The sequence below is a fragment of the Enterobacter sp. UPMP2061 genome, from assembly GCF_053709615.1.
Genome location: NZ_JBSKJP010000012.1, coordinates 1 through 57671 on the forward strand (window position 1 = coordinate 1; position 57671 = coordinate 57671).

The 57671-nt window shown below is 56.7% G+C and carries 51 protein-coding genes and 1 riboswitch (1 of these 52 running past the window's edge); of the genes, 26 read left to right on the forward strand and 25 right to left on the reverse strand.

Annotated features, from left to right (window positions below):
• Positions 1 to 293: 293 nt before the first annotated feature.
• Complete coding sequence (murI, locus tag ACWKXX_RS18500; protein WP_003862067.1) at positions 294 to 1145, reverse strand: glutamate racemase; 852 nt, start codon at positions 1143 to 1145, stop codon at positions 294 to 296.
• Positions 1090 to 2940 (reverse strand): TonB-dependent vitamin B12 receptor BtuB, encoded by a 1851-nt coding sequence (gene btuB / locus ACWKXX_RS18505; RefSeq protein WP_017694253.1) that lies wholly within the window; start codon positions 2938 to 2940, stop codon positions 1090 to 1092. The genes murI and btuB overlap by 56 nt, the downstream gene beginning before the upstream one ends.
• Before the next feature lie 66 nt (positions 2941 to 3006).
• Positions 3007 to 3182: riboswitch (cobalamin riboswitch) on the reverse strand.
• A 104-nt stretch (positions 3183 to 3286) separates the two neighbouring features.
• On the opposite strand from btuB, the gene trmA reads away from it, so the two are divergent.
• A complete protein-coding gene (gene trmA, locus ACWKXX_RS18510; protein ID WP_261665900.1) occupies positions 3287 to 4387 on the forward strand; it encodes a tRNA (uridine(54)-C5)-methyltransferase TrmA in 1101 nt (366 codons plus the stop codon).
• Positions 4388 to 4467: 80 nt separating this feature from the next.
• Here trmA and ACWKXX_RS18515 read toward each other — a convergent pair whose 3' ends face one another.
• Together ACWKXX_RS18515 and fabR are read right to left on the reverse strand one after the other, a co-directional pair.
• Positions 4468 to 4827, reverse strand: a complete 360-nt coding sequence (locus tag ACWKXX_RS18515) for a YijD family membrane protein (RefSeq protein WP_015569961.1) — start codon at positions 4825 to 4827, stop codon at positions 4468 to 4470.
• Positions 4828 to 4836: 9 nt separating this feature from the next.
• Entirely contained in the window at positions 4837 to 5475 is a 639-nt protein-coding gene (gene fabR / locus ACWKXX_RS18520) for an HTH-type transcriptional repressor FabR (RefSeq protein ID WP_003862059.1), read from the reverse strand.
• 196 nt (positions 5476 to 5671) lie between these two features.
• Here fabR and sthA point away from each other — a divergent pair, with 196 nt between their 5' ends.
• A complete protein-coding gene (sthA, locus tag ACWKXX_RS18525; RefSeq protein ID WP_003862057.1) occupies positions 5672 to 7072 on the forward strand; it encodes a Si-specific NAD(P)(+) transhydrogenase in 1401 nt (466 codons plus the stop codon).
• On the opposite strand, the gene oxyR is transcribed toward sthA, so the two are convergent.
• The 4 genes from oxyR to argC form a co-directional block, all read right to left on the reverse strand.
• Entirely contained in the window at positions 7055 to 7972 is a 918-nt protein-coding gene (gene oxyR, locus ACWKXX_RS18530) for a DNA-binding transcriptional regulator OxyR (RefSeq protein WP_003862055.1), read from the reverse strand. The genes sthA and oxyR overlap by 18 nt on opposite strands.
• Positions 7973 to 8277: 305 nt before the next feature.
• The gene (gene argH / locus ACWKXX_RS18535; RefSeq protein ID WP_023304631.1) at positions 8278 to 9651 is read right to left on the reverse strand and encodes an argininosuccinate lyase; all 1374 of its coding nucleotides are present in this window, start codon (positions 9649 to 9651) and stop codon (positions 8278 to 8280) included.
• A gap of 105 nt (positions 9652 to 9756) precedes the next feature.
• Positions 9757 to 10533 (reverse strand): acetylglutamate kinase, encoded by a 777-nt coding sequence (gene argB, locus ACWKXX_RS18540; RefSeq protein WP_006808651.1) that lies wholly within the window; start codon positions 10531 to 10533, stop codon positions 9757 to 9759.
• A gap of 6 nt (positions 10534 to 10539) precedes the next feature.
• Positions 10540 to 11544 carry an N-acetyl-gamma-glutamyl-phosphate reductase gene (gene argC, locus ACWKXX_RS18545; RefSeq protein ID WP_261665899.1) on the reverse strand — a complete coding sequence of 335 codons (1005 nt, stop codon included), beginning with the start codon at positions 11542 to 11544 and terminating at the stop codon, positions 10540 to 10542.
• Positions 11545 to 11632: 88 nt separating this feature from the next.
• On the opposite strand from argC, the gene argE reads away from it, so the two are divergent.
• The 3 genes from argE (at position 11633) to ACWKXX_RS18560 (ending at position 16942) form a co-directional block, all read left to right on the forward strand.
• A complete protein-coding gene (gene argE / locus ACWKXX_RS18550; protein WP_015569956.1) occupies positions 11633 to 12784 on the forward strand; it encodes an acetylornithine deacetylase in 1152 nt (383 codons plus the stop codon).
• Positions 12785 to 13073: 289 nt separating this feature from the next.
• Positions 13074 to 15725, forward strand: a complete 2652-nt coding sequence (ppc, locus tag ACWKXX_RS18555; protein ID WP_017383108.1) for a phosphoenolpyruvate carboxylase — start codon at positions 13074 to 13076, stop codon at positions 15723 to 15725.
• 206 nt (positions 15726 to 15931) lie between these two features.
• Complete coding sequence (locus ACWKXX_RS18560; protein ID WP_063158456.1) at positions 15932 to 16942, forward strand: glycerol dehydrogenase; 1011 nt, start codon at positions 15932 to 15934, stop codon at positions 16940 to 16942.
• A gap of 92 nt (positions 16943 to 17034) precedes the next feature.
• Here ACWKXX_RS18560 and katG read toward each other — a convergent pair whose 3' ends face one another.
• From katG to metB, 4 genes are all read right to left on the reverse strand, one after another.
• Positions 17035 to 19215: a catalase/peroxidase HPI gene (gene katG, locus ACWKXX_RS18565; RefSeq protein ID WP_261665898.1), complete on the reverse strand. Its 2181-nt coding sequence runs from the start codon at positions 19213 to 19215 to the stop codon at positions 17035 to 17037.
• A 144-nt stretch (positions 19216 to 19359) separates the two neighbouring features.
• The gene (gene metF, locus ACWKXX_RS18570; protein WP_032104303.1) at positions 19360 to 20250 is read right to left on the reverse strand and encodes a methylenetetrahydrofolate reductase; all 891 of its coding nucleotides are present in this window, start codon (positions 20248 to 20250) and stop codon (positions 19360 to 19362) included.
• A gap of 226 nt (positions 20251 to 20476) precedes the next feature.
• Positions 20477 to 22909 (reverse strand): bifunctional aspartate kinase/homoserine dehydrogenase II, encoded by a 2433-nt coding sequence (locus tag ACWKXX_RS18575; RefSeq protein WP_017383103.1) that lies wholly within the window; start codon positions 22907 to 22909, stop codon positions 20477 to 20479.
• A gap of 2 nt (positions 22910 to 22911) precedes the next feature.
• Positions 22912 to 24072, reverse strand: a complete 1161-nt coding sequence (gene metB, locus ACWKXX_RS18580; protein ID WP_015569951.1) for a cystathionine gamma-synthase — start codon at positions 24070 to 24072, stop codon at positions 22912 to 22914.
• Positions 24073 to 24347: 275 nt separating this feature from the next.
• Between metB and metJ the strand changes: the two genes are divergently transcribed.
• Positions 24348 to 24665 (forward strand): met regulon transcriptional regulator MetJ, encoded by a 318-nt coding sequence (gene metJ, locus ACWKXX_RS18585; protein ID WP_006179183.1) that lies wholly within the window; start codon positions 24348 to 24350, stop codon positions 24663 to 24665.
• Positions 24666 to 24713: 48 nt separating this feature from the next.
• Here the strand turns inward: metJ and rpmE are convergent, their stop codons facing one another.
• On the reverse strand, positions 24714 to 24926 hold the full coding sequence (gene rpmE, locus ACWKXX_RS18590) for a 50S ribosomal protein L31 (RefSeq protein WP_003862040.1): 213 nt from the start codon (positions 24924 to 24926) through the stop codon (positions 24714 to 24716).
• A gap of 200 nt (positions 24927 to 25126) precedes the next feature.
• On the opposite strand from rpmE, the gene priA reads away from it, so the two are divergent.
• From priA to rraA, 7 genes are all read left to right on the forward strand, one after another.
• Positions 25127 to 27322, forward strand: a complete 2196-nt coding sequence (gene priA / locus ACWKXX_RS18595) for a primosomal protein N' (protein WP_261665897.1) — start codon at positions 25127 to 25129, stop codon at positions 27320 to 27322.
• A gap of 119 nt (positions 27323 to 27441) precedes the next feature.
• A complete protein-coding gene (cytR, locus tag ACWKXX_RS18600) occupies positions 27442 to 28467 on the forward strand; it encodes a DNA-binding transcriptional regulator CytR (protein ID WP_017383100.1) in 1026 nt (341 codons plus the stop codon).
• A gap of 92 nt (positions 28468 to 28559) precedes the next feature.
• On the forward strand, positions 28560 to 29528 hold the full coding sequence (ftsN, locus tag ACWKXX_RS18605; protein WP_017383099.1) for a cell division protein FtsN: 969 nt from the start codon (positions 28560 to 28562) through the stop codon (positions 29526 to 29528).
• A gap of 94 nt (positions 29529 to 29622) precedes the next feature.
• Positions 29623 to 30153 carry an ATP-dependent protease subunit HslV gene (gene hslV / locus ACWKXX_RS18610; RefSeq protein ID WP_003862036.1) on the forward strand — a complete coding sequence of 177 codons (531 nt, stop codon included), beginning with the start codon at positions 29623 to 29625 and terminating at the stop codon, positions 30151 to 30153.
• A gap of 9 nt (positions 30154 to 30162) precedes the next feature.
• Complete coding sequence (hslU, locus tag ACWKXX_RS18615; protein ID WP_015569947.1) at positions 30163 to 31494, forward strand: HslU--HslV peptidase ATPase subunit; 1332 nt, start codon at positions 30163 to 30165, stop codon at positions 31492 to 31494.
• A gap of 62 nt (positions 31495 to 31556) precedes the next feature.
• A complete protein-coding gene (menA, locus tag ACWKXX_RS18620; RefSeq protein ID WP_261666490.1) occupies positions 31557 to 32483 on the forward strand; it encodes a 1,4-dihydroxy-2-naphthoate polyprenyltransferase in 927 nt (308 codons plus the stop codon).
• A 92-nt stretch (positions 32484 to 32575) separates the two neighbouring features.
• Complete coding sequence (gene rraA, locus ACWKXX_RS18625) at positions 32576 to 33061, forward strand: ribonuclease E activity regulator RraA (RefSeq protein ID WP_064489294.1); 486 nt, start codon at positions 32576 to 32578, stop codon at positions 33059 to 33061.
• Positions 33062 to 33648: 587 nt separating this feature from the next.
• Here the strand turns inward: rraA and zapB are convergent.
• Positions 33649 to 33888 (reverse strand): septal ring assembly protein ZapB, encoded by a 240-nt coding sequence (gene zapB / locus ACWKXX_RS18630; protein ID WP_003862031.1) that lies wholly within the window; start codon positions 33886 to 33888, stop codon positions 33649 to 33651.
• Positions 33889 to 34287: 399 nt separating this feature from the next.
• Here zapB and ACWKXX_RS18635 point away from each other — a divergent pair, with 399 nt between their 5' ends.
• The 4 genes from ACWKXX_RS18635 (at position 34288) to fpr (ending at position 38639) form a co-directional block, all read left to right on the forward strand.
• Complete coding sequence (locus ACWKXX_RS18635; protein WP_015569943.1) at positions 34288 to 35133, forward strand: MIP/aquaporin family protein; 846 nt, start codon at positions 34288 to 34290, stop codon at positions 35131 to 35133.
• A 21-nt stretch (positions 35134 to 35154) separates the two neighbouring features.
• The gene (glpK, locus tag ACWKXX_RS18640; protein WP_261665896.1) at positions 35155 to 36663 is read left to right on the forward strand and encodes a glycerol kinase GlpK; all 1509 of its coding nucleotides are present in this window, start codon (positions 35155 to 35157) and stop codon (positions 36661 to 36663) included.
• Positions 36664 to 36785: 122 nt separating this feature from the next.
• Positions 36786 to 37796: a class II fructose-bisphosphatase gene (glpX, locus tag ACWKXX_RS18645; protein ID WP_015569942.1), complete on the forward strand. Its 1011-nt coding sequence runs from the start codon at positions 36786 to 36788 to the stop codon at positions 37794 to 37796.
• Positions 37797 to 37892: 96 nt separating this feature from the next.
• Positions 37893 to 38639 (forward strand): ferredoxin--NADP(+) reductase, encoded by a 747-nt coding sequence (fpr, locus tag ACWKXX_RS18650; protein ID WP_261665895.1) that lies wholly within the window; start codon positions 37893 to 37895, stop codon positions 38637 to 38639.
• Here the strand turns inward: fpr and ACWKXX_RS18655 are convergent, their stop codons facing one another.
• Complete coding sequence (locus ACWKXX_RS18655) at positions 38640 to 39059, reverse strand: DUF805 domain-containing protein (RefSeq protein WP_261665893.1); 420 nt, start codon at positions 39057 to 39059, stop codon at positions 38640 to 38642. It lies immediately after the preceding gene.
• Between the two features lie 112 nt (positions 39060 to 39171).
• On the opposite strand from ACWKXX_RS18655, the gene ACWKXX_RS18660 reads away from it, so the two are divergent.
• A complete protein-coding gene (locus tag ACWKXX_RS18660; protein WP_017383094.1) occupies positions 39172 to 39768 on the forward strand; it encodes a DUF1454 family protein in 597 nt (198 codons plus the stop codon).
• Positions 39769 to 39879: 111 nt separating this feature from the next.
• Positions 39880 to 40647, forward strand: coding sequence for a triose-phosphate isomerase (gene tpiA, locus ACWKXX_RS18665; protein ID WP_003862019.1), 768 nt, complete (start codon positions 39880 to 39882; stop codon positions 40645 to 40647).
• 36 nt (positions 40648 to 40683) lie between these two features.
• On the opposite strand, the gene ACWKXX_RS18670 is transcribed toward tpiA, so the two are convergent.
• The 6 genes from ACWKXX_RS18670 to cpxP all read right to left on the reverse strand — a co-directional run bounded on the left by ACWKXX_RS18670 (position 40684) and on the right by cpxP (position 46811).
• On the reverse strand, positions 40684 to 41988 hold the full coding sequence (locus tag ACWKXX_RS18670) for an SLC13 family permease (protein WP_261665892.1): 1305 nt from the start codon (positions 41986 to 41988) through the stop codon (positions 40684 to 40686).
• A gap of 73 nt (positions 41989 to 42061) precedes the next feature.
• Complete coding sequence (locus ACWKXX_RS18675) at positions 42062 to 42805, reverse strand: CDP-diacylglycerol diphosphatase (protein ID WP_003862014.1); 744 nt, start codon at positions 42803 to 42805, stop codon at positions 42062 to 42064.
• Positions 42806 to 42916: 111 nt separating this feature from the next.
• Positions 42917 to 43906, reverse strand: coding sequence for a sulfate ABC transporter substrate-binding protein (locus ACWKXX_RS18680; RefSeq protein WP_003862012.1), 990 nt, complete (start codon positions 43904 to 43906; stop codon positions 42917 to 42919).
• Between the two features lie 213 nt (positions 43907 to 44119).
• The gene (pfkA, locus tag ACWKXX_RS18685; RefSeq protein WP_003862009.1) at positions 44120 to 45082 is read right to left on the reverse strand and encodes a 6-phosphofructokinase; all 963 of its coding nucleotides are present in this window, start codon (positions 45080 to 45082) and stop codon (positions 44120 to 44122) included.
• A gap of 184 nt (positions 45083 to 45266) precedes the next feature.
• Positions 45267 to 46151, reverse strand: a complete 885-nt coding sequence (gene fieF, locus ACWKXX_RS18690; RefSeq protein WP_017382698.1) for a CDF family cation-efflux transporter FieF — start codon at positions 46149 to 46151, stop codon at positions 45267 to 45269.
• 153 nt (positions 46152 to 46304) lie between these two features.
• A complete protein-coding gene (gene cpxP, locus ACWKXX_RS18695) occupies positions 46305 to 46811 on the reverse strand; it encodes a cell-envelope stress modulator CpxP (protein ID WP_003862006.1) in 507 nt (168 codons plus the stop codon).
• A gap of 150 nt (positions 46812 to 46961) precedes the next feature.
• Between cpxP and cpxR the strand changes: the two genes are divergently transcribed.
• Both cpxR and cpxA read left to right on the forward strand, forming a co-directional pair.
• Positions 46962 to 47660 (forward strand): envelope stress response regulator transcription factor CpxR, encoded by a 699-nt coding sequence (cpxR, locus tag ACWKXX_RS18700; RefSeq protein WP_003862004.1) that lies wholly within the window; start codon positions 46962 to 46964, stop codon positions 47658 to 47660.
• Positions 47657 to 49030 (forward strand): envelope stress sensor histidine kinase CpxA, encoded by a 1374-nt coding sequence (gene cpxA, locus ACWKXX_RS18705; protein ID WP_015569937.1) that lies wholly within the window; start codon positions 47657 to 47659, stop codon positions 49028 to 49030. The genes cpxR and cpxA overlap by 4 nt, the downstream gene beginning before the upstream one ends.
• 43 nt (positions 49031 to 49073) lie before the next feature.
• On the opposite strand, the gene yiiM is transcribed toward cpxA, so the two are convergent.
• Positions 49074 to 49757, reverse strand: a complete 684-nt coding sequence (gene yiiM, locus ACWKXX_RS18710) for a 6-hydroxyaminopurine reductase (protein ID WP_045142628.1) — start codon at positions 49755 to 49757, stop codon at positions 49074 to 49076.
• Positions 49758 to 49823: 66 nt separating this feature from the next.
• Positions 49824 to 50444, reverse strand: coding sequence for a superoxide dismutase [Mn] (gene sodA / locus ACWKXX_RS18715; RefSeq protein ID WP_003861999.1), 621 nt, complete (start codon positions 50442 to 50444; stop codon positions 49824 to 49826).
• A gap of 288 nt (positions 50445 to 50732) precedes the next feature.
• Here sodA and rhaT point away from each other — a divergent pair, with 288 nt between their 5' ends.
• The gene (gene rhaT / locus ACWKXX_RS18720) at positions 50733 to 51767 is read left to right on the forward strand and encodes an L-rhamnose/proton symporter RhaT (RefSeq protein ID WP_017694058.1); all 1035 of its coding nucleotides are present in this window, start codon (positions 50733 to 50735) and stop codon (positions 51765 to 51767) included.
• Here the strand turns inward: rhaT and rhaR are convergent, their stop codons facing one another.
• Both rhaR and rhaS (ACWKXX_RS18730) read right to left on the reverse strand, forming a co-directional pair.
• Entirely contained in the window at positions 51768 to 52616 is an 849-nt protein-coding gene (rhaR, locus tag ACWKXX_RS18725; protein WP_261665891.1) for an HTH-type transcriptional activator RhaR, read from the reverse strand. It lies immediately after the preceding gene.
• A 73-nt stretch (positions 52617 to 52689) separates the two neighbouring features.
• Positions 52690 to 53526, reverse strand: coding sequence for an HTH-type transcriptional activator RhaS (rhaS, locus tag ACWKXX_RS18730; RefSeq protein ID WP_015569934.1), 837 nt, complete (start codon positions 53524 to 53526; stop codon positions 52690 to 52692).
• 301 nt (positions 53527 to 53827) lie between these two features.
• Between rhaS (ACWKXX_RS18730) and rhaB the strand changes: the two genes are divergently transcribed.
• The 4 genes from rhaB to rhaS (ACWKXX_RS18750) form a co-directional block, all read left to right on the forward strand.
• Complete coding sequence (gene rhaB / locus ACWKXX_RS18735) at positions 53828 to 55297, forward strand: rhamnulokinase (RefSeq protein ID WP_261665890.1); 1470 nt, start codon at positions 53828 to 53830, stop codon at positions 55295 to 55297.
• A complete protein-coding gene (rhaA, locus tag ACWKXX_RS18740; protein ID WP_045142625.1) occupies positions 55294 to 56553 on the forward strand; it encodes an L-rhamnose isomerase in 1260 nt (419 codons plus the stop codon). Before rhaB ends, rhaA begins: the two co-directional genes overlap by 4 nt.
• A gap of 96 nt (positions 56554 to 56649) precedes the next feature.
• Positions 56650 to 57480, forward strand: coding sequence for a rhamnulose-1-phosphate aldolase (gene rhaD / locus ACWKXX_RS18745; protein WP_015569930.1), 831 nt, complete (start codon positions 56650 to 56652; stop codon positions 57478 to 57480).
• Between the two features lie 82 nt (positions 57481 to 57562).
• Positions 57563 to 57671, forward strand: partial view of a rhamnose ABC transporter substrate-binding protein gene (gene rhaS / locus ACWKXX_RS18750; protein ID WP_015569929.1) — the start only. 878 nt of this gene lie beyond the right edge of the window; the window shows 109 of its 987 coding nt (coding positions 1-109); the start codon lies at positions 57563 to 57565; the stop codon falls past the right edge of the window.

Genomic DNA, 57671 nt, shown 5'->3' on the forward strand with positions numbered 1-57671 from the left:
ATCCATGTCACTTTGAGTGCCCACACAGATTGTCTGATAAATTGTTAAAGAGCAGTTGCAACGCGGCTTTCAGCTCATCGTTGCGAGGTCCCGTATATTACGTTTTCCTCATTCAGAGTCAAGCAATTATTTTCACTTTTCTCTGTTGGCGTTCATCTCTGAACCCCGCTGTCCCGGCGGCTTGTAAGCCGTTGTTCCGTGTCAGTGGAGGCGCATTATAGGGAGTTCTCCGACGTTGACAACCCCTCTTTGAAAAAAAACGTTCAACCGTCTCTTTTTTGCTCAAAACCGTGCTACAGCGCCAGTTTTTCGAGCGTTTCGAAGCCATAACGACGTAAAACGGGCAAAAGTTGTTCGGTTTCTTTTGTTATCGCCATACAGAAAGCGATGTTCGCATCCGCTGATTTCGCATCCGGCGCCTCGTGTTCCAGCAGCCAGGCCGTCCGACGCGCAATTGCAGCACCGGAATCCACCAGCCGGGTCCCTTCAGGCAGAACCTTTAACAGCTCTTCCTGTAATAGCGGGAAATGGGTGCAGCCAAGAACAACCGTATCCGGTGGTTCCTGCATCCGCAGCCATGGACGCAGAATACGACGCAGCTCTTCAAGCGATACCGTCTCGCCGTGCAGTTTCGCTTCCGCCATTTCCACCAGCTCCGCGGAGCCGAGCATGGCGATCTGGCATTCATTGGCAAAGCGCTCTATAAGCTCACGCGTATAAGGACGTTTTACCGTACCGCGCGTAGCCAGCAACCCCACAATGCCGTTCGCCGTCAGACGCGCCGCAGGTTTGATTGCCGGAACAACGCCCACAACCGGGAACGGGAATTTTTCGCGCAGGGCAGGAAGAGAGACCGTGCTTGCCGTATTACAGGCAATGACCGCCAGCGCCAGGGGATAACGCTTTTGTACCGCGGTGACGATTTCAACCACACGTTCAACAATAAAGTCTTCACTCTTTTCCCCATACGGGAACGCGACGTTATCGAAGGCGTAGATGTAATGGAGATCCGGCAGGAGCTGCCGAATCTCATCATAGACCGAAAGCCCACCGACGCCGGAATCAAACACCAGCACGGTGGGACGCGGATCAGAAGGTGTAGCTGCCAGACAAGGTGTATTCCCGTCCTGCAGTTTGGTAGCCATAAACTGTCTCGTAATCTTTATCGAACAGGTTGGCTATTTTACCACGAACTGTGAGATGAGAGGTGACAGGATATGAAACCGCGACGTCCCACAGGCTGACGCCGCCCATTTTCACGCGTTCTGTTGCATAGGTATTCGGATCAACGGCAACGTCATAGCGAGTGCCCAGATAACGGTACGCCAGATTCCAGTCGAGATCCCACACCTGCCAGTCAAGCTGATACTTAACCTGTTGCTTTGAGCGACGAGCCAGGACTTCGTTAGTTTTCGCATTACGCGGGTCGACGTAGTCGTAAGAAATCTGATGCCCTACCGGGCCAGTGTCGAACTGGGCCGTCGCCTCGATTCCTTTAATACGGGCTTCATCGACGTTGTAATAACGGTAAGTCCGCGGGTCGCTATTAATGAGGTTATCGATATCATTACGATAGCCCGTCACACGCCAGTTTACCGGCCCCGTCAGACCTTCAAAGCCACCTTCCCACTGCTTACTCTCTTCTGGCTTCAGATCCGGATTACCGTAATCTTTACTGTGGATCTGGCTCATGGTCGGTGCTTTATACGCTGTACCGTAAGAACCGATGATGCGATACCCCTCGATGAACTCCCATGCGGCGCTGGTCTGCCAGGTGGCGTGATTGCCAAAATTAGAGTTATCGTCATTACGCGCCGCCGCTTCCAGCGTCACGCTGTTGAACTGCTGCATCGCCGAAAGGAACACGCCGGTATTACGTTGTTCGTAACCTTTTTCCAGATAGCCCGTACCCGCCTGGGTTTTCTGCTTCTGCCAGTCCAGACCCGCGCCGATATTGCCGTGACCCACTTCAACCGTATTCAGCCACTGGGTGGTGTACTGCTTCACGTCATCCATGGTTGCGGAGTCAGCGTAGCGGCCTTTTTTCGGATCATAGTTCTGATCTTTGCTACGGCCATACCCTGCCACCAGCTGTGACTGGAAAATACCCTGGTTATAGCGCAACCCGGTGTCCCAATTCTGGCTGTAAACCTGACGCGTGTCCGGCCGCCCATCAATGCCGGTCGCACCATAGTGATCGTAACCGTCATACGCGGAGCGGTTATCGTAGCCAAAGCCACGGACGAATCCGCTGACGCTGTCGGTAAACTGCTGCTCCACCGAGCCAAATAGCGATTTACTCATAAAACCATCGCGGTCTGGCTGGCGCGGGGCATCTTTTGCGGCAATATCAAAACCACGGGTATAGGTATAATCACCGGCCATGGTGATTTTGGTTTTATCGAACACCTGCTGGAAGGCACCGTTATAGTTTTGATACCCCTTTGAACCGACACCCGCAGAAATTTCTGCACCCGGCTTGTCGCGCCCGGTAATGATGTTAATCACACCGCCAATCGCGTCGGAGCCATACAGCGCCGAACGTGGGCCGCGAATGTACTCAATACGCTGAATCAGCGACGTCGGAATTTGGCTTAAATCGGGAACATTGCTGATCCCGGCATTATTCAGGGGGATACCATCAATCAGTACCAGAACATGGCGGGATTCCGTACCGCGAATAAACGTTGAAGAGGTTGACCCCATCCCGCCGCTTTGTGCGATGTCCACACCCGGCAGGCGTGACATGATTTCCACAACACTCGTTGCCTGCCAGCGTTCAATATCCTCACGGGTCACGACGGAGGTCGGAGCCAGAACGGTTTTTGCTGGTTGTTCGAAACGGTTTGCTGTCACCACCAACGAGTCGGCGCTTTCCTGCGCCCAGCCCGAAAATGCCGTGACGGAAAACGCCGTCAACAGCGATACTTTTTTAATCATTGTTAAAGCATCCACAATATAAGAAGGATGCCGCAGGCCTCATCGATAGCACGCGATGATGAAACCAAATGCGACGTGATCCCGGCAGGTCTTCGGGCTGGGTGGCGTTATACGGATGAAGACTTCCCATTTTCACAGTGTCTACAACTCTCATCCCGCCAGTCTTTACCGCTGCGCGTCAGCTCCAGATTTGCACTGGATTCCCTTTTCACTCTCAGGAGACCGGAAACAGAATGCTACAATTAGACACGTATAGATGTCCAGATAGCTATTAGCCATTAAATCTGGACATCCACTGCACAATCCCTACAATCCCCGCGTAATTCTTTATCACTCAGGACGCATCATGACCCCCGAACACCTCCCGACAGAACAGTACGACGCACAGCTGGCAGAAAAAGTTGTCCGCCTGCAAAGTATGATGACGCCTTTCAACGCGCCGGTTCCCGAGGTGTTTCGTTCTCCGGTCAGCCACTACCGTATGCGCGCTGAGTTCCGCATCTGGCACGATGGCGATGACCTGTACCACATCATTTTCGATCAGCAGACGAAATCCCGCATTCGCGTAGACAGTTTTCCGGCGGCGAGTGAGCTCATCAACCAGCTGATGACGCTAATGATCGACGGTGTACGCAATAATCCGGTGCTGCGCAACAAGCTGTTCCAGATTGACTACCTGACCACCCAAAGCAATCAGGCCATTGTTTCTCTGCTCTATCACAAAGCGCTGACCGACGAGTGGCGCGAGCAGGCAGAAGCCCTGCGCGATGCGCTGCGCGCGCAGAACATCAACGTGCACCTGATTGGCCGCGCGACCAAAACCAAAATCATGCTGGACCAGGATTACATCGACGAGCGTCTGCCGGTAGCAGGTAAAGAGATGGTTTACCGTCAGGTGGAGAACAGCTTCACCCAGCCGAATGCCGCCATGAACGTGCAGATGCTGGAGTGGGCGCTGAACGCGACGGAAGGGTCGACGGGCGATCTGCTGGAGCTCTACTGCGGTAACGGCAACTTCTCGCTGGCACTGGCGCGTAACTTCGAACGCGTGCTGGCGACGGAAATCGCCAAACCGTCGGTGGCAGCCGCGCAGTACAACATCGCCGCTAACCATATTGATAACGTACAAATTATTCGTATGGCGGCAGAAGAGTTTACCCAGGCGATGAACGGCGTACGCGAGTTTAACCGCCTGCAAGGGATTGATTTGAAGAGCTACCAGTGTGAGACAATTTTTGTCGATCCGCCGCGCAGTGGCCTGGACAGCGAAACCGAGAAGATGGTGCAGGCGTACCCGCGTATTTTGTACATCTCCTGTAACCCGGAGACGCTGTGCAAGAATCTGGAAACATTAAGCCAGACGCACAAGGTTGAACGTCTGGCGCTGTTCGATCAGTTCCCGTATACACACCATATGGAGTGCGGCGTTTTACTTACCGCACGGTGATCTGTAGGCCGGATAAGCGTAGCGCCATCCGGCATTTTTTGGCAGGTGGCGCTTCGCTTACCTGCCCTACAAATAATTCATTACTCCGGCAACTGGCTCTTGCGGCTACGCATACGCGAGCCAATCCAGAACACCAGCGCCACAGACAGCACCGCAGGCAGGAAGTTAGAGCCAATATCCGGATACTCCGCGCGCACCACGGTGCTGTACAACAGTACACCCAGAATAAAGCAGGCTGCGGCCAGCCCCGGTAATCCGACAGGCATGGTGCGGTTCAGATAACGTTGATGCAGGCAGTACACCGTCAGCACCAGCGCGATAATAGGGAAAATCGAGAACGGTACAATTGAGCTGAAAATCGCCGCAAACGTACCATTAATGGATAAGCCAGCGATCAATGCCAGCAACAGCGTTCCTTTATCCTGACCTGACTGTTTCATTACTCACCTTCACTCATCGTTTTGATGTGCCAACTTCTCTTGTTCACGGCGATACCAGTAGTACGCACCTTTAGAAATCATCCGCAGCTGCAATACCAGTCGCTCTTCGAGTTGCTTACGTTGTTCAATGCTGACATCCAGCGCTTCGGCACCCGCGCTGAAAACAATCGTCACCATCGCCTCGGCCTGTGCTTCAGTAAACGCACGCGGCATATGGTTTTCGAGTTCAAGATAGTCGGCAAGTTCCGCGATGAAATGCTGAATTTCACGCGCGACGGCGGCACGAAACGCGGCTGACGTCCCGGAACGTTCACGCAACAGCAGGCGAAACGCGTTAGGGTTATTGCCGATAAATTCCATAAATGTCGACACAGAGGTGCGGATCACGCTGCCGCCCTTGGCGATACGCTGACGCGCCTGACGCATAAGCTGGCGCAGCATTAAACCGCTCTCGTCGACCATGGTCAGGCCCAGTTCATCCACATCACGGAAATGACGATAGAAGGACGTTGGCGCAATCCCGGCCTCGCGCGCCACTTCACGCAGGCTCAAACTGGCAAAACTCCGCTCAGCACTCAGTTGACTGAATGCGGCTTCCACCAGCGAACGCCGGGTTTTCTCTTTTTGTTGTGCTCTTACGCCCATCACGATAGTTGAATCCTTCCAAAGGCCCGTTGGCACTATACCAGAGAATAAAATTAATCTGTTTACCTGGCTTTGTGAATGATTGTTTACGGGCGGTTTGTGCTCCACTGCCCGAAAAAAGCACAACGATAATTGGGTTACCCTGGCAATGATGTTATGATTCTGTTGCTTTTATGTATAAGAACAGGTAAGCCTTGCCATGCCACATTCCTACGATTACGACGCAATAGTTATTGGTTCCGGCCCCGGCGGCGAAGGTGCTGCTATGGGTCTGGTAAAACAGGGAGCCAGAGTAGCGGTTATTGAGCGCTACCATAATGTCGGCGGCGGTTGCACCCACTGGGGCACCATCCCTTCGAAAGCCCTCCGCCACGCCGTTAGCCGCATTATCGAATTTAACCAGAACCCTCTTTACAGCGACCACTCCCGACTGCTTCGCTCCTCCTTTGCCGATATCCTGAATCACGCAGACACGGTCATTAACCAGCAGACGCGCATGCGTCAGGGTTTCTATGAGCGCAACCACTGTGAAATTCTGCAAGGGAACGCGCATTTTGTAGATGAACACACCCTGGCGCTGGAGTGCCACGACGGTTCGGTTGAGACGCTCACCGCTGAAAAATTTGTGATCGCCTGCGGTTCCCGTCCTTACCATCCGGCAGACGTGGATTTCTCGCACCCGCGCATTTACGACAGCGACTCCATCCTCAGCCTGCACCACGAGCCACGCCATGTGATCATCTACGGTGCGGGGGTGATTGGCTGTGAATATGCGTCGATCTTCCGGGGAATGGAGGTCAAAGTTGATCTGATAAACACCCGCGACCGGCTGCTGGCGTTCCTCGATCAGGAGATGTCAGATTCCCTCTCCTACCACTTCTGGAACAGCGGCGTGGTGATTCGCCACAACGAAGAGTACGAGAAAATCGAAGGCTGCGACGACGGTGTGATCATGCACCTGAAATCCGGTAAGAAGCTGAAAGCCGACTGCCTGCTGTATGCCAACGGCCGTACCGGCAATACGGATTCATTGCAGCTGGAGAATATCGGGCTTGAAACCGACAGCCGCGGTCAGCTCAAGGTCAACAGCATGTACCAGACTGCGCTGCCGCACGTTTACGCGGTCGGTGACGTGATTGGTTACCCAAGCCTGGCCTCCGCCGCGTACGATCAGGGCCGCATCGCAGCACAGGCGCTGGTGAAAGGTGAAGCGACGGCGCATCTGATTGAAGATATCCCGACGGGTATCTACACCATTCCGGAAATCAGTTCTGTCGGGAAAACCGAGCAGCAGCTGACGGCCATGAAGGTGCCTTACGAGGTGGGTCGTGCCCAGTTTAAACATCTGGCGCGGGCGCAAATCGTGGGGATGAGCGTGGGTACGCTGAAGATCCTGTTCCATCGCGAGACGAAAGAGATCCTCGGTATTCACTGCTTCGGTGAGCGCGCGGCGGAAATCATTCATATCGGCCAGGCGATCATGGAGCAAAAAGGTGGTGGCAACACCATTGAGTACTTCGTTAACACCACCTTTAACTACCCGACCATGGCGGAAGCCTATCGGGTAGCTGCGCTGAACGGCTTAAACCGCCTGTTTTAACGCGCTGTCGAAATGGCCATCCATCGCACCCCGGATGGCCTCTGCCAGCTGCTCATAGCGGCTGCGCAGCGGTGACCCCGGACGATAAACCAGACCAATGGTGCGACGCGGCTCCGGCTTAATACACGGCAGATAGACCACGCCATCACGTTTACGCTCGTGCGGCACCGCCAGCGCAGGCAGCAGCGTAATACCGCTTCCCGCCGCTACCATATTACGCAGCGTTTCCAGGCTGGTTGCGCGGAAATGGGTATCTTCATCGGCACCCGCTTCGAAGCAGAAGCCCATCGCCTGATCGCGCAGACAGTGGCCGTCTTCCAGCATCAGCAGCTTTTCCCCGGCCAGATCGGCCATCGGCACGCGATCGCGGTTCGCCCACGGGTGATCTTCATAGATCGCCAGCATCATTGGCTCATCGAACAGCGGTACTTCAATAAACGCTTCACTCTCTTTGACCAGCGCCAGGATCGCGCAGTCGAGCTTGCCGCTGTCCAGCTGCGCCAGCAGCTGATGGGTTTGCGCTTCATGCAGGTACATTTCGAGTTTCGGGAACGTCTGGTGCAGCATCGGAATGATTTGCGGCAACAGGTACGGGCCAACGGTTGGGATCAGGCCAATATGCAGCGGGCCGGACATCGCTTCCCCCTGCTGGCTTGCCATTTCCTTGAGCACTTTGACCTCGCGCAGTACGGTGCGCGCCTGATCCACCAGCAGCAGACCTGCCTGCGTGAACAGTACCTTACGACTGGTGCGCTCCAGCAGCATCACGCCCAGCTCATCTTCCAGCTTGCGGATCTGACCGCTCAACGTTGGCTGGCTGACGTGGCAGGAGTCTGCCGCGCGGCGAAAATGGCGATGCTCAGCTAACGCTACCAGGTATTCAAGATCACGAATATTCATTATTCATCCTCCGTCGCCACGATAGTTCATGGCGATAGATAGCATAGCAACGAACGATTATCCCTATCAAGCATTCTGTTGAATAATACATCACATAGACGAGGCGGCACGTGTTTGACCCTTGACGTCCCCGCACCGTCAGCGAGTTTCTCTCAAAACTCGAAAAACTAAAGCCAACGTGAACTTTTGCGGACCCCGTGGTCCGCTTTTTTTTGCGTAAAAAAAAGCCCAGCGCTAAGCCAGGCTCCGTTTTTCTCCCTCTCCCCGTGGGAGAGGGCCGGGGTGAGGGCACCAGCCCGCACTATTCAAACCAACCGGTTTTTCGCATCCGCAATCGCCTGCGCTACCTGCTTCGGCGACACGCCACCTTTCGCTGCACGCTTATCCAGGCAGGATTGCAGGGCCAGAATCGGGTAGACATCATCCCCGATAACCGCGCTGAATTTTTGCAGGTCGGCAAGCGCCAGCTCTTCAAGGGCTTTACCCTGACGAATCGCTTCCACCACCGCTTCACCCACAATATGGTGCGCCTCGCGGAACGGTACGCCTTTCGCCACCAGGTAGTCCGCCAGCTCGGTAGAGTTAGCATACCCCTGCTGCGCCGCTTCCTGGCAGCGCGGACGTTTCACCTGAATGCCGTCCAGTACCAGCGCGCCCATATGCAGACAGTCCAGCCAGGTGTCGAGCGCGTCGAACAGCCCCTCTTTGTCTTCCTGCATGTCTTTGTTGTACGCCAGCGGCAGCCCTTTCAGGGTCATCATCATACCGGTCAGCGCGCCCTGCACACGGCCACACTTGCCGCGGATCAGCTCCAGCGCATCCGGGTTTTTCTTCTGCGGCATCAGGGAGGAGCCGGACGTCACACGGTCGGACAGCTCGACGAAGCCCGCTTCGCCAGAGTTAAAGAAGATCAGGTCTTCGGCAAAGCGCGACAGGTGCACCATCCCGATAGAGGCATTCGAGAGCAGCTCCAGCACGTGGTCACGGTCAGAGACGCTGTCCAGGCTGTTGCGGGTGGCGGAGGCAAAGCCCAGCCAGCCTGCCAGCTGCTCACGGTCGATTTCATACGCCGTACCGGCCAGCGCGCCGCTGCCCAGCGGGCTGACGTCCAGACGCTTTAAGGTATCCTGTAAACGGCTCTCATCACGCGCCAGCATCTCAACGTAGGCCAGACACCAGTGCGCGAACGTCACCGGCTGCGCGCGTTGCAGGTGGGTATAACCCGGCATCACGGCGTCCTGATTGTTCTGCGCGGTGTCCACCAGCGCGCTCTGCAACTGACGATTCGCCGCCAGCAGTTCGCCGACGGTCTCTTTACACCACAGCTTCAGGTCGGTCGCCACCTGGTCATTACGGCTACGCCCGGTATGGAGCTTTTTACCCAACTGGCCGACTTTGTCGATCAGTTTGCCTTCCACCCAGCTGTGAATATCTTCGGCATCGCTCTGGAGGATTTGCTCCGGATCCAGACGCACCTCTTCCAGCAGGTTGTTCAGCGCCTCTTCCAGCTGCTGCTGTTCGTCTGCGGTCAGCACGCCAACGGTCACCAGCGCTTTGGACCAGGCCACAGAGCCGACAATATCCTGTTCGGCCAGGCGGTAGTCGAAGCGCAAAGAGTCGTTGAACTGTTTGAACCGCTGATCCGCTGCCTGTGTAAAACGCCCACCCCAAAGTGCCATAACGAATTTCCTTAATGATGATATTTTTGCCCGGTGGCGCTGCGCTTACCGGGCCTACAAAATTCACGTAGGCCGGATAAGCGAAGCGCCATCCGGCACAGAAACTTAAGCCAGAATACGCGTACCAATCGGCGTACCGTTAAACAGCGCCGGGAGTTGCTCCGCGTGACGCCAGGAGGCGATATCCACCGGGCGACCCAGCGTGCGTGCCGCATCCAGCGCGGCGTTCACTTTAACGATCATGCCGTCGGTGATAATACCCTGATCGATCAGCTGCTCGGCTTTTGCGGCGGTCATTTCCGCAATACGCTGGCCTTTGCCGTCCAGTATGCCGCTCACGTCGGAGAGCAGGATCAGATCTGCGCCCAGCGTGGCCGCCAGCGCGGTTGCCGCCTGGTCCGCATTGACGTTCATCAGCTCGCCCTCTTCGGTCACGCCGATTGAGCTCACCACCGGCAGGAAACCGCCTTCCAGCAGAGTGTTAATCAGCTTAGGCGAACCAGGCTGCGCCAGTCCAACATGGCCAAGCTCTTCGTCGAGCTGGGTCACTTTTACGCTATCGCCATCGCCCAGGTAGAGGCCAACGGACGCAATATGGTGTTTCTTCGCCCACGCCAGCAACGTTTTGTTCGCCGTGCCCGCCAGCGCGCCGGTAATGATGTCAATCTGGTCCGCAGGCGTCACGCGCAGGCCATTTTTCTTTTTCACCGGCAGGTTGAGCCCTTTCATCAGCTCATCCACCACGCAGCCGCCGCCGTGCACAATCACCAGCGGACGTTGGTGTGATTCACGATAGTTCACCAGTGCGGTAAACAGGCGCTCCAGCGCTTCTTCGCTGTCCAGCAGTACACCACCGAGTTTGATAATTAATGGATTCATCATCACACCTTAAATAAGAGCCTGCGTTTCAGGGAAGCCGAAACGAATATTTGCACACTGCATTGCCTGTGCGGCAGCGCCTTTGAGTAAGTTATCTTCTGCGGCGACCACAATCAGATGCTCGCCCTGCACGGCAAAGCCGATGTCGCAGAACGGCAGGCCAACCACGTTTTTCAACGCCGGCACGCCTTTTTCATACAGGCGCACCAGCGGTTTATCCGCATACGCCTGCGTGAAGACCTCGCTCACCTGTTCTTTGGTCACACCCGGTTTCAGGCGGCAGGTAATGGTTTCGAGGATCCCACGCGGGAAGCTGCCGAGGTGCGGGGTGAAAATCACGTCCGCGCCCAGATGGGTGGTGATTTCAGGGTGATGGCGGTGATTAAACACGCCATACGGCTGAAGGCTCACTTCGCAGAAGCTGTTGGAGATCGCCGCTTTGCGCCCGGCGCCGCTCACGCCACTGGTGGCGTTGATGACTGGCCACTGATGCAGATCCAGCAGACCCGCGTCGATCAGCGGCTTCAGGGAAAGCTGCGCCGCTGTCGGGTAGCAGCCCGGCACGGCAATCAGGTTCGCTTCTTTCAGTTTATCTGCGCTCCACTCCGCCAGGCCATACACCGCTTTTTCGAGCAGATCCGGGTGCTGATGGGTGAAACCATAATATTTTTCGTAGAACGCGCTGTCGTTAACGCGAAACGCGCCGGAGAGATCAAAGACCACGCAGCCGGCCGCTAAAAATTGCGGTGCCAGGTCGTGGCTAACTTCATGCGCCGTGGCTAAAAACACAACGTCAACGCCGTCGGTGAACTCGCTGATGTCAGACATGGGCTGCAAAGGCAAATCAACCACGCCTTTAAGCTGTGGATGCAAATCGGAAATTAACTTTCCGGCATCATTGCTTTGCGCTGACACGGTCAAAGCGGTTATGGTCATATGAGGGTGGCGATTTACGTAGCTTACAAGCTCTGCGCCCGCATAACCGCTAGCGCCTACAATCAGCGTATTCAACATCGGGTTCCTTTATGCTCAACGATAATGTATTTTTATTCACATTTATTGCATGAATATTGATACTATCACGACCTAAGGTGTGTCAACAATGAAAATGAACTTACCGCCATTTATCGAGATTTACCGCGCCCTGATTGCCACACCCTCCATCAGCGCGACGGAAGAAGCCCTGGATCAGAGCAATGAGTCTTTAATCAATCTGCTGGCGGGTTGGTTTAGCGATCTTGGGTTTAACGTTGAGGTTCAGCCCGTCCCCGGAACACGCCACAAATTTAACCTGCTCGCCAGTACCGGACATGGCGCGGGCGGCCTGCTGCTGGCTGGCCACACTGACACCGTGCCGTTTGATGATGGCCGCTGGACGCGCGATCCGTTCACGCTGACCGAGCATGACAACAAGCTTTATGGTCTGGGCACCGCCGACATGAAAGGCTTTTTCGCCTTTATCCTCGACGCGCTGCGTGACGTGGACGTGACAACCCTGAAAAAGCCGCTCTACATTCTGGCGACCGCCGATGAAGAGACCAGCATGGCGGGCGCACGTTATTTCTCTGAAAACACATCGATTCGTCCTGACTGCGCGATCATCGGCGAACCGACCTCTCTGCAACCGATTCGGGCGCACAAAGGCCATATTTCTACCGCGGTGCGCGTGCTCGGACAGTCCGGCCACTCCAGCGATCCGGCGCGCGGCGTGAACGCCATCGAGCTGATGCATGACGCGATTGGCCGCATCATGACCCTGCGCGACGATCTGAAAGAGCGCTATCACTACGAGGCGTTCACCGTGCCGTATCCGACGCTAAACCTCGGCAGCCTGCACGGCGGTGATGCGTCCAACCGTATCTGCGCCTGCTGCGAACTGCATATGGATATCCGTCCTCTGCCGGGCATGACGCTGAGCGATCTGGATGGCTTACTGAACGAAGCGCTGGCACCGGTCAGCGAGCGCTGGCCGGGCCGTCTGACGGTCTCCGAACTGCATCCGCCGATTCCAGGCTACGAATGTCCGCCTGACCATCAGCTGGTTCAGGTGGTGGAAAAACTGCTCGGCGAGAAAACCGACGTGGTGAACTACTGCACCGAAGCGCCGTTTATTCAGACGCTGTGCCCGACGCTGGTTCTGGGCCCTGGCTCCATCAACCAGGCCCACCAGCCGGACGAATATCTCGAAACCCGCTTCATCAAGCCCACTCGCGAACTCATTACCCAGGTTGTGCATCACTTCTGCTGGCATTAAAAACGCACCGAACAGTCCCCTCTCCCTGTGGGAGAGGGTTAGGGTTAGGGTTAGGGTTAGGGTTAGGGCAACAAATCGCATGATCTTCGTCACATTCCCATAAGCATCTCTTATCTGACGCAATACGAATTAAATTTCGTAAATTGCCCACATTTATTCGTTTGCTGAACCGTTTTCGCAGCAATTGACGACGGGGGTTTTACGTGGCTTTATAAAGGGAGATGACAAAATAATGTCCAGAAGATTTTCGCATGGGCATAAACAAAAATGATGGGGTGACTGGGTTTTTATGAACGAACAATATTCCGCGTTGCGTAGTAATGTCAGTATGCTCGGCAAAGTGCTTGGAGATACCATCAAAGACGCACTGGGGGAGAACATCCTCGACCGCGTTGAAACCATCCGCAAGCTGTCCAAATCTTCCCGCGCCGGTAACGAGGCCAATCGTCAGGAGCTGCTCACCACCTTGCAGAACCTCTCCAACGATGAGCTGCTGCCCGTTGCCCGCGCCTTCAGCCAGTTCCTGAACCTGGCAAACACCGCTGAGCAATACCACAGCATTTCGCCAAAAGGCGAAGCGGCCAGCAACCCGGAAGTCATTGCCCGCACCCTTCGTAAACTCAAAGACCAGCCCGATCTCAACGAAGCGACCATCAAAAAAGCGGTGGAATCCCTTTCGCTGGAGCTGGTGCTGACCGCACACCCAACCGAAATCACCCGTCGTACGCTGATCCACAAAATGGTGGAAGTGAACAACTGTCTGAAGCAGCTGGATAACAAAGACATTGCCGACTACGAGCGTAACCAGCTTATGCGCCGTCTGCGCCAGCTGATTGCCCAGTCCTGGCACACGGATGAAATTCGTAAGCATCGCCCAAGCCCGGTCGACGAAGCCAAATGGGGCTTTGCGGTGGTGGAAAACAGCCTGTGGGAAGGGGTCCCCAACTACCTGCGCGAGCTGAACGAACAGCTGGAAGAGAACCTGGGCTACCGCCTGCCGGTTGATTTTGTTCCGGTGCGCTTCACCTCCTGGATGGGCGGCGACCGCGACGGCAACCCGAACGTGACGGCGGAAATCACCCGTCACGTCCTGCTGCTGAGCCGCTGGAAAGCGACCGACCTGTTCCTGAAAGATATTCAGGTGCTGATCTCCGAGCTGTCGATGGTGGAAGCCACGCCGGAACTGCGCGCGCTGGCCGGTGAAGAAGGCGCCAGCGAACCGTACCGTTTCCTGATGAAAAAACTGCGCGGTCAGCTGATGGCCACTCAGGCCTGGCTGGAAGCGCGCCTGAAAGGCCAGCGCCTGCCGAAGCCGGAAGGTCTGCTGAGCCAGAACGAACAGCTCTGGGAGCCGCTGTACGCCTGCTATAAATCGCTCCAGGCCTGTGGGATGGGCATCATTGCCAACGGCGAACTGCTCGACACCCTGCGCCGCGTGAAGTGTTTCGGCGTGCCGCTGGTGCGTATAGACGTTCGTCAGGAAAGTACCCGTCATACCGAAGCACTGGGCGAGCTGACCCGCTACCTCGGCATCGGCGACTATGAAAGCTGGTCAGAAGCCGACAAACAGGCGTTCCTGATCCGCGAGCTGAACTCCAAGCGCCCGCTGCTGCCGCGCAACTGGGAGCCAAGCAACGACACCCGCGAAGTGCTCAACACCTGTAAAGCGATCGTGGATGCGCCGAAAGGATCGGTGGCCGCCTATGTGATCTCCATGGCGAAGACCCCGTCCGACGTGCTGGGCGTTCACCTTCTGCTGAAAGAAGCGGGCATTGACTATGCTCTGCCAGTGGCCCCGCTGTTTGAGACCCTCGACGACCTGAACAACGCTAACGACGTGATGACCCAGTTGCTGAACATCGACTGGTATCGCGGCTTTATTCAGGGCAAACAGATGGTGATGATTGGCTATTCCGACTCCGCGAAAGATGCGGGCGTGATGGCAGCCTCCTGGGCGCAGTATCAGGCGCAGGATGCGCTAATCAAAACCTGCGAAAAAGCCGGTATTGAACTGACCCTGTTCCACGGACGCGGCGGCTCCATTGGTCGTGGCGGTGCGCCTGCACACGCAGCGCTGCTCTCTCAACCACCAGGAAGCCTGAAAGGCGGCCTGCGCGTGACCGAGCAGGGTGAGATGATCCGCTTCAAGTACGGCCTGCCGGAAGTGACCATCAGCAGCCTGTCGCTCTATACCAGTGCGATCCTGGAAGCCAACCTGCTGCCGCCGCCGGAGCCAAAAGAGTCCTGGTGCCGGATCATGGACGAGCTGTCTGACATCTCCTGCGACCTCTATCGCGGCTACGTGCGTGAAAACAAAGACTTTGTGCCTTACTTCCGCTCAGCAACGCCTGAGCAGGAGCTGGGTAAACTGCCTCTGGGTTCGCGCCCGGCCAAGCGTCGCCCGACCGGCGGCGTTGAATCGCTGCGCGCCATTCCGTGGATCTTCGCCTGGACGCAAAACCGTCTGATGCTGCCGGCCTGGCTGGGTGCCGGTGCGGCGCTGCAAAAAGTGGTGGAAGACGGAAAGCAGAGCGAACTGGAAACCATGTGCCGCGACTGGCCATTCTTCTCTACCCGTCTGGGCATGCTGGAGATGGTCTTCTCGAAAGCCGACCTGTGGCTGGCGGAATACTACGATCAGCGTCTGGTGAAACCAGAGCTGTGGGCGCTGGGTAAAGAGCTGCGCGAGCTGCTTGAAGGCGATATTAAAGTGGTGCTGGATATCGCTAATGACTCCCACCTGATGGAAGACCTGCCGTGGATCGCCGAGTCTATCCAGCTGCGTAACATCTACACCGACCCGCTGAACGTTTTACAGGCTGAACTGCTGCACCGTTCGCGTCTGGCGGAGGAGGAAGGTAAAGAGCCGGATCCGCGCGTTGAACAGGCGCTGATGGTAACGATAGCAGGCGTTGCGGCAGGTATGCGCAACACAGGTTAATGCTCAGTGCCCGGCAGCGCTACGCTTGCCGGGCACTTCTCGATCTTCCCCCTTCCCTGATCTCCCCCTCAATCTTTGCCACCGGTAAGGCAATCACGTTTCACTTAGACGTAGCGCAACAAATGACCGGCACGCCGGGAGTAGAGTCACTCTTAGTGCAGTTCGAACAGGACAGAATTTACCTCATACACTAAGGGAGTAATGTTATGGACCGTGTCATTCAATCCCCGGGAAAATACATCCAGGGCGCAGATGTTCTCACTCGCCTCGGCGACTACCTGAAGCCGCTGGCAAATCGCTGGCTGGTGGTGGGCGATAAATTTGTGCTGGGTTTTGCTGAAGAAACCCTGCGCCAGAGTTTTAAAAAAGCCGGACTCCATGCCGAAATTGCACCATTTGGTGGCGAATGTTCGCAAAATGAAATCGATCGCCTGAAAAAGCTGGCCGACAGCACTGACTGTCTGGCGGTGCTGGGTATCGGCGGCGGAAAAACGCTGGATACTGCCAAAGCGCTGGCCCACTTTATGGACGTGCCGGTGGCCATTGCCCCGACCATTGCCTCCACCGATGCGCCGTGCAGTGCCCTTTCCGTGATTTATACCGACAGCGGCGAGTTCGATCGCTACCTGATGCTGCCGCACAACCCGAACATGGTGATTGTCGATACCAAAGTGGTGGCGGGCGCACCTGCACGCCTGCTGGCCGCCGGGATTGGCGATGCCCTGGCAACCTGGTTTGAAGCGCGTGCCTGCTCACGTAGCGGCGCGACGACCATGGCAGGCGGCAAGTGCACGCAGGCAGCGTTAGCGCTGGCAGAGCTGTGCTACAACACGCTGGTTGAAGAGGGCGAGAAAGCGATGCTGGCGGCGGCGCATGCCATTCACAACGGCATGACGGCGGTGCCGGATGCGCATCATTTCTACCATGGTGAAAAGGTCGCGTTCGGCACGCTGACGCAACTGGTACTGGAGAACGCGCCGGTTGAAGAAATTGAGACCGTCGCCGCGCTTTGCCACAGTGTTGGGCTGCCGATCACGCTGGCGCAGCTGAATATCAAAGAGGATATTCCGGCCAAAATGCGGCTGATCGCGGAGGCGTCCTGTGCCGAAGGGGAAACCATTCACAACATGCCTGGCGGCGTAACGCCGGATCAGGTCTATGCGGCGCTGCTGGTGGCGGACCAGTACGGACAGCGATTCTTGCAGGAGTGGGAGTAACGAAAAAAGCCGGGTGGCGCTGCGCTTACCCGGCCTACATGGCACTTTAATTTGTAGGCCGGGTAAGGCGTAGCCGCCACCCGGCACAATGGCTACTTCACATCAAACCGGTCCAAATCCATCACTCGCGCCCATGCGGCAACAAAATCACGAACGAACTTCTCGTGTGCATCACTGCTGGCGTAAACTTCGGCCAGCGCACGCAGGACGGCGTTTGAACCGAAGACCAGATCGGCGCGGGTCGCGGTGTATTTCACTTCCCCGCTGGCGCGATCGCTACCGGCAAACAGCTCGTTTGAGTCGTCGGTCGCTTTCCACTGGGTGTTCATATCCAGCAGATTAACGAAGAAGTCGTTGCTCAGCACGCCCTCGCGGTTGGTAAACACGCCATTCTTGCTGCCATCGAAGTTTGCACCCAGTACGCGCAGACCGCCGATCAGCACCGTCAGTTCCGGCGCGGTCAGGGTCAGCTGCTGGGCTTTGTCGATCAGCAGCGACTCCGTAGTGGACACATCCACCTGCGCACGGTAGTTGCGGAAACCGTCAGCAACCGGTTCGAGCAGGTTAAACATCTCGATGTCCGTCTGGTCCTGACGCGCATCCACGCGGCCCGGGGTGAACGGTACGTTGACGTAAACGCCCGCGGCTTTCGCCGCCTGCTCAACGCCCACAACACCCGCCAGCACGATGATATCAGCCAGTGAGGCTTTATTAGTGGTGCGCTGGATTGCTTCCAGAGCCGGTAACGCCCGCACCGCCGCGGCGTTCACATCCCAGTCGCGCTGAGGCGCCAGCGCCAGACGCGCGCCGTTAGCGCCGCCACGCTTGTCGCCGCCGCGGAAGGTCGATGCCGACGCCCAGGCCACGGAAACCAGCTCGCTCACGGAGAGACCAGAGGCCGCGATTTCCGCTTTCAGGCTTTCAATATCTTCCTGCGTCGGATGGAACACCGGCTGAGGCAGCGGATCCTGCCAAATCAGATCTTCTTTCGGTACTTCCGGGCCGATGTACCGCGCTTTTGGCCCCATATCGCGGTGGGTCAGCTTGAACCACGCGCGCGCAAAGGCTTCGTTGAAGGCCTGCGGATCGTTCAGGAAGCGACGGGAAATTTTCTCGAATTCCGGGTCAAAACGCAGCGTCAGATCGGTGACCAGCATGGTTGGCTTGCGTTTTTTCGACGGGTCGAACGGGTCAGGCATAATTTCCGGCGCATCCACGGCTTCGAACTGAATTGCGCCCGCCGGGCTACGCGTCTGCACCCATTCGTATTTGAACAGGTTCTCGAAGAAGTAGTTGCTCCACTGGGTCGGGGTTTGAGTCCAGATAACTTCCAGCCCGGAGGTGATGGCGTCAGCGCCAATACCGGTGCCGTGCGTGCTGGCCCAGCCCAGGCCCTGCGCTTCAATCGGCGACGCTTCCGGGTCAGTGCCCACGTGCGTGGCTTCACCTGCGCCGTGCGTTTTACCGAGCGTATGTCCGCCCGCAATCAGCGCGACGGTCTCTTCGTCATTCATGCCCATGTTGCCAAAGGTAGCGCGGATCGCCGCCGCCGCAGATAGCGGTTCACCGCTGGCGTTCGGCCCTTCCGGGTTAACGTAAATCAGGCCCATTTCGGTGGCCGCAAGCGGGCGCTTCGCCAGCGCTTCCGGGTCACGGTGGGTCAGCCAGGCTTTTTCATCGCCCCAGTTCACGTCCAGATCCGGTTCCCAGACGTCTTCACGCCCGGCACCGAAACCAAAGGTGCGGAAGCCGGAGTTCTCCAGCGCCACGTTACCCGCGAGGATAAAGAGGTCAGCCCAGGAGATTTTTTGTCCGTATTTTTGCTTAATTGGCCACAGCAGGCGGCGAGCCTTATCCAGGCTGACGTTATCCGGCCAGGAGTTCAGCGGTGCAAAGCGTTGCTGACCGCGTCCGGCGCCGCCGCGACCGTCAACGGAGCGATAGGTACCCGCACCGTGCCAGGCCATACGGATAAACAGGCCCGCATAGCTGCCCCAGTCGGCAGGCCACCACGGTTGTGAGTCGGTTAACAGTGCTTTGAGATCGCCCTTAAGGGCGGAATAGTCGAGCTTGCTGAATTCTTTGCGGTAGTCGAAGTCTTCACCCAGAGGGTTAGAACGGCTGGAGTGTTGATTAAGTAGATCGATGCGAAGTTGTTTAGGCCACCATTCTTTGCTGCCGGTACCTGCACCCGCGCTATGATCGACGCCGCCCTGGTGGAACGGACATTTGCCGGCGGATGCCGCGTTATTGGTCTCGTCTGACATGCTCATCGCTATGCTCCCTTTACAGTGTTACCGTTACGATATACACCACTAGCGATAAGAGATAGTTGAATTAATCCACAGATTCGATAGCTAATACCTTTTAACTCTCCGTTCGATTAAAAAACCCTCATTTTATGAGGGTTTTTTACTTTACAGCGCCGGGCGAACACCGAGCGTATGGCAAATGGCGTAGCTCATTTCCGCGCGGTTCAGGGTATAGAAATGGAAATCTTTCACCCCTTCGCGACTTAAAATCTTCACCATGTCCATCGCGATATTGGCCCCCACCAGCTTACGGGTTTCCGGATCGTCGTCCAGCCCTTCGTACATTTTGGACATCCACAGCGGAATGCGCACGTTGGTCATATCCGCGAATTTCTTCGCCTGTTTGAAGTTCGAGACCGGCAGAATGCCAGGAATGATTTCGACATCAATACCCGCCGAGACGCAGCGGTCGCGAAAGCGCAGGTAGCTTTCCACGTCAAAGAAGAACTGAGTAATCGCGCGGTTAGCACCGGCCTCCACTTTACGCTTCAGGTTGAGCAGATCCGCCTGGGCGCTTTTGGCTTCCGGGTGAACTTCAGGGTAGGCAGCCACGGAGATATCAAAGTCGGCAACGTCTTTCAGCAGCCCGACCAGATCGGTGGCATACATCTCCGGCTTGCCGCTGCCTGGCGGGAGGTCGCCGCGCAGGGCCACAATGTGGCGAATGCCGTTATTCCAGTAGTCCTGGGCAATGGCGCGCAGTTCATCACGGGTGGCGTCGATACAGGTCAGGTGCGGTGCCGCTTCCAGACCGGTTCGATCTTTAATGCCCTTAATGATGCTGTGCGTGCGGTCACGCTCACCGGAGTTGGCGCCGTAGGTTACGGAGACGAACTTCGGCTTCAGGCTGCTCAGGCGATCGATAGAGCTCCACAGGGTTTGCTCCATTTCACTGGTGCGCGGCGGGAAAAATTCAAAAGAGACGTTAATCTGGCCGTTTACTTCGGCCAGGCTCTGATTCAGGGCTTCCCGCTGGTTGGCGTGAAAAAAGCTCATACCTTACCTCTATCTTTCGCGTGTCGTTGTTTGTTGTGTTGTGAACTTCTATACGTTTAGACGTCCAGATGTAAAAATGACGGAAAAGCGGGATAACGTCAACAGAAATAATCAACATTAACGGTGAGGTTTGTTCAGGAAAGATGAAGGGCGTTCATGATGGGGGTGAGTGCGGTCTGCTGCCCTCACCCTAACCCTCTCCCACGGGGAGAGGGAACAAGCGAAATTACAGCAGCTTAGCCAGACGATTAATATCAGACTGAATGGCTCCGGCGGTGACATCGCGTCCCGCGCCCGGGCCACGGATCACCAGCGGGTTATCGCGATACCAGCGGCTTTCGATGGCGAAGACGTTATCGCACGGCAGGAGCGCCGCCAGCGGATGTTCAGGACGCACCGCCTCCACGCCCACGCGCGCTTTACCGTTCGCCTCGAAACGCGCCACGTAACGCAGCACCAGGCCCATCTCGTTAGCCGCTTCCAGACGTTGCACCATCTGCTCGTTCAGCTCGTCACCGTTCTCGAAGAAGTGATCGACGGACCCCTCCTCGCAGCCCGCAGGCACCAGAGACTCAACGCGTACCTGACCCGGCTCAATGTCGTAGCCGGCTTCACGCGCCAGGATCACCAGCTTACGCATCACATCTTTACCGGCAAGGTCAACGCGCGGATCCGGCTCGGTTAAGCCCTGCTGCCACGCCTGATCCACCAGGTCGGTGAACGGAACGGTGCCATCAAACTGCAAAAACAGCCAGGAGAGCGTGCCGGAGAAGATCCCGCTCAGCGCCAGAATGCTGTCGCCGCTTTCAATCAGGTCGCGCACGGTATGGTTCACCGGCAGGCCCGCGCCAACGGTGGCGTTATACAGCCAGTGACGGCCCGTTTTTTCGAACGCGTCGTGGATCTGACGGTATTTATCAGTGCTGCTCGCGCCCGCCAGCTTGTTGGCGCTGATGACGTGGAAACCGTGGCTGGCGAAATCCAGATACTGATCGGCCAGCTGTTCGCTGGCAGTCACGTCCAGCACCACCAGATCGTCGTACGGGTGCGCGCGCATCCACAGGAACAGCGACTCTTCATCCTGCTCAACCGCTTCATCGTTAAAGAAGGCCAGCGCCCGGCTGGCGTCCAGCCCTTCGTAGTTCAGCAGGCTGCGGCGGCTGTCCACCACCCCTGCCAGAATAAATTCAAACCCGGTACGCGCCGAAAGCGTTACCTGCTCGCGGGCGAACAGCTCCAGCCAGCGGGAACCGATATTCCCTTTCCCGAACAGTACCAGGCCGATGCGTTTTTCCGCGCGGAACAGGGAGGTGTGCAGACCCTGAATCAGGCTTTCGGTTGGCCCTTTACGCAGCACGGCAACCAGACTGATGCCCTCTTCCGACTGCCAGGTGAACTCCACCGGCTGACCTTTCAGTTGCTGCCAGAAGCGGTGGCAGTGGAGCGGGTTACGGGTGACGCCCGCGCCCACCATCGCCACCAGCGCCAGCCCCTGACGCAGGCGAAGCTCGCCCGGCAGGCCCGCTTCATCCAGAATTTTCAGGGCGCTGTCCACCACTTCAGCGGTATAGCAGAACTGCAACAGCTGACGATCGTTATGTACGCCAACGGCCAGCGGACGCACCTGGGCACGTTTCAGGATGGTGTCGATATCTTTGTGGGCCAGTTTGAAATCCTGGCCCGCAGGCACCTGGAACTCAATCAGGCAGATGTCATCATGGCTGGTGACAATGCGCGCGCCCGTACCGGATGCCAGCACGCGCTCGATGCGGGTGGAACCCTGATCCGGCGTGTAGCTACAGCGTAGTTGCAGGTCGATGTCGCTGCCGGAAACCGGCTGTAGCGTGCGCGCGTGCAGCACCGGGGCCGCCAGACGCGCCAGTTCGCTCGCTTCGTCGAGACGCAGCAGCGGCAGCAGGCAGGCATCTTTTACTTTGCGCGGGTCCGCGCTGTAGACACCGGCCACGTCGCTCCAGATGGTGACGCGGGACACGCCCGCCAGGGCGCCAATCTGCGTTGCCGAGTAGTCAGAGCCGTTACGGCCCAGCAGAACGGTTTCGCCCGCGTTGCTGCGGCTGATAAAACCGGTGACGACAATACGTTTACCAGGATGTTGCACCAGCAGCTGTTGCAGCAGCGGGTAAGACAACCCTTCGTCCACCTGCGGCTGTGCGGCACGTTCGGCACGCAGGAAATCACGCGCGTCGAGCCAGGCGGCTTCCACACCAAGATGTTGCAGCACGGCGGCCATCAGGCGCGCAGACCACACTTCACCGTGGCCAACCACTTCCGCATACACTGCATCGGTAATGCCGCTGTCCAGCAGAGCGGCCAGACGCTCAAGGTCGTGCGTAAAAGCGCTAATCAGCCCATCCGCCACGTCCGCAGGCAGCAAACCGGCAATCAGTTCACTCTGGTAACGACGTAAGGACTGTTGCACCTGATGCGCAGAGAGGCGATCGGTCTGGCTCAGTTTCAGCCAGCTAATCAACTGATTGGTGGTGCTGCCCGCCGCAGAGACAACCATCATGTCCCCCGGCTGTGAATACTCGGTCATGATCCCTGCGACACGCAGGTAACATTTCACATCAGCAAGACTACTACCACCAAACTTGTGCAGCTGACGACCCTTCGTCCCTGCCTGCGCTATCACACTCATGATTACCCCTTGGCTGCGACCCGGAAGCCATTTTCCAGATCGGCAATTAAATCTTCAGAATCTTCAATACCGGTCGAGATACGCAGCAGCGTCTCGGAAATCCCGGCGGCGGCACGTGCTTCGGGTGCCATACCTGCGTGCGTCATGGTTGCGGCGTGGGAGATCAAGCTTTCTACTCCCCCTAAGGATTCCGCCAGCGTAAACAATGACAACCCGCTCAGGAAGCGACGCAGCGTTTGCTCGTCACCGTCCAGTTCAAAACTTAACATCGCGCCAAATCCTTTCTGTTGGCGCGCGGCAATCTCGTGCCCCTGATTTTCCGGCAGCGACGGGTGATAAAGCTTCTTCACCAGCGGCTGGGTTTTCAGGAAATCCACGATCGCCTGGGCATTACGCTGCGCCACGTCCATACGCGGCGACAGCGTACGGATGCCGCGCAACAGCAAATAGCTGTCGAACGCGCCCGCGGTGACGCCAATGTTATTGGCCCACCATGCCAGTTCGGTGACTACCTCAGGATCTTTGGCAATCACCACACCTGCTACTACGTCAGAATGGCCGTTCAGATATTTAGTGCATGAATGCAACACCAGATCGGCGCCCAGTGCCAGTGGGTTCTGAAGGGCCGGACTGAGGAACGTATTATCCACTACACTTATCGCTCCCGCATCCCTTGCGAGCTGACAAATTTTCGCAATATCGACTACGCGCAACAATGGATTGCTTGGACTTTCCACCAGCACCAGCTTCGGCTGCTCGGCAAGCGCCTGTTTCAGCGCCTGTTCGTCGTTTTGATCGACAAACAGCACACGGTAGCAGCCACGTTTCGCCAGGCTATCAAACAGACGATAGCTGCCGCCATAACAGTCGTGCGGCGCCACCAGCAGATCGCCAGGTTTCAGGAACACCGTAGTCACCAGGTGAATGGCAGACATGCCGGTATTGGTTAATACCGCACCCGCGCCGCCTTCCAGTTCCGCCAGCGCGCGCTGGGTGACGTCACGCGTAGGATTGCCGCGACGCGAGTAGTCATGCGCGCGGGGTTCATTAAATCCGGTGAAATTATAGGTGCTGGAGAGATGAATTGGCGGGACAACGCAGCCGTACTGCTCGTCATCATTCAATCCGCTACGCACTGCGATGGTGGCCTGTTTACGCGTCATGGTGAGGCTTCCTGGCGAATGAGGTGAAAAGTCAGGCACCAGAGTAAACATTGAAAGTATGGACGTCAATACATCTGGACATCTAAACTTCTTTGCGTATAGATTGAGCAATGTGCAAATAGCCGTTAAAATTATATGCTTTAGGACACGCTACAGCGGCAATATCCGTGCCTCGGTATCGTCTCTACGGTAAACTACGCAAGATTACGGTTCAAAACTGATGGTTACCGGTTTTGCACCTTTAGATTAATGACTGAGAGGATTAAAGGTATCTCATGGCTGAATGGAGCGGCGAATATATCAGCCCATACGCTGAGCACGGTAAGAAGAGTGAGCAAGTCAAGAAAATCACGGTGTCCATTCCTCTGAAGGTGTTGAAGATCCTCACCGATGAACGTACGCGTCGTCAGGTGAACAACCTGCGTCACGCCACCAACAGCGAACTGCTGTGCGAAGCGTTCCTGCATGCGTTTACCGGCCAACCGTTGCCGAACGATGACGATCTGCGCAAAGAGCGCAGTGACGAAATTCCAGAAGAGGCGAAGGTGATCATGCGTGAACTGGGTATCGACCCGGATACGTGGGAATACTGATAAGCGGATACAAAAAAGGCACCTTGCGGTGCCTTTTTTTCGGGAAACTTATTTAGCGCCCGGGATGCTGAAACGCTTGTTGAAGCGGTCAACACGGCCACCAGTTGCAACATCACGCTGCTTACCAGTGTAGAACGGGTGGCATTTGCCGCACACGTCCAGGTTCAGATCGTGACCCACGGTAGAGCGGATCTGGATAGAGTTACCGCAAGAGCAGTTTGCAGTAATCATTTCGTATTTCGGGTGAATATCTTTTTTCATGGGAGAACCTCAGTTAAGGCCGCGTCGCTCTTCCAGCCCTAACGCCAGACACCACGCGATGTTGAATGTAAGTTCTTTGGCGTAAAATACACCAAAGGCGGCGAATCATACAGAATTTGACCAACGTATGCAAACTGATCCGCACGCCGCTTTCACTAATGTGTATACTAACGCGCCACTTTTCAAGTCAGGAAGATTCGATGCCCGTCGCTCACGTTGCCCTGCCCGTTCCGCTTCCCCGCACCTTTGACTACCTGCTGCCCGACAGCATGAGCGCCAAAGCGGGCTGTCGCGTGACCGTGCCGTTTGGCAAACAGCAGCGCGTGGGGATCGTGGTGTCCGTCAGCGAACACAGCGAACTGCCGCTTAACGAGCTGAAATCGGTTGTTGAGGTGCTGGACAGCGAGCCGGTTTACTCCACCAGCACCTGGCGGCTGCTGCTGTGGGCGGCAGATTATTATCATCATCCGATTGGCGACGTGCTGTTCCATGCCCTGCCCATTATGCTGCGCCAGGGCAAGAGCGCCAGCCACGCGCCAATGTGGTACTGGTTTGCCACCGAGCAGGGCCAGGCTGTGGACATTAACAGCCTGAAGCGCTCGCAGAAACAGCAGCAGGCGCTGGCCGCGCTGCGCCAGGGAAAAATCTGGCGCCATCAGGTCGACGAGCTTGAGGTAAGCGAAACCGCGTTGCAGGCATTAAGGAAGAAAGGGTTGAGCGAGCTGGCCAGTGAAGCACCTGCCCTTCACGACTGGCGCGACGGCTTTTCCGTCTCGGGCGATCGCCTGCGTCTGAATACCGAGCAGGCCACCGCCGTGGGCGCGATTCACAGCGCCGCCGACCATTTTTCCGCCTGGCTGCTGGCGGGCGTCACCGGATCCGGTAAAACCGAAGTGTATCTGAGCGTGCTGGAAAACGTGCTCGCGCAGGGCAAACAGGCGCTGGTGATGGTGCCGGAAATCGGCCTGACGCCGCAAACCATCGCGCGTTTTCGTGAACGCTTTAATGCGCCCGTTGAGGTCCTGCACTCCGGCCTGAACGACAGCGAGCGCCTCAGCGCCTGGCTGAAAGCGAAAAACGGCGAAGCAGCAATTGTGATCGGCACCCGTTCATCGCTGTTTACGCCCTTTAAAAATCTCGGCGTTATCGTAATCGATGAAGAGCATGACAGCTCCTATAAACAGCAGGAAGGCTGGCGCTATCACGCCCGCGACTTAGCCGTGTACCGCGCCCACAGCGAGCAAATCCCCATTATTCTCGGGTCCGCCACCCCTGCGCTTGAAACGCTGCACAACGTTCGCCAGCGTAAATACCACATGCTGCGCCTGACGCGCCGTGCGGGGAATGCCCGCCCGGCCATTCAGCATGTGCTGGATTTGAAAGGCCAGCAGGTGCAGGCCGGGTTAGCGCCTGCGCTGATTAGCCGCATGCGCCAGCATTTGCAGGCGGGCAACCAGGTGATCCTGTTCCTGAACCGCCGCGGCTTCGCGCCTGCGCTGCTGTGCCACGACTGCGGCTGGATCGCGGAGTGCCCGCGCTGCGATCACTACTACACCTTCCACCAGGCTCAGCGCCATTTACGCTGCCACCACTGCGACAGCCAGCGTCCGGTCCCCCGTCAATGCCCGTCCTGCGGCTCAACGCACATCGTGCCGGTCGGTCTGGGAACGGAACAGCTTGAACAGGCGCTCGCGCCCTTCTTCCCGGACGTACCCATCTCCCGTATCGACAGGGATACCACCAGCCGTAAAGGGGCGCTGGAGCAGCAGCTGGCGGAAGTGCATCGCGGCGGCGCGCGCATCCTGATTGGTACTCAGATGCTGGCGAAAGGGCACCACTTCCCGGACGTGACGCTGGTCGCCCTGCTGGACGTCGACGGCGCGCTGTTCTCCGCGGATTTTCGCTCCGCCGAGCGTTTCGCCCAGCTTTATACCCAGGTTGCCGGTCGCGCTGGTCGAGCGGGTAAGCAGGGCGAGGTGGTGCTGCAAACGCACCACCCTGAACATCCGCTGCTGCAAACTCTGCTGCACAAAGGCTATGACGCCTTCGCGGACCAGGCGCTGGCCGAACGTCAGACGATGCAGCTTCCCCCATGGACCAGCCACGTTATCATCCGTGCGGAAGATCATAATAACCAGCAGGCTCCGCTGTTCCTGCAACAGCTGAGAAACCTCCTGCAAGCCAGCCCGCTGGTGGATAATCAGCTGTGGATTTTAGGCCCGGTACCCGCGCTCGTCCCGAAACGCGGGGGCCGTTTCCGCTGGCAACTCTTACTTCAGCACCCCTCGCGTATCCGTTTACAGCAGATCGTCAGCGGCACGCTGGCGCTGATCAATACCCTACCGGAAGCGCGAAAAGTGAAGTGGGTTCTTGACGTCGATCCGATTGAAGGCTGAAGACGGATCGAAAAATTTAATGCGCCTCACACTTTTTATGAAAATTCTGTAACCGATTCCATTAACTATCTGTAAAAATGGTGCTGTCCGCAGTTCGGTGTTCAGGCGAGGAGAAGACGTTGAAGTCCAGGAAAGAGGTTGCCTCGGCGACCATGAAAGACGTTGCCGAGAAAGCACAAGTCTCAACAGCAACCGTGTCCCGCGCATTGATGAACCCTGACAAAGTCTCCCAGGCGACCCGAAACCGGGTTGAAAAGGCGGCGCTTGAGGTCGGTTATTTCCCGCAAGCCATGGGGCGCAACGTTAAACGCAACGAATCCCGCACCATCCTGGTGATCGTGCCGGATATCTGCGATCCCTTCTTCAGCGAAATCATCCGCGGCATTGAGGTCACGGCCGCCGCCCAGGGCTATCTGGTGCTGATTGGCGATTGTGCTCACCAGAACCAGCAGGAAAAAACGTTCATCGACCTGATCATCACCAAGCAGATTGATGGCATGCTGCTGCTTGGCTCACGCCTGCCGTTTGATGCCAGCATTGAAGAACAGCGCAATTTACCGCCGATGGTCATGGCGAACGAATTCGCGCCGGAGCTGGAGCTGCCAACCGTTCATATCGATAACCTCACCGCCGCATTCAACGCCGTGAACTATCTTCAGGAACTGGGGCATAAGCGTATCGGCTGTATCGCCGGACCAGAAGAGATGCCGCTGTGTCATTACCGCTTGCAGGGCTACGTTCAGGCGCTGCGCCGTACCGGGGCTATCGTCGATCCGCACTACATTGCGCGCGGTGATTTCACCTTTGAAGCGGGCGGGCAGGCGCTGGAAAAATTGCTGGCCTTGCCAGAACCGCCCACCGCGGTCTTCTGCCACAGCGACGTGATGGCGCTGGGGGCGTTATCCTACGCCAAACGTCACGGCCTGCGCGTGCCGCAGGACCTGTCGATAATCGGTTTTGATAATATTTCACTTTCGGAGTTCTGCGATCCGCCGCTTTCGACCGTTGCACAGCCGCGGTATGACATCGGCCGTGAAGCGATGCTGCTTTTGCTGGATCAGCTGCACGGTCAATCAGTTAGCAGTGGGTCACGACTACTGGATTGTGAGCTGATTGTGCGCGGCTCTACCCAGGCATTAACTTAAAGTAAATACCTTTCGACACCCTTATCTGGTCAAAGCCCCGTCGCTTAAGTAACATGGCGGGCTGACGAACGAATAAATACAGCGAAACGATAGTGGCACAACGAGATTATGTACGTCGCGGCCAGCCGGCACCTTCGCGACGCAAAAAGAGTAGTTCAAAAAGCAAGCAACGCAGCCTGTCTGCTGTCTCCCCAGCTATGGTCGCCATTGCTGCGGCTGTGCTGGTGGCCTTTATTGGCGGCCTCTACTTCATTACGCATCATAAAAAAGAAGAGTCTGAAGCCCTTCAGGGTAATAAGGTCGTCGGCAACGGCCTGCCGCCGAAGCCTGAAGAGCGCTGGCGCTACATTAAAGAGCTGGAAAGCCGCCAGCCTGGCGTACGTGCGCCTACCGAGCCTTCTGCCGGGGGTGAAGTAAAGAATGCCGATCAGCTGACGGACGAACAGCGTCAATTGCTCGCTCAGATGCAGGCGGACATGCGCCAGCAGCCTACGCAGCTGAACGAAGTACCGTGGAACGAACAAACCCCGGCGCAGCGTCAGCAAACGTTGCAGCGCCAGCGTCAGGCTCAGCAGCAAACGCAACAGCAGCAGTGGACGCAGACGCAGCCGGTACAGCAGCCGCGTACACAACCGCAGCAGCAGACGCGTACCGTACAAACTCAGCCTGTCCAGCAGCAACCGAAGGCGCAGCCGCAGAAGCAAACGGCACAGCCGTATCAGGATCTGTTGCAGACGCCTGCGCATACCACTGCGCAACAGCCAAAAACGCAGCAGGCTGCGCCGGTTACCAAAGAGACCGAGGCACCGAAGCAGACGGCTGAGAAAAAAGATGAACGCCGCTGGATGGTTCAGTGCGGTTCGTTTAAAGGCGCCGAACAGGCAGAAACGGTGCGTGCTCAGCTGGCATTTGAAGGATTTGACTCACGCATTACCACCAACAACGGCTGGAATCGCGTAGTGATTGGACCGGTCAAAGGCAAAGAAAACGCAGACGGCACCATTTCCCGTTTGAAAGTGGCTGGCCACACAAACTGCATTCGACTCGCCTCCGGGGGTTGAAACCCCCAAAATCCCCCCCATCTATCATTTAATTCAGCCCTGAGCACAGGCTCAGGGCTTCTGTTTCCCGAATCTGTAACCAGGGGGTCTGCTCGTGACAACAATAGTAAGTGTACGCCGTAACGGCCAGGTGGTAATTGCCGGTGATGGCCAGGCCACGCTGGGTAATACCGTCATGAAAGGCAACGTGAAGAAAGTACGTCGTCTTTATAACGACAAAGTGATCGCCGGTTTCGCAGGCGGCACGGCTGATGCCTTCACGCTGTTTGAACTGTTTGAACGCAAACTGGAAATGCATCAGGGTCATCTGGTGAAAGCCGCCGTTGAGCTGGCAAAAGACTGGCGTACCGACCGCATGCTGCGCAAGCTCGAAGCGCTGCTGGCCGTGGCTGACGAAAACGCCTCGCTGATCATCACCGGTAACGGCGACGTGGTTCAGCCTGAAAACGACCTGATTGCCATCGGCTCTGGCGGCCCGTACGCCCAGGCCGCAGCCCGTGCGCTGTTGGAAAATACCGACATGAACGCGCGCGATATCGCGGTGAAAGCGTTGGATATTGCAGGTGATATCTGCATCTATACCAACCACAATCACACCATCGAAGAATTACCGTCTAAAGCGTAAGGATCGCCCATGTCTGAAATGACCCCACGCGAAATTGTCAGCGAACTGAACAAACACATTATCGGCCAGGACGACGCCAAGCGCTCCGTGGCTATCGCACTGCGTAACCGCTGGCGTCGCATGCAGCTCGACGAAGAGCTTCGCCACGAAGTGACGCCAAAAAATATTCTGATGATCGGCCCGACCGGTGTGGGTAAAACCGAAATCGCCCGTCGTCTGGCCAAACTGGCTAACGCGCCGTTCATCAAAGTTGAAGCCACCAAGTTCACCGAAGTGGGCTATGTGGGTAAAGAAGTGGACTCCATCATCCGCGACCTGACCGACTCGGCGATTAAGATGGTGCGTGTCCAGGCAATTGAGAAAAACCGCTATCGCGCCGAAGAGATGGCCGAAGAGCGTATTCTCGACGTGCTGATCCCACCGGCAAAAAACAACTGGGGACAGGCTGAACAGCAGCCTGAACCTTCTGCTGCGCGTCAGGCATTCCGCAAAAAACTGCGCGAAGGCGAGCTGGACGACAAAGAGATTGAGATCGATCTCGCTGCCGCGCCAATGGGCGTGGAAATTATGGCACCTCCGGGCATGGAAGAGATGACCAGCCAGTTGCAGTCCATGTTCCAGAACCTGGGCGGGCAGAAGCAGAAAGCGCGTAAGCTGAAAATCAAAGACGCGATGAAGCTGCTGATTGAAGAAGAAGCCGCGAAGCTGGTTAACCCGGAAGAGCTGAAACAGGATGCTATCGACGCGGTTGAGCAGCACGGTATCGTGTTTATCGACGAAATCGACAAGATCTGTAAGCGCGGCAACGCGTCCGGCCCGGATGTCTCACGCGAAGGCGTTCAGCGCGACCTGCTGCCGCTGGTGGAAGGTTGCACCGTCTCCACCAAGCACGGCATGGTTAAAACTGACCACATTCTGTTTATCGCCTCCGGTGCGTTCCAGATTGCCAGCCCGTCTGACCTGATCCCGGAACTTCAGGGACGTCTGCCAATCCGCGTCGAGTTGCAGGCGCTGACCACCGAAGATTTCGAACGTATCCTGACTGAGCCAAACGCTTCTGTGACCGTACAGTATAAAGCGCTGATGGCGACCGAAGGCGTGAACATTGAATTTACCGATGACGGTATCAAGCGCATCGCCCAGGCCGCGTGGCAGGTCAACGAAACCACCGAGAACATCGGTGCGCGTCGTCTGCACACCGTGCTGGAACGCCTGATGGAAGACATCTCTTATGATGCGAGCGACCTTAACGGTCAAAGCATTACCATTGACGCAGACTATGTGGGCAAACACCTGGATGCGTTAGTGGCAGATGAAGATCTGAGCCGTTTTATTCTATAATCGCGTTCAATGCATTTTCATCACTGTTGATGGGGGCTATGGCCCCCATTTTTATTGGCTAAATAACTATGACTGATATCAGCCGTACACAGGCGTGGCTCGAAAGTCTGCGTCCTAAAACGCTTCCTCTGGCTTTTGCCGCCATTATCGTCGGTACCACGCTTGCCTGGTGGCAGGGTCATTTCGATCCGCTGGTAGCAGGTCTGGCGCTTGTCACCGCCGGGCTGCTGCAAATCCTCTCTAATCTCGCCAATGATTACGGCGATGCGGTAAAAGGCAGCGACAAGCCTGACCGCATCGGGCCGCTGCGCGGCATGCAAAAAGGGGTGATTACCCAGGCACAGATGAAGCGGGCGCTGATTATCACCGTGGTGTTGATTTGCCTGTCCGGGCTGGCGCTGGTGACGGTCGCCTCGAAAACCACCAGTGATTTCATTGGCTTCCTGGTGCTGGGCTTGCTCGCCATTATTGCAGCCATTACCTATACCGTCGGGACGCGTCCTTACGGGTATATTGGTCTGGGCGACATCTCCGTGCTGGTGTTCTTCGGCTGGCTGAGCGTGATGGGAAGCTGGTACTTACAGGCGCACACGGTGATCCCTGCCCTGTTCCTGCCGGCGACCGCCTGTGGTCTGCTGGCGACGGCGGTGCTGAATATCAATAATCTGCGCGACATCGATAGCGACCGCGAGAACGGTAAAAACACGCTGGCCGTGCGTCTGGGTCCGGTGAATGCACGCCGCTATCACGCCTGCCTGCTCATCGGCGCGCTGGTCTGCCTGGCGCTGTTCAATCTGATTTCGCTGCACAGCCTCTGGGGCTGGCTGTTTGTGCTCGCCGCACCGCTGCTGATTAAGCAGGCCCGCTACGTTATGCGTGAACTCAGCACGGCCGCCATGCCACCGATGCTGGAACGTACGGTAAAAGGCGCGCTGTTGACTAACCTGCTGTTCGTCATCGGGATTGTCTTAAGCCAGACGCTGAGTTAGCTGACAAATATCAATTAACAATTGATGATTTTGCCAACAACGCATTTCGCACGATATACTGAACACATTCGCAGCAACAGAGCGTTAAACCTATGAAATACGATACCTCCGAGCTTTGTGACATCTACCAGGAAGATGTCAACGTCGTTGAACCCCTGTTCTCCAACTTTGGTGGACGGTCGTCGTTTGGCGGACAAATCATCACGGTGAAATGTTTCGAGGACAACGGGTTGCTGTACGATCTGCTCGAAGAGAACGGTCGTGGTCGCGTCCTGCTGGTGGATGGTGGCGGTTCCGTGCGCCGTGCACTGATCGATGCGGACCTCGCCCGCCTTGCGGTGCAAAACGAGTGGGAAGGGATTGTGGTCTACGGCTCCGTGCGCCAGGTGGAAGATCTCGAAGACCTGGATATCGGTATTCAGGCCATCGCGGCCATACCGGTAGGCGCAGCGGGCGACGGCATCGGCGAAAGCGACGTGCGCGTTAACTTCGGCGGCGTGACCTTCTTCTCGGGCGACCACCTTTATGCTGACAATACCGGCATTATCCTTTCTGAGGATGCGCTGGATATTGAGTAGTTAATCGGTAAGCGAGATGCATAAAAAAACCGCCAACAGCAATGTGGCGGTTTTTTTTGTCCCTCGGGATTCGCGGTCCGTTGGGACGTCTTACAGACTAACACCAAGGAACTTCATCATACTCTCGCCCAAACCTTGGGCAACCCTTCCTAACCTTTATAAAATCCTAATTGTCTGTGAATACCTTAACTACCTGGTTGATGCTCATTATGATACCGCGTCCCTTTCCGCCATCTCGCAAATGGGCATCGGTCCAGGGAAAGGTGTATTCACTACCGTAAAGCAGGCTAACATCAAGGCTTGTGTCCACCGACTTATCACCGGTGGTGAACGGTGGAGCGGTAAGCAGCAGGGACCGCATAATGAAACGCTATTTATGTATCGCGTTCATTGTCGCCAGCGTACTCGTGGTAAAGAGCGATGAACCTGTTGGGTTTGTTGCTTTTGCTACGACAGCGCAGGACAAGTAGCGTTAAGGCCGCCCAGGGCGGCCTTTTTTATGGTTTGATATCGGTTAGCGGAAACCATAAAAAAGCCGGGTGGCGGCTTCGCCTTACCCGGCCTGTTCAATGCATTCCCTAAGGAAATCAAACTTCTTCCATACGTCCCAGCAGCGCCTGCAAGCGTTCCTGCCAGCCGTTCTGCTGTTCGCGCAGCTGGTTGTTTTCGCGCTCCAGTTCTTCACGGCTGTGCTGAGCATTCTGAACTTCCTGTGACAGGGAGTTGTTCTTTTCTTTCAGCTCTTCAATTTCCATTTGCAGCAGCGTGATGGTGTCAATCGCCTGCTGTACTTTCGATTCCAGTTTCTCAAACACTTCTAAAGACATGATCCTACCTCTCCTGAATTGCAAGGCGACGCTTTAACGTAAACGCGCACAACATATGTTCCGATTGTATGGAGCGCCGTCGCCCCTGTCCAGCGGCATGCCACGCAGATCGCGGTTTGCAACACTTTTCGGCCTCGTCCTGGTGCGTTCGCCGCATATACCCCTAAGTTGTTAACCCATAAGTTAAAGAAATGATTCAGCCCATAATCATTGTCTGATGCAAAAACGCGCTTTATGGCGCGAAAACGCTCATTTTATTGACGCAGACCACACATTTGGATTTCGATATTTCTCGTTTGTGCTCGTTAACGATAAATTAACACTATGTCTACAGGGCATCGTGACTGTCACGGGCGGTCACGCAAACAATAAACATTACTCTTTTGCAGGATTCCGATTATGAGTCAGACATCAACCTTAAAAGGCCAGTGTATTGCCGAGTTCCTGGGTACCGGGTTGTTGATATTCTTCGGAGTAGGCTGTGTCGCAGCACTGAAAGTGGCGGGTGCCAGTTTTGGTCAGTGGGAAATCAGTATTATCTGGGGTCTGGGCGTGGCGATGGCCATCTACCTGACCGCAGGGGTTTCCGGTGCACATCTTAACCCGGCGGTGACCATCGCGTTGTGGCTATTCGCGTGTTTTGACGGACGCAAAGTTGTTCCTTTTATCATTTCGCAATTTGCCGGCGCCTTTTGCGCAGCGGCGTTAGTTTACGGGCTTTATTACAATCTTTTCATCGACTTCGAACAGACGCATCATATGGTGCGTGGCAGTGTCGAAAGTCTGGATCTGGCAGGCATTTTCTCAACGTATCCGAATCCGCATATCAATTTTGTGCAGGCGTTCGCGGTTGAGATGGTGATTACCGCTATTCTGATGGGCGTCATCATGGCGCTGGGCGACGATGGAAACGGCATTCCGCGCGGACCGCTGGCGCCACTTTTGATTGGCCTTCTGATTGCGGTAATTGGCGCATCCATGGGTCCGCTGACCGGCTTTGCGATGAATCCGGCGCGTGACCTGGGTCCAAAAACCTTCGCCTTCTTTGCGGGATGGGGCGATGTCGCCTTCACGGGCGGCAAAGACATTCCTTACTTCCTGGTTCCGCTGTTCGGGCCAATCGTAGGGGCGGCGCTGGGCGCATTCGGCTATCGCAAATTAATTGGTCGCCACTTACCGTGCGACACTTGTGTGGAAGAGGAGAAAGAGACGGCTTCCACCACACAACAAAAAGCTTCGCTGTAATCTGACTACGGGACACATACCATGACCGAAAAAAAATATATCGTTGCGCTCGACCAGGGCACCACCAGCTCCCGCGCTGTCGTAATGGATCATGACGCGAACATTGTCAGCGTGTCTCAACGCGAATTTGAGCAAATTTACCCGCGTCCAGGCTGGGTAGAACACGACCCGATGGAGATCTGGGCGTCGCAAAGCTCCACGATGGTGGAAGTGCTGGCGAAAGCCGACATCAGTTCTGACCAGATTGCCGCTATCGGTATCACCAACCAGCGTGAAACGACTGTGGTCTGGGAGCGCGAAACCGGTAAGCCCATCTACAACGCCATTGTCTGGCAGTGCCGTCGTACGTCAGAGATCTGCGAACAGTTGAAGCGCGAAGGAATGGAAGAGTACGTGCGCAGCGCCACCGGCCTGGTGGTTGACCCCTATTTCTCCGGCACCAAAGTGAAGTGGATCCTCGACCACGTGGAAGGTTCACGCGAGCGCGCACGACGTGGCGAGCTACTGTTCGGCACCGTCGATACCTGGCTTATCTGGAAGATGACTCAGGGACGCGTTCACGTTACCGACTACACCAACGCCTCGCGCACCATGCTGTTCAACATCAACACCCTTGAGTGGGATGACAAGATGCTGGACGCGCTGGACATTCCGCGCGCGATGCTGCCTGAAGTCCGTAAGTCTTCTGAAGTATACGGCCAGACCAACATTGGCGGTAAAGGTGGCACCCGTATTCCTATCGCCGGTATCGCCGGTGACCAGCAGGCGGCCCTGTTCGGCCAGCTGTGCGTCAAGGAAGGGATGGCGAAGAACACCTACGGCACCGGTTGTTTTATGCTGATGAACACCGGCGAGAAAGCGGTGAAATCAGAAAACGGTCTGCTGACCACCATCGCCTGCGGCCCGCGCGGCGAAGTGAACTATGCCCTGGAAGGCGCGGTATTCATGGCGGGTGCCTCCATTCAGTGGCTGCGCGACGAGATGAAGCTGATCAGCGATGCGTTTGACTCCGAATACTTCGCGACCAAAGTGAAAGACACCAACGGCGTGTACGTGGTGCCAGCGTTCACCGGTCTGGGCGCACCGTACTGGGACCCGTATGCCCGCGGCGCGATTTTCGGCCTGACGCGCGGCGTGAACTCAAACCACATCATTCGCGCGACGCTGGAATCCATCGCCTACCAGACGCGCGACGTGCTGGAAGCGATGCAGGCTGACTCCGGCATTCGTCTGCACGCCCTGCGCGTGGACGGCGGTGCGGTCGCGAACAACTTCCTGATGCAGTTCCAGTCCGACATTCTGGGCACCCGCGTTGAACGTCCTGAGGTGCGAGAAGTGACGGCGCTGGGCGCGGCGTATCTGGCAGGTCTGGCGGTTGGCTTCTGGCAAAACCTCGACGAGCTTCAGGAAAAAGCGGTTATCGAACGCGAATTCCGTCCTGGCATCGAAACCACCGAGCGCAACTACCGCTACAGCGGCTGGAAGAAAGCGGTGAAACGTGCCCTGGCGTGGGAAGAGCACGACGAGTAAACCTATATTCCCTCTCCCCTGGGAGAGGGTTAGGGTGAGGGGCTCCGACCGCACCGGTCCCCTCGCCCCTCCCCACTCTGTGATAAACTTCGTGCAATTCCTTTTGATTGTACGAGTACCTCATGAAACGTGAACTTGCTATCGAGTTTTCCCGCGTCACCGAAGCTGCCGCCCTCGCAGGCTACAAGTGGCTGGGCCGTGGCGACAAAAATACCGCAGACGGCGCTGCCGTCCACGCCATGCGCATTGTGCTTAATCAGGTCAATATCGATGGCACTATCGTCATTGGCGAAGGCGAAATCGACGAAGCGCCGATGCTCTATATAGGTGAAAAAGTCGGGACGGGCAAAGGCGATGCGGTGGATATCGCGGTCGACCCGATTGAAGGCACGCGCATGACGGCGATGGGCCAGGCCAACGCGCTGGCGGTACTGGCGGTGGGCGATAAGGGCTGCTTCCTCAACGCCCCCGATATGTATATGGAAAAACTGATCGTCGGTCCTGGCGCTAAAGGCGCTATCGACCTTAGCCTGCCGCTGGACGCCAACCTGCGCAATATCGCTGCGGCGCTGGGTAAAGCGCTCAGCGAACTCACCGTGACCATTCTGGCGAAACCGCGCCACGACGCCACCATCGCGTACCTGCAAGCGCTCGGCGTACGCGTGTTTGCTATTCCGGATGGCGACGTTGCCGCCTCTATTCTGACCTGCATGCCTGACAGCGAAGTCGACGTGCTTTACGGCATCGGCGGCGCGCCGGAGGGTGTGGTCTCTGCGGCAGTGATCCGCGCGCTGGACGGCGATATGCAGGCGCGTTTGCTGCCACGCCATGAGGTCAAAGGCGACAGCGACGAGAACCTTCGCATTGGTGCAGACGAACTGGCGCGCTGCGCGGCGATGGGCATCGAGGCCAATAAAGTGCTCGCGCTGAACGAGATGGCCCGCAGCGATAACGTGGTCTTCTCCGCAACCGGCATCACCAAAGGCGATCTGCTGGACGGCATCACCCGCAAGGGCAACATGGCCACCACTGAAACCCTGCTGATCCGTGGTAAATCCCGCACCATTCGTCGCATTAAGTCCATTCATTATCTCGATCGTAAAGATCCGGACGTACAGACGCACATTCTGTAAAACCGTTTGATCGATAGAGCTTTCCGGCCCGAATGGGCTGGAAATGTTTCCCGCAAGTACGGAAGATAGAAGAGAGAAACAGCACAGGAGAAGATCATGGCGGACTGGGTAACAGGTAAAGTCACAAAGGTACAGTTCTGGACCGATGCGCTATTTAGCCTCACGCTGCACGCTCCCGTTCATCCGTTTACTGCCGGGCAGTTTGCCAAGCTCGGGCTGGATATCGACGGTGAACGCGTACAGCGCGCCTACTCTTACGTTAATGCGCCTGATAACCCGGACCTTGAGTTCTATCTGGTCACCGTCCCGGACGGTAAGCTCAGCCCACGCCTCGCCGCGCTGAAGCCGGGCGATGAAGTGCAGATTGTCTCCGACGCGGCGGGGTTCTTCGTGCTGGATGAAATTCCCGACTGTGACACGCTCTGGATGCTGGCGACCGGCACGGCCATTGGCCCGTATCTTTCCATTCTGCAATACGGCAAAGATCTGGAGCGCTTTAAAAATATCGTGCTGGTTCACGCCGCGCGCTACGCCGCAGACCTGAGCTATTTGCCGCAGATGCAGGCGCTGGAACAGCGATATGGCGGGAAGTTAAAAATTCAGACGGTGGTCAGCCGCGAAACCGCAGCCGGCTCGTTAACCGGTCGCGTTCCGGCGTTGATTGAAAGCGGCGCGCTGGAAGAAGCGGTGGGTTTAGCGATGAATACCGAAACCAGCCATGTGATGCTGTGCGGTAACCCGCAGATGGTACGCGATACGCAGCAGTTGCTGAAGGATACCCGGCAGATGACGAAGCACCTTCGCCGCCGGCCGGGCCACATGACCGCCGAACACTACTGGTGATCAGCGGTACTTCACCTCAAGGGTATCTTTTCCATATTTGTTCTCGCTCTGGGTGCCGATAAACGCGCCCAGTTCGACAACCATCATTACAAAGATAACCGTCGGCAGCAGTCTGCCCACCACCCATGGGAGGATTGAGGGCAGCATTGACCAGTTCCCCGCCACCAGCATCCACGCCAGAATAATCAGGAAAGCCCATGCGCCGGAGCGGCCACGATCGTGCAGACGTTTCACCACTACGGCGGCGGTTGGCCACAGTAAACAGACCAGCGTAAATGCCGCCGTTTGCGTGCTCAGCCATGCGTTGTAGGCAACAAAAAACAGAAGCAGCATGGCGACAACCCACGTTGCAATCCAGATCCAGAAGTCACGGCGTCCAATACGCCCTTTGAATGAAAACAGCCACTGCTGTATGGTCATGTAAGGTTCCTTATTATTGTTTAGCCCGCATTTTACCCTGGAGTTGTGACCTTTTGACAAGCCGACCAGATATCGTTTTAATCATGGGCAATGACGGCCAGGGGCAATGTTGATGAAAAGTTCGGCACACTCTCTTTATTTGTGTTTAGCGATGCTGAGCGCCAGTTTTTCCCTGTATGCCGCGGAAACGGCTTCCCCGGTCACCGCCCCCTATCTTCTGGCGGGCGCCCCCTCTTTCGATCAATCTATCAGCCAGTTCCGCGAAGCCTTCAACAAAGAAAACCCCTCACTTCCGCTGGGAGAGTTCCGTGCGATTGACAGCGCCCGCGATACGCCGACCCTGACCCGCGCGGCCAGCAAAATTAACGAGAATCTGTATGCCTCTACCGCCCTTGAGCGCGGAACGTTAAAAATCAAAAGTATGCAGATCACCTGGCTGCCGATTCAGGGGCCAGAGCAGAAAGCGGCGAAAGCGAAAGCGCTGGAGTACATGAGCGCTATTCTGCGCGCCTTTACCCCCACCTTCACGAAAGCACAAAGCCAGCAAAAGCTGCAAAAACTGCTTACCGCCGGGAAAAACAAACGCTATTACGCCGATACGGAAGGTGCCGTTCGCTATGTCGTCGCAGATAACGGCGAAAAGGGGCTGACCTTCGCGGTTGAACCGATTAAGCTGGCCCTATCAGACGCACTCGAGGGGGCGAATTAATGACAAAAAGCAAAGCCTTTCGAGGGAAAATCTCTATACTGATTCACAGACCATGCTGCCCGACAGGGCGGCCATATTCCTTAATTCGCTTATTGAGCGTGGAGAATTGAAATGCGACATCCTTTAGTGATGGGTAACTGGAAACTGAACGGCAGCCGCCACATGGTAAACGAACTGGTTGCTAACCTGCGTAAAGAGCTGGCTGGCGTGACCGGCTGCGCGGTTGCTATCGCTCCGCCGGATATGTACCTGGATCTGGCTAAACGTGCCGCTGACGGCAGCCACATCATTCTGGGCGCGCAGAACGTTGACGTTAACCTGTCTGGCGCGTTCACCGGTGAAACCTCCGCTGAAATGCTGAAAGATATCGGCGCGAAATACATCATCATCGGCCACTCTGAGCGTCGCACCTACCACAAAGAATCTGATGAGTTCATCGCGAAGAAATTCGCTGTGCTGAAAGAGCAGGGTCTGATCCCGGTTCTGTGCATCGGTGAAACCGAAGCAGAAAACGAAGCAGGCAAAACCGAAGAAGTGTGCGCACGTCAGATCGACGCTGTGCTGAAAACCCAGGGCGCGGCAGCGTTCGAAGGCGCGGTTATCGCTTACGAGCCAGTCTGGGCGATCGGTACCGGCAAATCTGCAACTCCAGCGCAGGCACAGGCGGTGCACAAGTTCATCCGTGACCACATTGCAAAAGCAGACGCGAAAGTGGCTGAGCAGGTCATCATCCAGTACGGCGGTTCCGTTAACGCATCAAACGCAGCTGAGCTGTTCACCCAGCCAGACATCGATGGCGCACTGGTTGGCGGCGCATCCCTGAAAGCAGACGCTTTCGCGGTGATCGTTAAAGCGGCAGAAGCGGCTAAGCAGGCGTAATTGCCTTTGTGGCGGGTGGCGCTTCGCTAACCCGCCCTACAAACGACCTAACACGCTAAACCACAAATAATCCAGCGGCAGCAGCACCAGATACGTCGCAATCGCCAGCGCCAGACAAAGCAGCATCCCCGCCTTCGCAGGCACTTTCCCTAAGCCCATCGCCACTACAATCGGCGACGCCTGATACGGCAGCAGCGGCGTGGAATACCCCAGCACCTGAATCATGATCACCGACAGCAGCGGGAAGCCGGTCGCGTCCGAGAAGCTCTGCGCCAGCGTGGTGTACAGCGCAGGAACGCCGTTGGCGGTCATAATGAAGTTGAGCGCCGTGGTGATCCCCGTCAGCGCCAGGAAGCTGGTAAATGGGCGGTCTGCATCCAGCGGCATGATATGGAGCAACGCCTCGCCTACGGCCGCACCGATGCCGGTCTGCGTCACCGTAATGGCCAGCCCGAGTATACCCGCGACGTAAATACAGGTGCGCATATTCACCCCCGCCGAGAACTCTTCCCCGGTGATAAAACCGATGCGCGGCAGCATAACGATGACCGAGGCCGCCAGCCCCGTCCATGCTGGCCCAACGCCGTGCCAGCTCTCCGTCACCCACATCGTCAACACCACCGCCAGCAGCCAGGCGAGCCGTTTTTCGTCACGCCCCATCGGTTCCGATGGCGTGAGATCCTTCGCCGGTTTCGGGTTGCCGGGGAACAGCCAGCAGATCAGGCCAATCAGAATCAGGCCTTTGAGAATACCCAGCACCGGGGTGTGCAGCAGCAGATACGGGACATAGTTGAGGTGGATACCGTATGAGCCTTCCGCCGCGCCGCTCATCACCAGGTTGGGCACGTTGGCGGGCAAAATAGTGGCCGAGAGCTGGAAGGTGCCAAACCCGACCGCCAGCGCCAGGCCAAACCAGGCCCGCGAGCCATCAGGAATGCCGGCCCGCTTCGCCATCGCGGCGACAATCGGCATCAGCAGCGCAATACGTCCCATGTTCGACGGCATCACGAATGCCAGGGCATAGCTCAGCAGCACAACGCTCGCCACCATCAGCACCCAGGAGTCGGTAAGCTTTGCCGACAGCGCCCGGGCGGCCCTGTCCGCCAGGCCGGTTTTCCGAATCGCCACGCCCAGCACAAAGCCGCTGAACACCAGCCAGAAGGCAGACGAGGCGAAGCCGCCGAAGATCACTTCCGGCGGGGCGATTCTGGCGGTCATCGCCGCCGTGAAAAACAGCAGCGCGGTGATAAATTCCGGCAACAGCGACGTCGCCCACAGCACGATGGTGACGCCGACGATCAGCGAGGGAAGCAGCTGAGGATGCGTTAACCAGAGCGACATACCTGTCTCCTGTAGAATTTTTCAGCAAGTCTACGGCGACAGGCAGGGCGAGTAAACGCTATTTATGGTGGGGTCACTTCAGGATATCGCATTGATGATCCTGCAATTCCTCAGCCGACGCGCGGTTAAAGGTAAGCAGGTTACGCTCTGTCGCCAGCAATACAAACGAGCCGTCCGACTGCTGCGCCATCGCCAGCGCGAAGCGTCCCATATGATCGCGGGCTTCCGGCAGCTCTTCCGCCAGCATCATAAACGGGCTGCGCTGCACCAGTTCGTTCTCCGTCACCCGACGGGCAAGGTATTCATGCCCTTCCAGCCCGCCCGGAAGCGGTAACCACTGGGTGCTGATTTGCCCCTGCGACGCGTTCAGCTTCTCACGCACGTCCGGGCGCAGACAGGAGATGTGGATATGAAAATGGTTTTGCGTGCGCCCGGTCGGGGAGTTGATGGTCAGCGAAACGGCGCTGTCAGGCACGTCGGCCCCCCGTTTCATACTCATAAAATGGCGAGACTGCCATGCCAGCCAGAAGAAATTCGGTGTCTGCGGCTCAGTCAGCAGCGGGCTTTCGGTGCCGTTGATACGGTACGTGGGCATCAGCAGGTATTGCAGCGGCCCGTTGCGGTCCTTGAACACCACGTAGCCCGCATCTGGCTTCACCTGCGCACACGGTGCCGGGTTACGGTTATGCAGCTGGTTGGGCACACACTGGTCGAGAACGATATGACGCAACGCATTCGGATTACCCGCTTTCATCCAGTACACGCCGCCTGCGGCAAGGGCGATAACGATCAGAATCAGTAAGATAATTTTTTTCACAACGCGTTCCCTGTTTTCAATAGAGGCAAAAGAGTAACGCAAAATGATGACCAAATAAAAAACCCGGCGGATTTCTCACACCGGGTTACCGTGTCGTTCTTTGTAAAACGCTTAGCGCTTGCTGATCTGGTCGAAGGTGCCTCCGTTAGAGAAGTGCTCTTTCTGCGCTTTGGTCCAGCCGCCAAACACATCATCAATAGTGAACAGCTTCAGTTTCGGGAAGGCGTTTTCGTATTTCTTCGCGACGGCCTCATCGCGTGGGCGGTAGAAGTTTTTCGCCGCAATTTCCTGCCCTTCAGGTGAGTAGAGGTACTTCAGATAGGCTTCCGCCACCGCTTTGGTGCCCTTCTTATCAACAACCTTATCGACGACGGAGACGGTCGGCTCAGCGAGGATGGATTCGCTCGGGGTGACGATCTCGAACTTGTCTTTACCCAGCTCGTTGGTCGCCAGCAGGGCTTCGTTTTCCCAGGCGATCAGCACGTCGCCAATGCCGCGTTCGACGAAGGTGTTGGTTGCGCCGCGCGCGCCGGAGTCCAGCACCTCGACGTTTTTAAACAGTGCTTTGACGAAGTCCTGTGCTTTGGCCTGATCGCCGTTGTTGTGGTGCAGCGCGTAGCCCCAGGCTGCCAGATAGTTCCAGCGTGCGCCGCCGGAGCTTTTTGGGTTCGGGGTAATGACAGACACGCCTGGCTTAATCAGGTCGTTCCAGTCCTTAATCTGTTTCGGGTTGCCTTTACGCACCAGGAAGACAATGGTCGAGGTGTATGGCGCAGAGTTGTCCGGCAGACGCTTGATCCAGTTTTTGTCGATACGGCCACGCTCTGCGATCGCGTCCACGTCATAAGCCAGCGCCAGGGTAACCACATCGGCTTCAATACCGTTGATCACCGATGTCGCCTGCTTACCGGAACCGCCGTGAGACTGGCGAACCACCACGTTATCGCCGGTTTCCTGTTTCCAGTGCGCCGCGAAAGCTTTGTTGTACTGGTCGTACAGTTCACGCGTCGGATCGTACGACACGTTCAGTAACTGAATGTCCTTTGCCAGAACGCTGGTCGATGCCAGCAATAATGTTAACCCCACGCCCCATTTATTCATCGCCCAGCTCTCTTGTGTAGTGTTTTGATGAATGCAGCGTGCCAGAAAGCTAACCGATGATTAAAGAATAAAAAAAGATTGGCTATAACGTAGTGGAATAAAAAAGCGTGCACGCATAAAAAAGCCGGGTGGCGGTTACGCCTTACCCGGCCTACGAATCGTGCTTTTGTAGGCCCGGTAAGCGCAGCGCCACCGGGCAACAGAGTCAATCAATCAGTACAGTTTTTTCGCGCAGTCCAGCCAGTCACCTTTGAACGGACGCTTCATGTTTTCAATGGCATCGATGATGTCATGGTGAACCAGTTTCTCGTTCTGGATACCGACGCAGCGGCCGCCGTGACCCTGAAGCAGTAGCTCGATCGCGTACGCGCCCATGCGGGACGCCAGGATACGGTCGTACGGGCCTGGGGAACCACCACGCTGAATGTGACCCAGAACGGTCGCGCGGGTTTCGCGTTTGGTTTCGGTTTCGATGTACTTCGCCAGCTCGTCAACGTCACAGATGTGCTCGGTGATAGCAACGATGGCGTGTTTCTTACCTTTCGCGATACCGGCTTTGATTTCAGCGACCAGATCTTCACGGCTAAATTCCACTTCCGGTACCACCACGAACTCACAGCCACCGGCAATTGCCGCCGCCAGAGTCAGGTCACCGCAGTAACGGCCCATCACTTCAACAATAGAAATACGCTGGTGAGAGGAAGAGGTGTCACGCAGGCGGTCAATCGCTTCCACAACGGTACCCAGCGCGGTGAAGTAACCGATGGTGTAGTCGGTGCCTTTGATGTCATTGTCGATGGTGCCAGGCAGGCCGATGCACGGGAAGCCCATTTCAGTCAGACGTTTTGCACCCATGTAGGAGCCGTCGCCGCCGATAACCACCAGCGCATCCAGACCCCGTTTTTTCATGTTTTCGATAGCCACTTCACGGATGTGTTCGTCACGGAATTCCGGGAAGCGTGCAGAACCGAGGAAAGTACCGCCACGGTTGATCATGTCAGACACGCTGTAGCGGTCGAGCTGAACCATGCGGTCTTCATACAGACCCAGGTAACCGTCATAGATACCAAAAACTTCCAGACCTTCCGTCAGCGCTGCACGGACAACCCCACGGATTGCCGCGTTCATGCCCGGCGCATCACCGCCGCTTGTCAACACACCGATTTTCTTAATCATGACTACCTCTGAACTTAGGAATGCAAAATTGAAATCTGCTGCCGGAAGAAACTGTTCAACCGTCGAATACTGCAAATAGTATATCAATCCCTTCCAGCTGAATTGATTCAGGTCAGGCCATATGGTGGTAATTTATCCACAAAATGCTGCTCTGGCTCACTTTTTTACAACGAATTACGAAAGCTCAAAACGCCCTGGGTACGACAGAGCACGGATCCTGATGAATAATGACGTCTGACCCAGGGAAACGCTGCAAAATCGCCTGCTCCACCTGTTCAGCGACCATATGCGCCTGAACCAGTGGCAGGTTGTCTTCCATTTCCAAATGAATCTGAATAAAGCGGGTCGGCCCTGACTGCCGCGTACGAAGATCGTGAGCACCACTGACGCCAGGCCAGTTGGTCACGATGGCATAAATTTCATCACGTTCTGCATCCGGAAGCGCACGGTCAAGAAGCGACTGTACCGCTTCATACCCCATCCGCAAGGCGCTGTATAAAATATAGATCCCTATCCCTAACGCAAACAAAGCATCGGCCCGATGCCAGCCATACCAGGCCAGACCAAGCGCAATAAGAATAGCCCCATTCATCATAACATCAGACTGATAATGAAGCATATCGGCCCGTACAGCCTGGCTTTGTGTTTTGCGTACAACCCAGCGCTGGAACGTTACAAGAACAAGTGTGCTTATAAGTGCAACTACCGTTACGACCACGCCAACGCCCGGATCGTTCATCGGAGAAGGCGAAATAAGATGCTGAATACCGGTCAAAAACAGGAAAAGCGCAGAGCCCGAAATAAACATGCTTTGTGCCAGCGCGGCCAGCGATTCCGCTTTGCCGTGGCCAAACGTATGCTCTTCATCCGCCGGTTGCAGCGAGTAGCGCACCACCAGCAGGTTGGTCAGCGAGGCGGCAATATCCACCAGTGAATCCACCAGTGCCGCCAGAATACTGACCGACCCGGTGTACCACCACGCGAAAATTTTAATGATCAGCAAACACGACGCCATCACCGTCGCGGCTATTGCGGCCCGGCTTACCAGCCGTCCATAGGATTGATTCATAAACACTCCTGTCATGCCATGGCGCTAGTATAACGGATGGTGGTGGAGTGAAAGGATGAATAAAGCGTTAACAAACCTGAACGATGGGCAAAAAAAACCCCCACATCATGTGGGGGAAGACAGGGATGGTGTCTATGGCAAGGAAAACAGGGTTTACTGGTTACTACGGGTACTGCTATTGCTACTGAAAAGCGTCATATCTGAGCTTCGCTGCATCCGTGCAACCTCACGCAACTGATTCATACGTTGCTGATGTTTGGTATTCAAAACCGCTTGCTGCTCGGGCGTTAGCAGGTGGAACATCTGGTTGCGAACCTTCGCCATCTCTACCTGGCGGGCAACCTGTTCCTGCGCCATTTTTTCGGCCTGAGCGCGTACAGCGCTTTCGTCAAAATTTTCTGCGGTGACAAGGCGATGCATTGTCTCCATTTCGCTAACATTAACAGGGGGCTGGTCGTGTCTTGCCCTCTGCATCAGATCTCGCATCTGTTGACGCTGATGTTCGGTTAAACTTATGCCGTCAAACATATGGCTTTGGCTGCTGTGCTGCGTTGCGCCCTCTGCTGAGGAACCGTTATCGCTGATGATAGCTACAGCAGCCTGGCTAAACGCACTGAAGGCCAGCGTTGAGGCCATGACGGCAGCGGTAACTTTGCGCATCACTTGCTCCCAAAATCTTTCGTGTCGCGATTCAACGAGAGACAGTCTACGATTCAGGCTGCAAACATGCGTCAGGGGGTGTAAAACAACGTAAAGTCATGGATTAGATAGCCTTGATGTCGTAATTTCTGCCTCGGAGGTATTTAAACAATGAATAAAATCCTGTTAGTTGATGATGACCGAGAGCTCACATCTCTTTTAAAGGAGTTGCTCGACATGGAAGGTTTCAACGTCCTGGTTGCCCATGATGGCGAGCAGGCGCTGAGTCTCCTTGACGACAGCATCGATTTACTTTTGCTCGACGTCATGATGCCGAAGAAAAACGGTATTGATACGTTGAAAGAGCTTCGCCAGACACACCAGACCCCCGTCATTATGCTGACCGCACGCGGCAGCGAGCTTGACCGCGTACTCGGCCTTGAGCTGGGTGCGGATGACTATTTACCTAAGCCGTTCAACGACCGTGAACTGGTGGCCCGTATTCGCGCGATCCTGCGCCGCTCTCACTGGAGCGAGCAGCAGCAGAATACCGACAACAGCTCACCTACGCTGGAAGTGGACTCCCTGAGCCTGAACCCGGGCCGCCAGGAAGCGAGCTTCGACGGTGAAACGCTGGAGCTAACCGGCACCGAGTTCACCCTGCTGTATCTGCTGGCGCAGCATCTCGGCCAGGTGGTGTCGCGTGAACACTTAAGCCAGGAAGTGCTCGGCAAACGCCTCACCCCGTTTGACCGCGCCATCGACATGCACATCTCTAACCTGCGCCGTAAGCTGCCGGAGCGTAAAGACGGTCACCCATGGTTTAAAACCCTGCGTGGTCGCGGTTATCTGATGGTTTCCGCTTCATGATAGGCAGCTTAACCGCCCGCATCTTCGCCATCTTCTGGCTGACGCTGGCACTGGTTTTAATGCTCGTTTTGATGTTGCCAAAACTCGACTCACGCCAGATGACGGAGCTACTCGACAGCGAGCAACGTCAGGGCGTGATGATCGAGCAGCACGTGGAAGCGGAGCTGGCAAACGATCCGCCGAACGATTTAATGTGGTGGCGCAGGTTGTTTCGCGCTATCGACAAGTGGGCGCCCCCCGGACAACGTCTTTTACTGGTCACCAGTGAAGGCCGCGTGATTGGGGCCGATCGCAATGAAATGCAGATTATCCGCAACTTTATTGGCCAGGCGGATAATGCCGATCACCCACAGAAAAAGAAATATGGTCGGGTAGAGATGGTCGGTCCTTTCTCGGTGCGGGATGGGGAAGACAATTACCAGCTCTATCTGATTCGCCCTGCGAGCAGTTCCCAGTCCGACTTTATCAACCTGCTGTTTGACCGTCCGCTTTTGCTGTTGATTGTCACGATGCTGGTCAGTTCCCCGCTGCTGTTATGGCTGGCGTGGAGCCTGGCGAAACCGGCGCGTAAGCTGAAAAATGCGGCGGACGAAGTGGCGCAGGGCAACCTGAGGCAGCATCCGGAGCTGGAATCCGGGCCGCAGGAGTTCCTGGCCGCCGGAACCAGTTTTAACCAGATGGTCTCTGCTCTTGACCGCATGATGACCGCGCAGCAACGCCTGCTGTCGGATATCTCCCACGAGCTGCGGACGCCGCTCACGCGCTTACAGCTGGGTACCGCCCTGCTGCGCCGCCGCAGCGGTGAGAGTAAAGAGCTGGAGCGTATTGAGACGGAAGCGCATCGCCTGGACAGCATGATCAACGATCTGCTGGTGATGTCGCGCAATCAGCAGAAAAACGCGCTGGTGAGCGAAACGGTGAAAGCCAATCACCTCTGGCATGAGGTGCTGGACAACGCGGCGTTCGAAGCGGAGCAGATGGGCAAATCGTTCACCGTCAACTTTCCGCCGGGCCCGTGGCCGCTCTACGGTAACCCCAACACGCTGGAAAGCGCGCTGGAGAATATCGTGCGTAACGCCCTGCGCTATTCGCACACGAAGATTGAAGTGGCGTTTTCGGTGGATAAAGACGGGATTACGGTCATTGTCGATGACGATGGTCCCGGCGTCAGCCCGGAAGATCGCGAGCAGATTTTCCGTCCGTTCTACCGCACCGACGAGGCGCGCGACCGTGAATCTGGCGGTACGGGGCTGGGTCTGGCGATTGTTGAAACCGCCATGCAACAGCACCGTGGCTGGGTGAAAGCCGATGACAGCCCGCTGGGCGGGCTGAGGTTAACGCTGTGGCTGCCGCTGTATAAGCGTTCGTAACCGTATGTGCCGGGTGGCGGCTTCGCCTTACCCGGCCTACTTTCTACGGAACCTCTTTCCCCCACAATCTCCGCGAACTACTCTCGATCTTGCCGCTTATCCGCCGCTTCTGCATCGTTCTGGTCCAGCTGGTGGATAATCCCGCCGCTGACAGCAGGCGGTGATACTGCTCGTCATCAAACGGCATATGCCAGGCAATTGCGCAGGCCTCGTACACCGACACCTCACTCAGGCGCGAAGCCAGCTCAAGCGGCGCATCCGCCGAAACCTGTCCCGCCTGCACAACGCGATACAGCCAGCCGGTTTTACCCGCGTTTTGCAGCTGGGCCGACATATCCTGAATGCCGAAATGGTAATTAAGCTTAAAGCACGGTGAGCGCGGCTGGGTGACCTGAATCAAAGCATCGCCCCAGCGGTAAATATCGCCGATAAAGACGTTCTTCTCCGTCAGCCCCTCCGTTGAGAGATTTTCGCCAAACGCGGGGGCGACGAAGAGGTCCGCCTGTTCAGGAAATTCGGCTTTCCAGTGCTGATAGTGCTCGCGCGGATAGTGGCACAGCGCGCGATCGGGCCCGCCGTGGATTTTCTTTTCAGCCTGCTGGTCACCCGCAAGCCCGAGATCGGTCAACGTCAGCTCACCGTCGACCTGCACTTTGGCGATGGCGCTCGGGCGGCTGCCTTCGTACTCCCTTACCTTGCCTGTAAACACATTCACCGGGTAATGCATCTCCACTCCTTCAGATACAAAAAAAGCGAGTCATCAGACTCGCTTCTCACAGGCGTCAATGCAACCTTATTTTTTAGCGGCGAAACGCGCTGCTGCTTCGTCCCAGTTCACTACATCCCAGAAGGCTTTGATGTAGTCAGGGCGACGGTTCTGGAACTTCAGGTAGTAAGCGTGTTCCCACACGTCCAGACCCAGAATTGGGAAGCCGGATGCGCCAGAGATAGCTTCACCCATCAGCGGGGAGTCCTGGTTAGCGGTAGAAACGACCGCCAGTTTGTCACCTTTCAGGACCAGCCACGCCCAGCCAGAGCCGAAACGGGTTGCAGCGGCTTTTTCGAATTCCGCTTTGAAGTTGTCAACGGAACCGAAGTCACGCTCGATAGCCGCTTTCAGGTCGCCCTGAAGGGTGGTGCCGGTTTTCAGGCCTTTCCAGAACAGGCTGTGGTTAGCGTGACCGCCCGCGTTGTTGCGCAGCACGGTTTTCTTGTCTGCCGGCAGCTGGTCCAGTTTGGTGATCAGCTCTTCAACAGGCAGATTAGCGAACTCTGGCAGGCTTTCCAGCGCAGCATTCGCGTTGTTCACATAGGTCTGGTGGTGTTTAGTGTGATGGATTTCCATCGTCTGCTTGTCGAAATGCGGTTCCAGTGCGTCGTAGGCATACGGCAGGGATGGCAGTGTATAACTCATAATCCTCTCCATTATTGTCGGGCGGCACAGCTGTTAATGCCGCGTAAGCAGTTGGTTCATTATAGTTAATTAAATGATATTGAAAATGATTATCAATGCCGTAGTTTTTATAAGGTTATTAGATTTTTGATAAATGACAAAATTGTGAGTCTGCTCACGTGCTTAACGTGGTGATTGCCATCCTGAACAAAAGTGCGGCAACCTTCTGAAGGTTCCCAAACCGCCTCATTTTTACACTCATCAAGTCGGCGGGAAGCCTCCGGCTATAAAAACGATGAGGATGTAAAAATGAATCATGCGATTACGATGGGTATTTTCTGGCATTTGATAGGCGCGGCCAGTGCAGCCTGTTTCTATGCCCCGTTTAAAAAGGTGAAAGGCTGGTCATGGGAAACCATGTGGTCCGTTGGCGGCACCGTGTCCTGGCTGATTTTGCCGTGGACAATCAGCGCCATGCTGCTGCCCGATTTCTGGGGCTACTTCTCCTCCTTCAACGCCTCCACCCTGCTGCCGGTATTCCTGTTCGGCGCGATGTGGGGCATCGGTAATATCAACTACGGCCTCACCATGCGCTACCTAGGCATGTCGATGGGGATTGGCATCGCGATTGGCATTACGCTGATTGTTGGCACCCTGATGACACCAATCCTCAACGGCCACTTCGACGTGCTGATCAACACTCAGGGCGGGCGAATGACGCTGCTGGGCGTGCTGGTGGCGGTGATCGGCGTGGGCATCGTCACCCGCGCAGGCCAGCTGAAAGAACGCAAGATGGGCATCAAAGCCGAAGAGTTCAACCTGAAGAAAGGGCTGCTGCTGGCGGTGATGTGCGGCGTATTCTCGGCGGGCATGTCGTTCGCCATGAACGCCGCCAAACCGATGCACGACGCCGCTGCGGCGCTGGGCGTCGATCCGCTGTACGCTGCCCTGCCAAGCTACGTGGTGATCATGGGCGGCGGCGCGCTGGTAAACCTCGGCTTCTGCTTCATTCGTCTGGCAAAAGTGAAGAACCTGTCGGTAAAAGCCGACTTCTCGCTGGCAAAACCGCTGATCGTCACCAACGTCCTGCTCTCCGCCCTCGGCGGTCTGATGTGGTATCTGCAATTCTTCTTCTACGCCTGGGGTCACGCCAGTATTCCGGCGCAGTATGACTACATGAGCTGGATGCTGCACATGAGCTTCTACGTGCTGTGCGGCGGGCTGGTTGGGCTGGTGCTGAAAGAGTGGAACAATGCCGGGCGTCGTCCGGTTGGCGTGCTGAGCCTGGGCTGTGTGGTGATTATCATTGCGGCCAATATCGTCGGCCTCGGCATGGCGAACTGATTACGCTGCCTTTCGACTGCGATGACGCCACTGAACCGGCGTCATCCCCACCTCACGGTTAAACACCACCGAAAAGTAGTTACTGTCCTCAAAGCCGCAGCGCATCGCCACTTCACTCACCATCAGCTCCGTATGCTGTAACAGGTACTGGGCGTGGCAGATGCGCAGCTGGCGCAGATAGTGGTTGACCGTCATCCCCGTCTGGGTGCGGAACTGCTGGCGCAGCGCGCGCTCGCTGCACTGCTCCTGCTCGCAGAATTTTTCCAGCACGAAACTCTTGTTCAGACTGCCCGCAAGCCGGGTGATGAGCTTATCCAGCAGCGCTTCCTGCGTGGTAGCAGAGGGATTATCCGTAGCGTAACGATGCCGCTTCAGGGTCATCACCAGCTGGGCAAAAAGCAGCTCCGACATCTGGTTTGCCACCGGATCGCTCTTCTGGCTCTCCTGCTCCAGCTGGGAAATCGTCTGGCGCACCTGAGCCATGCCGTTGCTGCTTAAGCGCCAGTGCGGTTCGCCTCTGGCATCATGAAAACGGGGGATATTGCCCGCCCAGTCGACATTCAGTTTAAGTCTGTCGGGGCAGTAGATGACGTTCTGCAACACCAGATCGTTAACCGAGGCGTAGGAGTGTTTGTCTTCAGCGCGGATGTAGAACAGGTCTCCGCGCGTGATGCGGTAGGGGCGGTCGTTGAGGACGTGCAGGCCGTTGCCTCGCCATACCAGCACCAGCTCGCAAAACTCGTGGGTGTGCTCGGCAAAGACGTTTTGCGGGTAGCGGTCGGCCACCGCGACGGCCTGACTCGCGGAGGCAAAAAAATCACCTTTGCGAAGAATGAGCTGAGCAGCCACACCACAACCTCTACGGCGAATAACCGGACATTATTAGCCTTTTTGCAGCAAAAAAACGGTGACTGCCCTCGCGTTACTGAAGCAACGCGTCTTTCCCCTGACGAATATCGCGCGGCGACCAGTTAAACTCCCGGCGAAAAAGCGTCGAAAAGTGGTTACTGTCGCCGAATCCGCAGCGATAGGCGATATCGGTGACGCTTTCGTCGGTATGACGTAAAAGGTGCCGCGCTTTGATCAGGCGCAGACGGTTGAGGTAGCGCTGCGGCGTCAGCCCGGTATGCTGCTTGAGCTGACGATGCAGCGTGCGCAGCGAGAGCGAAAAGTCATCCGCCAGCGTTTCCCAGCAGACATCTTCGGCAAAATGATCTTCCAGCCAGGCCATCAGCTGGTTCAGGCGCGCGTCGTTATTTTCCAGCCCTTCCACCAGGCTGCTGCGCCGCAGCAGCACCAGCAGCTGCATAAACAGCAGCTCGCGGGTAGCAATGGCGTGCGTCTCCTGTCCATCCTCGCTCTGCTCCATCTGGCTCACCAGCTGACGCACCTGCTGCAACGTGGACTGATTCACCCGCCAGTGCGAGGGGTAGTGACCGTCCTTCTCCTGCGGCAACAGCTGATTCAGCCCGGAGAGAAACTGGAACGCATCCGGAGAACGATAGAGCACATTGGTCAGGCAAAGGTTGTCGGTATGTTCATACAGGTGCCTGTCGTGATCGCGCACGAAGCACACCGTACCGCCGCTGATGGTATACGGCTGACCGTTAAACACGTGGATGCCCGTTCCGTGCTCAACAATCACAATTTCATGAAAATCATGATGATGCTCCGGGAACGCAGCCTGAGGCAGCCGTGGCTCAATCGCGACCGGCGAAGCCCCCGAAGGAAAAAAATCGACGCTGTGCAGTACGGTCATAACGGCCCCCACCAATGAGAAAAGTTCTCAAAATAGTAATTAAGGCCTTCCACGCTCACCTTAAATTTTTGACAGCAAACCGCGCAAAAGCTGTCGGTTTTTCAAGAAACAGGCGGAAAGATCAGGAAATGCGGTCAGCGTCACACTGCCTGCAAACCCCGCCATTACTGGAAACTGTGAACTCCCTCACGTTCATCTTTGCTTTCTTGCCAGCGCGAGATTTGGGCTGTCAGTGGCGAGAAGGTGGCTATTTCTTCCCTTTCTTACACTCCTCGCTAATGACTTAAGAAAGGACCCGACCATGACTTTTCGCCATTGTGTGGCTGTCGATTTAGGCGCATCCAGCGGCCGTGTAATGCTCGCCACCTGGGACTGCGACCTGCACACCCTTACGCTTCGCGAAATGCACCGTTTCGCCAATTGTCTGCAAAAACAGGACGGTTTTGTTACCTGGGATATCGACGCCCTGGAAGCAGAGATCCGCACCGGACTTCACAACGTCTGCGAAGACGGTATTCGCATCGACAGTATCGGCATTGATACCTGGGGTGTGGATTACGTACTGCTGGACAGTCACGGCGAACGCGTCGGCCTGCCCGTCTCCTACCGCGACAGCCGCACCGATGGGCTAATGGCGCACGCCATCGCCCAGCTTGGCAAGGAGAACATCTATGGTCGCAGCGGCATTCAGTTTCTGCCGTTTAACACGCTGTATCAGCTGCGCGCGCTGGTTGAGCAACAGCCAGAGCTGGTCGAAAAGGTGGCGCATGCGCTGCTGATCCCGGACTACTTAAGCTACCGTCTGACCGGCAACATGAACTGGGAATACACCAACGCCACCACCACGCAGCTGGTTAACATCAACACCGATAACTGGGATGAACATCTGCTGGCCTGGACGGGCGCCTCGCCGTCCTGGTTCGGCGCGCCAACCCATCCGGGCAATGTGATCGGCCACTGGCTTTGCCCGCAGGGGAATGAAATCCCTGTTGTCGCCGTCGCCAGTCACGACACCGCGAGCGCGGTCATTGCCTCGCCGCTCGCCGGCAAAGACGCGGCGTACCTCTCTTCCGGCACCTGGTCGCTGATGGGCTTTGAGAGCAAAACACCCTACACCAGCGATGCCGCACTGGCGGCGAACATCACTAACGAAGGTGGCGCCGAAGGGCGCTACCGGGTGCTGAAGAACATCATGGGCCTGTGGCTGCTCCAGCGGGTGCTGAAAGAGCAGAACATCACCGACCTGCCCGCGCTTATCGCGGAAACCGAAACGCTGAAGGCCTGCACCTTCCTGATTAACCCGAACGACGACCGCTTTATCAACCCGGCGCACATGAGCGCTGAAATCCAGGCCGCCTGTTTTGAAGTGGGGCAGCCGGTACCTTCCCGCCCCGCCGAGCTGGCGCGCTGCATTTTTGACAGTCTCGCCCTGCTCTATGCCGACATCCTGAGCGAGCTGGCCGACCTTCGCGGCAAACCGTTCACGCAGCTGCATATCGTGGGCGGCGGCTGCCAGAACCAGCTGCTGAACCAGCTCTGCGCGGATGCCTGCGGCATTACCGTGGTGGCAGGTCCGATTGAAGCCTCCACGCTCGGCAATATCGGCATTCAGCTGATGGCCCTGGACGAACTGTCCAACGTTGACGATTTCCGTTCGGTGGTGACGGCGAATAACAGCCTGACCACCTTCACCCCCCATCCCTGCCATGAAATTGCCCGCTACCGGGCGCAGTTTCAGCAAAAACGACTGACTAAGGAGCTTTGCGCATGACCACTCAACTTGAACAAGCCTGGGACCTGGCTAAACAGCGTTTCGCCGCCGTCGGCGTGGATGTCGAAGAGGCGCTGCGCCAGCTCGACCGTCTGCCCGTCTCCATGCACTGCTGGCAGGGTGATGACGTTGCTGGCTTTGAGAACCCGGGCGGTTCCCTGACGGGGGGTATTCAGGCCACGGGTAACTACCCGGGCAAAGCGCGCAACGCCACCGAACTGCGTGCGGATCTGGAGCTGGCGCTGAGCCTGATCCCCGGGCCAAAGCGCCTGAATCTGCACGCCATTTATCTCGAATCCGACGAGCCGGTGGCGCGTAATGAAATCAAACCGGAGCACTTTACGAACTGGGTGGCGTGGGCGAAAGCCAACAAGCTGGGCCTGGACTTTAACCCCTCCTGCTTCTCGCACCCGCTGAGCGCGGACGGCTTTACCCTTGCGCACGCCAACGACGAAATCCGCCAGTTCTGGATCGACCATGTCAAAGCCAGCCGCCGCGTTTCTGCGTATTTCGGCGAGCAGCTTGGCACACCGTCGGTGATGAACATCTGGATCCCGGACGGTATGAAGGACATCACCGTCGACCGTCTGGCTCCGCGCCAGCGCCTGCTGGCCGCGCTGGATGAGGCCATCAGCGAGAAGCTGGACCCGGCGCACCACATCGACGCCGTGGAGAGCAAGCTGTTCGGCATTGGCGCCGAGAGCTACACCGTCGGCTCGAACGAGTTCTACATGGGGTACGCCACCAGCCGCCAGACCGCGCTGTGCCTGGATGCCGGCCACTTCCACCCAACCGAGGTGATCTCCGACAAGATCTCCGCCGCCATGCTCTACGTGCCACGCCTGCTGCTGCACGTCAGCCGTCCGGTGCGCTGGGACAGCGACCACGTGGTGCTGCTGGATGACGAAACCCAGGCCATTGCCAGCGAAATCATCCGCCACGATCTGTTCGACCGCGTACACATTGGTCTCGACTTCTTCGACGCTTCCATCAACCGCATCGCGGCGTGGGTTATCGGCACCCGCAACATGAAGAAAGCCCTGCTGCGCGCGCTGCTGGAGCCTGTCGCCGCCCTGAAACAGCTGGAAGAAAACGGCGACTACACCGCGCGCCTGGCGCTGCTGGAAGAGCAGAAATCCCTGCCGTGGCAGGCGGTGTGGGAGATGTACTGCCAGCGTCACGATGCGCCTGCGGGCAGCCAGTGGCTGGACAACGTGCGGGCATATGAGAAAGACGTTCTTGCCGCTCGTCAGTAAAAAACATTGCCCGGCGGCGCGTTGCTTGCCGGGCCTACAGGTAAAAGTAGGCCGGGTAAGCAACGCGCCACCCGGCATTTTCAAAGGAAACACAGTATGCAGACCATCACCACCTCCTGGTTCGTCCAGGGCATGATCAAAGCCACCTCCGACGCCTGGCTGAAGGGCTGGGACGAGCGCAACGGCGGCAACCTGACGCTACGCCTGGACGATGCGGATATCGAGCCATTTGCCGCCGATTTCCACCAGAAGCCGCGCTATATCGCCCTGAGCCAGCCGATGCCGCTGCTCGCCAACACGCCGTTTATCGTCACCGGTTCCGGGAAGTTCTTCCGCAACGTCCAGCTCGACCCGCAGGCCAACCTCGGCGTAGTGAAAGTGGATAGCGACGGCGCGGGCTACCACATTCTGTGGGGGCTGACGGATGAGGCGGTGCCCACCTCAGAACTGCCGGCGCACTTCCTCTCCCACTGCGAGCGCATCAAGGCGACCAATGGCAAGGACCGCGTGATCATGCACTGCCACGCCACCAACCTGATCGCCCTGACCTACGTGCTGGAAAACAATTCTGATTTCTTCACCCGCAAATTGTGGGAAGGCAGCACCGAGTGTCTGGTGGTGTTCCCGGACGGCGTCGGCATTCTGCCGTGGATGGTGCCGGGCACCGACGAAATCGGCCAGGCAACCGCGACGGACATGCAGAAACATTCACTGGTGCTGTGGCCGTTCCACGGCGTCTTCGGCAGCGGCCCGACGCTGGATGAAACCTTCGGCCTGATCGACACCGCCGAGAAATCCGCGGAAGTGCTGGTAAAGGTCTATTCCATGGGCGGCATGAAGCAGACCATCACCCGGGAAGAACTGATCGCCCTGGGTAAACGCTTTGGCGTCACCCCCATGCAGTCGGCGTTAGATTTGTACCAATAACAACATCGCGCCCCGCTCACCGAGACGGGGCGAAAACCACCTGCAATCCCTACAACTAACTCAAGTCAGTGGAGTAAAAGCAATGAAAATAAAAGCAAGCTTGATCCTCACCGTTGCCGCTCTGGCGTTGTCCGGTTCCGCTTTAGCAGAAGTGAAAATCGCCCTGGTGGCGAAGTCCTTAGGGAATGGAT

Excerpts from the sequence above, each read along its gene's own strand:
- murI (WP_003862067.1), bottom strand. The coding sequence starts at position 1,145 with ATGGCTACCAAACTGCAGGACGGGAATACACCTTGTCTGGCAGCTACA.
- btuB (WP_017694253.1), bottom strand. The coding sequence starts at position 2,940 with ATGATTAAAAAAGTATCGCTGTTGACGGCGTTTTCCGTCACGGCATTT.
- trmA (WP_261665900.1), top strand. The coding sequence starts at position 3,287 with ATGACCCCCGAACACCTCCCGACAGAACAGTACGACGCACAGCTGGCA.
- ACWKXX_RS18515 (WP_015569961.1), bottom strand. The coding sequence starts at position 4,827 with ATGAAACAGTCAGGTCAGGATAAAGGAACGCTGTTGCTGGCATTGATC.
- sthA (WP_003862057.1), top strand. The coding sequence starts at position 5,672 with ATGCCACATTCCTACGATTACGACGCAATAGTTATTGGTTCCGGCCCC.
- oxyR (WP_003862055.1), bottom strand. The coding sequence starts at position 7,972 with ATGAATATTCGTGATCTTGAATACCTGGTAGCGTTAGCTGAGCATCGC.
- argH (WP_023304631.1), bottom strand. The coding sequence starts at position 9,651 with ATGGCACTTTGGGGTGGGCGTTTTACACAGGCAGCGGATCAGCGGTTC.
- argB (WP_006808651.1), bottom strand. The coding sequence starts at position 10,533 with ATGATGAATCCATTAATTATCAAACTCGGTGGTGTACTGCTGGACAGC.
- argC (WP_261665899.1), bottom strand. The coding sequence starts at position 11,544 with ATGTTGAATACGCTGATTGTAGGCGCTAGCGGTTATGCGGGCGCAGAG.
- argE (WP_015569956.1), top strand. The coding sequence starts at position 11,633 with ATGAAAATGAACTTACCGCCATTTATCGAGATTTACCGCGCCCTGATT.
- ppc (WP_017383108.1), top strand. The coding sequence starts at position 13,074 with ATGAACGAACAATATTCCGCGTTGCGTAGTAATGTCAGTATGCTCGGC.
- ACWKXX_RS18560 (WP_063158456.1), top strand. The coding sequence starts at position 15,932 with ATGGACCGTGTCATTCAATCCCCGGGAAAATACATCCAGGGCGCAGAT.
- katG (WP_261665898.1), bottom strand. The coding sequence starts at position 19,215 with ATGAGCATGTCAGACGAGACCAATAACGCGGCATCCGCCGGCAAATGT.
- metF (WP_032104303.1), bottom strand. The coding sequence starts at position 20,250 with ATGAGCTTTTTTCACGCCAACCAGCGGGAAGCCCTGAATCAGAGCCTG.
- ACWKXX_RS18575 (WP_017383103.1), bottom strand. The coding sequence starts at position 22,909 with ATGAGTGTGATAGCGCAGGCAGGGACGAAGGGTCGTCAGCTGCACAAG.
- metB (WP_015569951.1), bottom strand. The coding sequence starts at position 24,072 with ATGACGCGTAAACAGGCCACCATCGCAGTGCGTAGCGGATTGAATGAT.
- metJ (WP_006179183.1), top strand. The coding sequence starts at position 24,348 with ATGGCTGAATGGAGCGGCGAATATATCAGCCCATACGCTGAGCACGGT.
- rpmE (WP_003862040.1), bottom strand. The coding sequence starts at position 24,926 with ATGAAAAAAGATATTCACCCGAAATACGAAATGATTACTGCAAACTGC.
- priA (WP_261665897.1), top strand. The coding sequence starts at position 25,127 with ATGCCCGTCGCTCACGTTGCCCTGCCCGTTCCGCTTCCCCGCACCTTT.
- hslU (WP_015569947.1), top strand. The coding sequence starts at position 30,163 with ATGTCTGAAATGACCCCACGCGAAATTGTCAGCGAACTGAACAAACAC.
- rraA (WP_064489294.1), top strand. The coding sequence starts at position 32,576 with ATGAAATACGATACCTCCGAGCTTTGTGACATCTACCAGGAAGATGTC.
- zapB (WP_003862031.1), bottom strand. The coding sequence starts at position 33,888 with ATGTCTTTAGAAGTGTTTGAGAAACTGGAATCGAAAGTACAGCAGGCG.
- ACWKXX_RS18635 (WP_015569943.1), top strand. The coding sequence starts at position 34,288 with ATGAGTCAGACATCAACCTTAAAAGGCCAGTGTATTGCCGAGTTCCTG.
- glpK (WP_261665896.1), top strand. The coding sequence starts at position 35,155 with ATGACCGAAAAAAAATATATCGTTGCGCTCGACCAGGGCACCACCAGC.
- glpX (WP_015569942.1), top strand. The coding sequence starts at position 36,786 with ATGAAACGTGAACTTGCTATCGAGTTTTCCCGCGTCACCGAAGCTGCC.
- fpr (WP_261665895.1), top strand. The coding sequence starts at position 37,893 with ATGGCGGACTGGGTAACAGGTAAAGTCACAAAGGTACAGTTCTGGACC.
- ACWKXX_RS18655 (WP_261665893.1), bottom strand. The coding sequence starts at position 39,059 with ATGACCATACAGCAGTGGCTGTTTTCATTCAAAGGGCGTATTGGACGC.
- ACWKXX_RS18660 (WP_017383094.1), top strand. The coding sequence starts at position 39,172 with ATGAAAAGTTCGGCACACTCTCTTTATTTGTGTTTAGCGATGCTGAGC.
- tpiA (WP_003862019.1), top strand. The coding sequence starts at position 39,880 with ATGCGACATCCTTTAGTGATGGGTAACTGGAAACTGAACGGCAGCCGC.
- ACWKXX_RS18670 (WP_261665892.1), bottom strand. The coding sequence starts at position 41,988 with ATGTCGCTCTGGTTAACGCATCCTCAGCTGCTTCCCTCGCTGATCGTC.
- ACWKXX_RS18680 (WP_003862012.1), bottom strand. The coding sequence starts at position 43,906 with ATGAATAAATGGGGCGTGGGGTTAACATTATTGCTGGCATCGACCAGC.
- pfkA (WP_003862009.1), bottom strand. The coding sequence starts at position 45,082 with ATGATTAAGAAAATCGGTGTGTTGACAAGCGGCGGTGATGCGCCGGGC.
- fieF (WP_017382698.1), bottom strand. The coding sequence starts at position 46,151 with ATGAATCAATCCTATGGACGGCTGGTAAGCCGGGCCGCAATAGCCGCG.
- cpxP (WP_003862006.1), bottom strand. The coding sequence starts at position 46,811 with ATGCGCAAAGTTACCGCTGCCGTCATGGCCTCAACGCTGGCCTTCAGT.
- cpxR (WP_003862004.1), top strand. The coding sequence starts at position 46,962 with ATGAATAAAATCCTGTTAGTTGATGATGACCGAGAGCTCACATCTCTT.
- cpxA (WP_015569937.1), top strand. The coding sequence starts at position 47,657 with ATGATAGGCAGCTTAACCGCCCGCATCTTCGCCATCTTCTGGCTGACG.
- yiiM (WP_045142628.1), bottom strand. The coding sequence starts at position 49,757 with ATGCATTACCCGGTGAATGTGTTTACAGGCAAGGTAAGGGAGTACGAA.
- sodA (WP_003861999.1), bottom strand. The coding sequence starts at position 50,444 with ATGAGTTATACACTGCCATCCCTGCCGTATGCCTACGACGCACTGGAA.
- rhaT (WP_017694058.1), top strand. The coding sequence starts at position 50,733 with ATGAATCATGCGATTACGATGGGTATTTTCTGGCATTTGATAGGCGCG.
- rhaS (WP_015569934.1), bottom strand. The coding sequence starts at position 53,526 with ATGACCGTACTGCACAGCGTCGATTTTTTTCCTTCGGGGGCTTCGCCG.
- rhaB (WP_261665890.1), top strand. The coding sequence starts at position 53,828 with ATGACTTTTCGCCATTGTGTGGCTGTCGATTTAGGCGCATCCAGCGGC.
- rhaA (WP_045142625.1), top strand. The coding sequence starts at position 55,294 with ATGACCACTCAACTTGAACAAGCCTGGGACCTGGCTAAACAGCGTTTC.
- rhaD (WP_015569930.1), top strand. The coding sequence starts at position 56,650 with ATGCAGACCATCACCACCTCCTGGTTCGTCCAGGGCATGATCAAAGCC.